Annotated in this window: 53 protein-coding genes (1 of these 53 running past the window's edge); 26 read left to right on the plus strand and 27 right to left on the minus strand. The window is 43.5% G+C overall.

Annotated features, from left to right (window positions below; translation table 11 throughout):
* The 4 genes from ACTUJY_RS15865 to ACTUJY_RS15880 all read left to right on the plus strand — a co-directional run.
* On the plus strand, positions 1-120 hold a 120-nt coding region (locus tag ACTUJY_RS15865; RefSeq protein ID WP_463617197.1), incomplete at its 5' end, for an EF-Tu C-terminal domain-related protein.
* 295 nt (positions 121-415) lie between these two features.
* The gene (locus tag ACTUJY_RS15870) at positions 416-970 is read left to right on the plus strand and encodes a hypothetical protein (RefSeq protein ID WP_463617096.1); all 555 of its coding nucleotides are present in this window, start codon (positions 416-418) and stop codon (positions 968-970) included.
* Between the two features lie 53 nt (positions 971-1,023).
* Positions 1,024-1,569 (plus strand): helix-turn-helix transcriptional regulator, encoded by a 546-nt coding sequence (locus ACTUJY_RS15875; protein WP_463617097.1) that lies wholly within the window; start codon positions 1,024-1,026, stop codon positions 1,567-1,569.
* Positions 1,570-1,813: 244 nt separating this feature from the next.
* Positions 1,814-2,158 carry a hypothetical protein gene (locus tag ACTUJY_RS15880; protein WP_463617098.1) on the plus strand — a complete coding sequence of 115 codons (345 nt, stop codon included), beginning with the start codon at positions 1,814-1,816 and terminating at the stop codon, positions 2,156-2,158.
* A gap of 96 nt (positions 2,159-2,254) precedes the next feature.
* On the opposite strand, the gene ACTUJY_RS15885 is transcribed toward ACTUJY_RS15880, so the two are convergent.
* The gene (locus tag ACTUJY_RS15885; RefSeq protein ID WP_463617099.1) at positions 2,255-3,001 is read right to left on the minus strand and encodes a glycerophosphodiester phosphodiesterase family protein; all 747 of its coding nucleotides are present in this window, start codon (positions 2,999-3,001) and stop codon (positions 2,255-2,257) included.
* A 135-nt stretch (positions 3,002-3,136) separates the two neighbouring features.
* Between ACTUJY_RS15885 and ACTUJY_RS15890 the strand changes: the two genes are divergently transcribed.
* Positions 3,137-4,363: a nucleoside recognition domain-containing protein gene (locus tag ACTUJY_RS15890; protein ID WP_463617100.1), complete on the plus strand. Its 1,227-nt coding sequence runs from the start codon at positions 3,137-3,139 to the stop codon at positions 4,361-4,363.
* A gap of 445 nt (positions 4,364-4,808) precedes the next feature.
* Here ACTUJY_RS15890 and ACTUJY_RS15895 read toward each other — a convergent pair whose 3' ends face one another.
* Entirely contained in the window at positions 4,809-5,405 is a 597-nt protein-coding gene (locus tag ACTUJY_RS15895; RefSeq protein WP_463617101.1) for a class I SAM-dependent methyltransferase, read from the minus strand.
* A gap of 162 nt (positions 5,406-5,567) precedes the next feature.
* Between ACTUJY_RS15895 and ACTUJY_RS15900 the strand changes: the two genes are divergently transcribed.
* The 6 genes from ACTUJY_RS15900 (at position 5,568) to tilS (ending at position 11,066) form a co-directional block, all read left to right on the plus strand.
* Complete coding sequence (locus ACTUJY_RS15900) at positions 5,568-5,903, plus strand: DUF1820 family protein (protein ID WP_463617102.1); 336 nt, start codon at positions 5,568-5,570, stop codon at positions 5,901-5,903.
* 12 nt (positions 5,904-5,915) lie between these two features.
* A complete protein-coding gene (rlmM, locus tag ACTUJY_RS15905) occupies positions 5,916-6,980 on the plus strand; it encodes a 23S rRNA (cytidine(2498)-2'-O)-methyltransferase RlmM (protein ID WP_463617103.1) in 1,065 nt (354 codons plus the stop codon).
* A 10-nt stretch (positions 6,981-6,990) separates the two neighbouring features.
* Positions 6,991-7,815 carry an NADPH-dependent 7-cyano-7-deazaguanine reductase QueF gene (gene queF, locus ACTUJY_RS15910; RefSeq protein WP_463617104.1) on the plus strand — a complete coding sequence of 275 codons (825 nt, stop codon included), beginning with the start codon at positions 6,991-6,993 and terminating at the stop codon, positions 7,813-7,815.
* A gap of 143 nt (positions 7,816-7,958) precedes the next feature.
* Positions 7,959-8,330, plus strand: coding sequence for an FHA domain-containing protein (locus ACTUJY_RS15915; RefSeq protein WP_463617105.1), 372 nt, complete (start codon positions 7,959-7,961; stop codon positions 8,328-8,330).
* A 171-nt stretch (positions 8,331-8,501) separates the two neighbouring features.
* Positions 8,502-9,458, plus strand: coding sequence for an acetyl-CoA carboxylase carboxyl transferase subunit alpha (gene accA / locus ACTUJY_RS15920; protein ID WP_463617106.1), 957 nt, complete (start codon positions 8,502-8,504; stop codon positions 9,456-9,458).
* 228 nt (positions 9,459-9,686) lie between these two features.
* Positions 9,687-11,066, plus strand: a complete 1,380-nt coding sequence (gene tilS, locus ACTUJY_RS15925; protein WP_463617107.1) for a tRNA lysidine(34) synthetase TilS — start codon at positions 9,687-9,689, stop codon at positions 11,064-11,066.
* A gap of 108 nt (positions 11,067-11,174) precedes the next feature.
* Here tilS and ACTUJY_RS15930 read toward each other — a convergent pair whose 3' ends face one another.
* The 4 genes from ACTUJY_RS15930 to ACTUJY_RS15945 form a co-directional block, all read right to left on the minus strand.
* Positions 11,175-13,838: a sensor domain-containing phosphodiesterase gene (locus tag ACTUJY_RS15930; protein WP_463617108.1), complete on the minus strand. Its 2,664-nt coding sequence runs from the start codon at positions 13,836-13,838 to the stop codon at positions 11,175-11,177.
* 117 nt (positions 13,839-13,955) lie between these two features.
* Positions 13,956-15,101: a patatin-like phospholipase family protein gene (locus ACTUJY_RS15935; protein WP_463617109.1), complete on the minus strand. Its 1,146-nt coding sequence runs from the start codon at positions 15,099-15,101 to the stop codon at positions 13,956-13,958.
* Between the two features lie 15 nt (positions 15,102-15,116).
* Complete coding sequence (locus tag ACTUJY_RS15940) at positions 15,117-15,650, minus strand: transglycosylase SLT domain-containing protein (protein WP_463617110.1); 534 nt, start codon at positions 15,648-15,650, stop codon at positions 15,117-15,119.
* Positions 15,651-15,694: 44 nt separating this feature from the next.
* Entirely contained in the window at positions 15,695-17,416 is a 1,722-nt protein-coding gene (locus tag ACTUJY_RS15945) for a proline--tRNA ligase (RefSeq protein WP_463617111.1), read from the minus strand.
* Positions 17,417-17,762: 346 nt separating this feature from the next.
* Between ACTUJY_RS15945 and ACTUJY_RS15950 the strand changes: the two genes are divergently transcribed.
* Complete coding sequence (locus ACTUJY_RS15950; protein WP_463617112.1) at positions 17,763-18,050, plus strand: FmdB family zinc ribbon protein; 288 nt, start codon at positions 17,763-17,765, stop codon at positions 18,048-18,050.
* 45 nt (positions 18,051-18,095) lie between these two features.
* Here ACTUJY_RS15950 and ACTUJY_RS15955 read toward each other — a convergent pair whose 3' ends face one another.
* A complete protein-coding gene (locus ACTUJY_RS15955; protein WP_463617113.1) occupies positions 18,096-19,451 on the minus strand; it encodes an alpha/beta fold hydrolase in 1,356 nt (451 codons plus the stop codon).
* A gap of 141 nt (positions 19,452-19,592) precedes the next feature.
* On the opposite strand from ACTUJY_RS15955, the gene ACTUJY_RS15960 reads away from it, so the two are divergent.
* Positions 19,593-20,753 (plus strand): aminotransferase class V-fold PLP-dependent enzyme, encoded by a 1,161-nt coding sequence (locus ACTUJY_RS15960; protein WP_463617114.1) that lies wholly within the window; start codon positions 19,593-19,595, stop codon positions 20,751-20,753.
* A 184-nt stretch (positions 20,754-20,937) separates the two neighbouring features.
* A complete protein-coding gene (locus ACTUJY_RS15965) occupies positions 20,938-22,647 on the plus strand; it encodes an NAD-dependent malic enzyme (protein WP_463617115.1) in 1,710 nt (569 codons plus the stop codon).
* A gap of 61 nt (positions 22,648-22,708) precedes the next feature.
* On the opposite strand, the gene ACTUJY_RS15970 is transcribed toward ACTUJY_RS15965, so the two are convergent.
* From ACTUJY_RS15970 to ACTUJY_RS15980, 3 genes are all read right to left on the minus strand, one after another.
* Positions 22,709-23,002 carry a DUF1244 domain-containing protein gene (locus tag ACTUJY_RS15970; RefSeq protein WP_463617116.1) on the minus strand — a complete coding sequence of 98 codons (294 nt, stop codon included), beginning with the start codon at positions 23,000-23,002 and terminating at the stop codon, positions 22,709-22,711.
* Positions 23,003-23,144: 142 nt separating this feature from the next.
* Positions 23,145-23,426, minus strand: coding sequence for a peptidylprolyl isomerase (locus ACTUJY_RS15975; protein ID WP_463617117.1), 282 nt, complete (start codon positions 23,424-23,426; stop codon positions 23,145-23,147).
* Between the two features lie 38 nt (positions 23,427-23,464).
* On the minus strand, positions 23,465-25,129 hold the full coding sequence (locus ACTUJY_RS15980) for an amidohydrolase (RefSeq protein ID WP_463617118.1): 1,665 nt from the start codon (positions 25,127-25,129) through the stop codon (positions 23,465-23,467).
* 84 nt (positions 25,130-25,213) lie between these two features.
* Between ACTUJY_RS15980 and ACTUJY_RS15985 the strand changes: the two genes are divergently transcribed.
* Positions 25,214-26,056: a fructosamine kinase family protein gene (locus ACTUJY_RS15985; RefSeq protein WP_463617119.1), complete on the plus strand. Its 843-nt coding sequence runs from the start codon at positions 25,214-25,216 to the stop codon at positions 26,054-26,056.
* A 125-nt stretch (positions 26,057-26,181) separates the two neighbouring features.
* The gene (speD, locus tag ACTUJY_RS15990) at positions 26,182-26,976 is read left to right on the plus strand and encodes an adenosylmethionine decarboxylase (protein ID WP_463617120.1); all 795 of its coding nucleotides are present in this window, start codon (positions 26,182-26,184) and stop codon (positions 26,974-26,976) included.
* A gap of 118 nt (positions 26,977-27,094) precedes the next feature.
* Here speD and thrB read toward each other — a convergent pair whose 3' ends face one another.
* On the minus strand, positions 27,095-28,027 hold the full coding sequence (gene thrB / locus ACTUJY_RS15995) for a homoserine kinase (protein WP_463617121.1): 933 nt from the start codon (positions 28,025-28,027) through the stop codon (positions 27,095-27,097).
* A 5-nt stretch (positions 28,028-28,032) separates the two neighbouring features.
* Positions 28,033-30,501, minus strand: coding sequence for a bifunctional aspartate kinase/homoserine dehydrogenase I (thrA, locus tag ACTUJY_RS16000; protein WP_463617122.1), 2,469 nt, complete (start codon positions 30,499-30,501; stop codon positions 28,033-28,035).
* Positions 30,502-30,745: 244 nt separating this feature from the next.
* On the opposite strand from thrA, the gene ACTUJY_RS16005 reads away from it, so the two are divergent.
* Entirely contained in the window at positions 30,746-32,005 is a 1,260-nt protein-coding gene (locus tag ACTUJY_RS16005; protein ID WP_463617123.1) for a metal-dependent hydrolase family protein, read from the plus strand.
* 42 nt (positions 32,006-32,047) lie between these two features.
* Here the strand turns inward: ACTUJY_RS16005 and ACTUJY_RS16010 are convergent, their stop codons facing one another.
* The 5 genes from ACTUJY_RS16010 to ACTUJY_RS16030 all read right to left on the minus strand — a co-directional run bounded on the left by ACTUJY_RS16010 (position 32,048) and on the right by ACTUJY_RS16030 (position 35,680).
* A complete protein-coding gene (locus tag ACTUJY_RS16010) occupies positions 32,048-32,524 on the minus strand; it encodes a redoxin family protein (protein ID WP_463617124.1) in 477 nt (158 codons plus the stop codon).
* Between the two features lie 163 nt (positions 32,525-32,687).
* The gene (locus ACTUJY_RS16015) at positions 32,688-33,560 is read right to left on the minus strand and encodes a hypothetical protein (protein WP_463617125.1); all 873 of its coding nucleotides are present in this window, start codon (positions 33,558-33,560) and stop codon (positions 32,688-32,690) included.
* A gap of 56 nt (positions 33,561-33,616) precedes the next feature.
* Positions 33,617-34,276 carry an anti-sigma factor family protein gene (locus ACTUJY_RS16020; RefSeq protein WP_463617126.1) on the minus strand — a complete coding sequence of 220 codons (660 nt, stop codon included), beginning with the start codon at positions 34,274-34,276 and terminating at the stop codon, positions 33,617-33,619.
* The gene (locus tag ACTUJY_RS16025; protein ID WP_463617127.1) at positions 34,266-34,823 is read right to left on the minus strand and encodes an RNA polymerase sigma factor; all 558 of its coding nucleotides are present in this window, start codon (positions 34,821-34,823) and stop codon (positions 34,266-34,268) included. The genes ACTUJY_RS16020 and ACTUJY_RS16025 overlap by 11 nt, the downstream gene beginning before the upstream one ends.
* A gap of 77 nt (positions 34,824-34,900) precedes the next feature.
* Positions 34,901-35,680, minus strand: a complete 780-nt coding sequence (locus tag ACTUJY_RS16030) for an SAM hydrolase/SAM-dependent halogenase family protein (RefSeq protein ID WP_463617128.1) — start codon at positions 35,678-35,680, stop codon at positions 34,901-34,903.
* A gap of 81 nt (positions 35,681-35,761) precedes the next feature.
* Between ACTUJY_RS16030 and ACTUJY_RS16035 the strand changes: the two genes are divergently transcribed.
* From ACTUJY_RS16035 to ACTUJY_RS16045, 3 genes are all read left to right on the plus strand, one after another.
* Positions 35,762-36,229, plus strand: coding sequence for an Mpo1 family 2-hydroxy fatty acid dioxygenase (locus ACTUJY_RS16035; RefSeq protein ID WP_463617129.1), 468 nt, complete (start codon positions 35,762-35,764; stop codon positions 36,227-36,229).
* A 101-nt stretch (positions 36,230-36,330) separates the two neighbouring features.
* Complete coding sequence (locus ACTUJY_RS16040; RefSeq protein WP_463617130.1) at positions 36,331-37,614, plus strand: DUF819 family protein; 1,284 nt, start codon at positions 36,331-36,333, stop codon at positions 37,612-37,614.
* Between the two features lie 39 nt (positions 37,615-37,653).
* Positions 37,654-38,853, plus strand: coding sequence for an FHA domain-containing protein (locus tag ACTUJY_RS16045; protein ID WP_463617131.1), 1,200 nt, complete (start codon positions 37,654-37,656; stop codon positions 38,851-38,853).
* A 43-nt stretch (positions 38,854-38,896) separates the two neighbouring features.
* Here ACTUJY_RS16045 and ACTUJY_RS16050 read toward each other — a convergent pair whose 3' ends face one another.
* The 5 genes from ACTUJY_RS16050 to ACTUJY_RS16070 form a co-directional block, all read right to left on the minus strand.
* Positions 38,897-40,651, minus strand: a complete 1,755-nt coding sequence (locus ACTUJY_RS16050; protein ID WP_463617132.1) for a serine/threonine protein kinase — start codon at positions 40,649-40,651, stop codon at positions 38,897-38,899.
* A gap of 122 nt (positions 40,652-40,773) precedes the next feature.
* A complete protein-coding gene (locus tag ACTUJY_RS16055) occupies positions 40,774-43,665 on the minus strand; it encodes a prolyl oligopeptidase family serine peptidase (RefSeq protein WP_463617133.1) in 2,892 nt (963 codons plus the stop codon).
* 4 nt (positions 43,666-43,669) lie between these two features.
* Positions 43,670-44,212, minus strand: coding sequence for a hypothetical protein (locus tag ACTUJY_RS16060; RefSeq protein ID WP_463617134.1), 543 nt, complete (start codon positions 44,210-44,212; stop codon positions 43,670-43,672).
* Between the two features lie 117 nt (positions 44,213-44,329).
* Positions 44,330-45,241 carry an arginine deiminase-related protein gene (locus tag ACTUJY_RS16065; protein WP_463617135.1) on the minus strand — a complete coding sequence of 304 codons (912 nt, stop codon included), beginning with the start codon at positions 45,239-45,241 and terminating at the stop codon, positions 44,330-44,332.
* Positions 45,242-45,496: 255 nt separating this feature from the next.
* Positions 45,497-45,790 (minus strand): hypothetical protein, encoded by a 294-nt coding sequence (locus tag ACTUJY_RS16070; protein ID WP_463617136.1) that lies wholly within the window; start codon positions 45,788-45,790, stop codon positions 45,497-45,499.
* A gap of 241 nt (positions 45,791-46,031) precedes the next feature.
* Between ACTUJY_RS16070 and ACTUJY_RS16075 the strand changes: the two genes are divergently transcribed.
* Positions 46,032-46,940, plus strand: a complete 909-nt coding sequence (locus ACTUJY_RS16075) for a transcriptional regulator GcvA (RefSeq protein WP_463617137.1) — start codon at positions 46,032-46,034, stop codon at positions 46,938-46,940.
* 233 nt (positions 46,941-47,173) lie between these two features.
* Here the strand turns inward: ACTUJY_RS16075 and egtD are convergent, their stop codons facing one another.
* On the minus strand, positions 47,174-48,145 hold the full coding sequence (gene egtD, locus ACTUJY_RS16080) for an L-histidine N(alpha)-methyltransferase (protein WP_463617138.1): 972 nt from the start codon (positions 48,143-48,145) through the stop codon (positions 47,174-47,176).
* Between the two features lie 9 nt (positions 48,146-48,154).
* The gene (gene egtB, locus ACTUJY_RS16085; RefSeq protein WP_463617139.1) at positions 48,155-49,426 is read right to left on the minus strand and encodes an ergothioneine biosynthesis protein EgtB; all 1,272 of its coding nucleotides are present in this window, start codon (positions 49,424-49,426) and stop codon (positions 48,155-48,157) included.
* Between the two features lie 193 nt (positions 49,427-49,619).
* Here egtB and ACTUJY_RS16090 point away from each other — a divergent pair, with 193 nt between their 5' ends.
* From ACTUJY_RS16090 to ACTUJY_RS16105, 4 genes are all read left to right on the plus strand, one after another.
* Positions 49,620-50,279, plus strand: coding sequence for a TorF family putative porin (locus tag ACTUJY_RS16090; protein WP_463617140.1), 660 nt, complete (start codon positions 49,620-49,622; stop codon positions 50,277-50,279).
* Between the two features lie 144 nt (positions 50,280-50,423).
* Positions 50,424-50,927: a TIGR03546 family protein gene (locus ACTUJY_RS16095; RefSeq protein ID WP_463617141.1), complete on the plus strand. Its 504-nt coding sequence runs from the start codon at positions 50,424-50,426 to the stop codon at positions 50,925-50,927.
* Between the two features lie 8 nt (positions 50,928-50,935).
* Positions 50,936-52,636, plus strand: coding sequence for a TIGR03545 family protein (locus ACTUJY_RS16100; RefSeq protein ID WP_463617142.1), 1,701 nt, complete (start codon positions 50,936-50,938; stop codon positions 52,634-52,636).
* A gap of 32 nt (positions 52,637-52,668) precedes the next feature.
* Positions 52,669-53,388, plus strand: a complete 720-nt coding sequence (locus tag ACTUJY_RS16105) for a hypothetical protein (protein ID WP_463617143.1) — start codon at positions 52,669-52,671, stop codon at positions 53,386-53,388.
* Positions 53,389-53,394: 6 nt separating this feature from the next.
* Here the strand turns inward: ACTUJY_RS16105 and ACTUJY_RS16110 are convergent, their stop codons facing one another.
* Both ACTUJY_RS16110 and ACTUJY_RS16115 read right to left on the minus strand, forming a co-directional pair.
* Positions 53,395-55,110 carry a diguanylate cyclase domain-containing protein gene (locus ACTUJY_RS16110; RefSeq protein WP_463617144.1) on the minus strand — a complete coding sequence of 572 codons (1,716 nt, stop codon included), beginning with the start codon at positions 55,108-55,110 and terminating at the stop codon, positions 53,395-53,397.
* Between the two features lie 9 nt (positions 55,111-55,119).
* Positions 55,120-56,025, minus strand: coding sequence for a DMT family transporter (locus ACTUJY_RS16115; RefSeq protein ID WP_463617145.1), 906 nt, complete (start codon positions 56,023-56,025; stop codon positions 55,120-55,122).
* A gap of 90 nt (positions 56,026-56,115) precedes the next feature.
* Here ACTUJY_RS16115 and ACTUJY_RS16120 point away from each other — a divergent pair, with 90 nt between their 5' ends.
* Entirely contained in the window at positions 56,116-56,805 is a 690-nt protein-coding gene (locus tag ACTUJY_RS16120; RefSeq protein ID WP_463617146.1) for an SDR family oxidoreductase, read from the plus strand.
* Between the two features lie 38 nt (positions 56,806-56,843).
* Here the strand turns inward: ACTUJY_RS16120 and ACTUJY_RS16125 are convergent, their stop codons facing one another.
* Positions 56,844-57,671: the 3' portion of a BPSS1780 family membrane protein gene (locus ACTUJY_RS16125; protein ID WP_463617147.1), read on the minus strand. It continues 54 nt past the right edge of the window; 828 of the gene's 882 nt are visible here — the last part of the coding sequence; the start codon falls outside the window, past its right edge; its stop codon occupies positions 56,844-56,846.

A 57,671-nucleotide genomic window follows, 5' to 3' on the forward strand; every position in this document is an offset into this window, starting at 1 on the left:
AACATCAAAATGGTTGTTGAGCTGATTGCTCCAATCGCCATGGACGAAGGTCTGCGCTTCGCAATTCGTGAAGGTGGTCGTACCGTCGGTGCTGGTGTTGTTGCTAAAATCTTCGAGTAATTTATTCGAAGATTTTAGACAGTAAAAAGGCGCTCTATGAGCGCCTTTTTTAGTTTATAAGTCTTAAAAATTAAATTTAAGTTGCAGCTTCGTGATTTCCATAATTACACTGAATTCGAAATGAGCAAGCTCGAAGTTAAAGCCGAAGATTTTTATTTTTTTAAACCTTTGAAGTGCATCTGTCTGTAAAAGCTAAAGTGCGTTCTTGATTTAGTGAAAAACTAACATTTTTCGGCTTTGGTCACCATTGGAAACTGAACCCGAATTGGGTTTAACTAAAACGATAACAAAATTTATGAAAAGTGCATTTGTCATCTTACTGCTCTTGATATCTGGTTGTGCTCAAACAGTGGCAGACAGAATTAGCCTTCATCAAATTGAGTTGGATGATATTAGAAAGTATCGAGCGCGTTATTTACACCAGCAATGTTTAACTGAAAATAAATGCCTTCCATTTTTGCTTTTACAAAAGAACACAGTCAGTTCAGATCATGACCATTACAAAATTAAGTTAGTTTCTGGTAAGCAAGTTCACAGAAGTGAAATTACCCATTTTAATTACAAAGCAAAGAGAAACCGTCACCTTATAGTGCTATTTCCAGGTTATTCAGCACCTAAGGAGTCGCTGATTAATCATGGTTACTGGTTATATAGTCTAGGATTTGATGTGTTGATTGCACCCGGACCAAACGAAGCAGAAAAATTCACATTTGGGTTTTCCTTCATAGAATATATTGCGGCGTTCATCAACCAGAATAAAAAATTATATGCTGGTATTTATACCATGGGATTTTCGATGGGTGCACTGTCTAGTTTTCAGCTGGCGGAGAAAATTGAGATCACTTTGTAACCTGCCATATTCCTATTTTATTGTTAACGGCAAAAATCGATCAAAAAGCAAAATTGGCAGGACTTTCTTCGCTAGCGGATGATTATTTAACCAAACCATTTGATGCCGACGAGTTAATTGTCAGAATCCAAAACTTGTTGGCTACAAGAGCCTTGCTTGCTGAGTATTATTCATCATCTAAATCGCGACCGATCGTGTCTACAGAACGTTTTGGTAGCTTTGCAAACGATGATTCCTTTCGCTCAAAATTGCAGCAGTGCATTTCGAACTGCTATCAAGATCCCAATGTGTCACTCACGGAAGTCGCTTCGAAGTTAGCTTTTAGCGAACGTCAACTGCAAAGAAAAATGAAAGCAATTTTGGGCATTAGTTTTTCGGAATACTTACGAAACTACCGACTCGACAAAGCAGTTGAATTAATTAAAGAAAATATCAAAATTACTGCCATTGCCGATCAGGTTGGCTTTAACTCCAGTACCTATCTTACACGATGCTTTAAGGCGCGATTTGGAGAAAGCCCATCTCACTTCCGTGAAAAATTGACTTCGAAAGAAGAAGCGGCAAAGGATTCGAGTTCGGTTAAATTTAAATCACATTGATTGGCGATTAGGCAAACGGGATCCAGTTGTCGCTTAAATTCCTATTAGTGTCGTTTATGTTCAACTTGTTTGCGTGATTGTTCTATAAAATGTCGTAAACATACTCACACATTTTTTCTTTCTTACTTACCATTTCGCTCGGCCTCTGACGGATAGACTGGGCCATAAAAGCGTTATTCGATGACTGTCGAATAACTTTTCCTCTTAATAAACAAGTTGAACAGTGAAATAAAAGGAAATCACTATGAGCATTCGCAAGTTGGTACCATTAGCAGGAATATTAAGTTTGTATGTTGGTATGACTTCTTCAGTCATCGCTGATGAGTCACAAAGTGGGTTACAACACACGTTTACCGAATACAATGGTAGTCCCATCATACATCCTCCTGGAGTGCCTAAAGATGGTTACAGTACTTCAAATTATTTGAAAGAGGTTTGTCAGTATTTGGGGTATGACGGTATGACTCGGTATACCACGAAAAAATACACCTATGCCGAAAGAAATTGGTATGGCGACTTCGTTTGGTACACCCAAGAAGCTGAGCCACGGGTTTACGACTCGCTTACTTGCTACGTGTACGTACGATAAATTGGAAAACGCCCGACTTCCTCATTGGCTGAGGTGTCTGAGCTAAATGGATTTTTCATGGAGGTACAGAGTCGGGCTTTTGGAATTCATTGCATGTTATTCATCCAGCAGCCCATTATCCGAGAATACACTGGCGCAACCAGCGTTCCAACATTGTTCGGCAACTTCTCGGGTGTTAACGGTAAAACACATAAAATCAAAAGGAGAGTAGTAACAGTGGGCTATTAGAGGAGAGAAGATGAGTTGATGATGGATATGCAGAGACGTGCATTTGAGCGAGTCACTCAATGCAACCACTTCTTCCGCGGGCATTAATTCTAAATCATCCACAACCAAAGCGCGTGGCAAGTGGGGTATTAATTGCAAACAAGCCGTAATGCTTTCTACCGAATAACTGGAAAACAAAATTTCTGGATTTTGTGCCCTCGATTGTAATAAATGATTTAATTGCTCTACGGTTTTTCTTTCTTCATCAATATTGGGTTTTATTTCTAAGTTAACGCCGAGTTTTAGCTCAAGCGCTAAGTCGAGCAATTGATTAACTGTCGGAATGTTCTGGTCAGCAAATATCGGTGCAAACCAGCTACCCGCATCTAACTGTTGCAACTCGTTTTGAGTAAAGTGTTGGAATACGCCGGCCGCATTCGTGGTTCGTTCAAGCGTTGCGTCGTGGAAAACCATGGGGACAGCATCTTTACTTAACCGCACATCCGTTTCTACCCATCGAATACCACGCTCGGCAGCAAGTCGAAATGCAGCGAGCGTATTTTCTGGAGCCCACTGACTCAGTCCTCGGTGAGCGATAACGGTTGGGAAGTCTGTAAAATGAAGCTTTAATGCCATTAATGCACAAAGTCCAGTTGATGCTCTCTCGATAGCCTAGTTTCCCTCGCTCGATTTGGCAATGAATGTTCGTTTTTACTTTTTGCTGTCCCGGGGTAACATGCGAACTTTCGTTTCACCAATGAAACCATTCAAATGAACAAAGTTTGGGGCAGTTTTATTCTTATCGCGTTTATTACCGCAGTTTGGCAATCGCTTTTTAATGGGCAAACCCATATTTTTGGTGAAATGATGCATTCTGTCTTTCAGATGGCGGAGCTCAGTATTGAAATCGCACTTGGATTGGTGGGATTGCTTTGTTTTTGGATGGGAGTTTTGCGACTGGCAGAAGTTTCTGGTGTTTTAAATGGTATTGCCCGTGTTTTTCAACCCTTATTTCGTCGTTTGATGCCTGAGTTACCGGAAAATCATCCCGCTTTTGGTCACATCACCATGAATATGGCAGCGAATATTTTCGGTTTGGATAATGCGGCAACACCGGCAGGTATTAAGGCCATGGAGTCGATGCAAAGTGTTAATCCGATCAAAGATCGGGCTACCAATGCACAAATTCTTTTTCTGGTGCTTAACACATCATCAGTCACTTTGTTTCCAGTCACTATATTGATGTATCGTGCGCAGCAGGGGGCTACTTACCCGGCAGAAGTTTTTATACCCATTTTATTAGCAACCTCGGCATCAACTTTGATTGGATTAATTACCGTATCTTTAGTGCAGCGTGTGCAATTACTGGATCGAGTAGTCTTAAGCTATTTAGCGGTGGGGGTAGCTGCGGTAGCTGCCATTATCATTGGATTTAATGAGTTGAGTAATGAACAAATGTCTCATTATTCGTCGGTGATCGGTAATGGCGCGTTATTAACCGCTATTGCGTCATTTGTCGCGGTTGCTTGGTGGCGCAAGGTGCCGGTGTATGAGGAGTTTATCGAAGGAGCGAAGCAGGGGTTTTCGTTAGCAGTGACCATTATGCCCTATCTGGTCGCTATGTTGGTGGCAATCGGGCTACTGAGAACCAGTGGCGTGTTCGATGCCGTGTTAGGTGTGATTGCTTATCTTGTTTCCAGCTTTGATGGCGATACTGCGTTTGTGGAGGCGTTACCAACAGCGTTAATGAATCCATTTTCGGGTAGTGGCGCGCGAGCGATGATGTTGGAAACTATGAGTACTTATGGTGTTGATTCATTTGCAGCGCGACTGGCATCGATATTTCAAGGCAGTACTGAAACCACGTTTTATGTGTTGGCGGTTTATTTTGGTGCGGTTAATATTCGACGATTGCGACATGCGATTGCTTGTGGTGTGATCGCTGATCTTGCAGGGATCATTGCAGCTATAGTGATTGCTTACTGGTTTTTTGCGTGACAGCAGAAAGAGCGTCAATGGTAGAGGTTTAATGAGATTTAAACGGACTTTTTTCACCAATAAAAGTGTCACAGTTAGTATTCACTTTCACTTCGTTTATGTCGCCTTGCATGCCAACTTGATAATCCCTTTGTTACGAATATATGTATAGGCCACAAGTTCAAGTTGTCAGTTTAAAGTCAAGAGTAATCCACAGAAAAATTTCAATTATTTTTTTCGCTTTGCACAACAAGCAAACAATGTGCGCAATTCTTAAACGAACCTACATCGTACGGTAACTTATTGAAAATAAAGGGAAAAATAAAACAGGTTAAAAAATAATCAATTTGACTTTGATTCTGGTTTTATCAGGCCTGAAGCCCTTTTTAAAAATCTTTTCCCCACAGTTATCCACAGCTTCTGTGGAAACATTATTACAGCTCAATGACGATGGGACATCGCCCGTTTATGACTGTTTTTGTGCACTGGCAACGGTGTAATTTTTGCCCTGTTTGTGTTTGGTGTAATTGCCAAAAACATCATTGAAGTTACGCTTCATAAATTGTCGCAAGCCATTTATGGTAACAACGTAAAATCGGCCGCCCGGTTTTAAATGTTCCAACGCATCGTACAAAAACAGACTGAGCATCTCGTTACCGACTTTCGCAGGAATATTGGAGACTATGACATCGAATTTTTCATGGGTTAACTGCTCAAGTCCGTTTGACAGTATTGCTTTAGCATTTTTTACCTGATTCAGTTCAGCGTTCTTGTTGGCGTAATCGACGGCGACAAAGTCTTTATCCGCCATGATTACCTGACCTTGTGGTGCCAGTTTTGCTAGTGTGATCCCCAAAACGCCATAACCGCAACCGAGGTCAAAACAGTCGGCATCGCTCGATACTTCAATATAGTCGAGTAGCAAACGGCTGCCTTCGTCTACTTCCCGTGGTGAAAAAATCCCCCAGGTCGATTGAAACTTGAGTGGAAATCCTTTCAATTGAGTATCAAAAAGCAACGGGGCACGAAGTTTGTCGGTCAGAGGTAATTTGGCGGGCGTCATGAAGATAGTTTTTGAGTTAAATTTGGCGAACATTATAGCTTAAGCTGTCGCAATGGGCAGCATTGGGAAGCGCAAAGTGATCACTTGCTAGCGATATGCTTCTTTGTCTTGGTCAGCTGCGGTAAAATAGTCCACCATGTCGTTTTAATGAGAAACACTATTATGAGTAAAGCACCGGTTTACAAAGTGTTGTTTGTAAATCAAGGACAAACCTACGAAATCTATGCCCGCGATGTGCATTCCAGCAATTTATACGGGTTTGTAGAAGTCGAGCAGCTGTTATTCGGCGAACGAAGTCAAGTGGTTGTCGATCCTTCCGAAGAAAAACTGAAAGCCGAGTTTGAAGGTGTTAAACGCAGTTATATTCCAATGCATTCCGTGATTCGCATCGACGAAGTGAACAAACAGGGCGTTGCGAAAATATCGGAAGCCAAAGGAGGTAGTGTGGTAACCAGTTTTCCTATGCCATCGTCTAAACCGGGCAAGTCTGGCGATTAATAAGGCTGTTAGATGAGTTCTGAGTTTGCACCAACCGATATTTTATTGCTATGTCGTCCTGGCTTTGAATCCGACTGCGGGCAAGAGTTTCAATATTGGGCGGAAAGCGTTGGTGTTTATGGTTACTTAAAATTGAAGCTACAGCAAGGATATCTGCTGTTTGGCTGTTACGACAGTGACTCGGCGCTACTGCTATACCAACAGCTTGACGTGAACGAGCTGGTGTTTGTACGCGACGCAATGCTGGCGTTGCCAATCTTAGACTCGCTTGATGTCGAAAATCGTGTGGCTGGCATTATTGATGCGATTGTAACGGCTCCGGCGGTCGCCAAGATCGTTCCACTTCCTCTAGACACCAACGAAGGTAAGTCGTTGGCACGGCTGAGTCGAAAAATTGTACCGCCATTAAAACAAGCTTTGCAAAAGCGGAACCAAATTGATACCCAATCGAGCTGGTATTTGAATCTGATGTTTTTAAGCGGACACTCAGCGTTTGTCGGCTTGAGTCTCGCTGATCGTCAACCGCAATGGAGTGGTGGAATTGCGCATTTGAAAATGCCCTCTGGTGCTCCCAGTCGCTCAACGTTAAAGTTAGAAGAAGCGATTTTGTTTTTCCTTTCGAAAGAGCAACAGTCGCAATTGTTTGCAATGGGAAAAACCGCGGTCGACCTCGGCGCATGCCCAGGCGGCTGGACCTATCAACTGGTGAAACGTGAATTGCAAGTGATTGCTATTGATAATGGCACGATGGACGAGAAGTTAATGGCGAGCGGTCAAATTGAGCACATTCGAGCGGATGGTTTTCATTGGCGACCACCTTATAAAGTGAATTGGTTGGTGTGTGATATGGTGGAAAAACCGGCTCGTATCGCCGAGCTGATGGCACGTTGGCTTGCCAGGGGCGATGCCGAGCGAGCCATTTTTAATTTAAAGTTGCCGATGAAAAAACGGTTTCTGGAAGTGTTGAGCTGTCAGGAAATCATCGAAGCGGTTTTACAGGATTTGCCTTTCCAGTTGCGATTTAAGCAGCTGTACCATGATCGGGAAGAAGTCACTTGCTATTTGAGCTTGGAGTAATTAAGTCGTAATGAATTTAAACGATATCCCTTTGGGTAAGTCAACCGAATATCCTACTCAGTACGATCCCGGATTGCTGTTTCCGGTTGCGCGTCACATGAAGCGTAATGAAATTGGCATCGGGCAAACGCTACCTTTTCATGGCAGTGATATCTGGACCGCTTTTGAAGTCTCTTGGTTAAATCTGCGCGGAAAGCCTCAGGTGGCCATTGTTGAATTTGAGTTTCCTTGCACAACGGCCAATATCATTGAATCCAAGTCGTTTAAATTGTATCTCAATTCATTCAACCAAGAAATGTTAGCGAATGAACAGACGTTTGTAGATCGAGTACAACGGGATCTGTCGCTTGCCGTAAAAGGTGAGGTTCAAGTACACCTTTACAGTCTCGATGCTTACCAACAAAAAGGATTCGGTCGACTTGATGCGATACTCATCGATGAGTTGGATGTGGTGTGCAAAACCTACGATTATCGGCCCGATTTACTGGCCGTAAGTGGGGAGTCAAAAGAAAAGGTTGAGCAATGCCTTTATTCACACCTGTTAAAAAGCAATTGTCTTATCACTTCTCAGCCGGACTGGGCGACTTTGATTGTCGATTACAAAGGTCAGGCAATTGATCAGTCTCGATTACTGCAGTATCTGGTGTCTTTTCGAAATCATAATGAGTTTCATGAACAATGTGTGGAGCGGATTTACCAGGATATTATGCATTATTGTCAGCCAGAAAAGCTCACTGTAGTGGCACGCTACACACGCCGTGGTGGCCTCGATATTAATCCTTGGCGAAGCAATTGTCGGCAGCAAATGCCATTTTTACGGCTTGCTCGCCAATAGCCTTTTACACCGATTTGTCGAAACTGAGATGCTGCTCACACACCGTTGAGTTTAGCTCGATAAATCTGTGACAGGATACAAGGCAGTCAAACACTTTTCCGATTATGCTTCCATTTCGTGCAAACAGTCTGAGGCATAACCCCATGGCTTATCTGGTACTAATGACAGAAGGACAGCAAGGAACGCGGTTTGCGTTGGAAAAGCCGTCGTTGTCTATTGGACGATCACCTAAATGCGATATTTGTCTGGAAGATCCATCGGTAAGTTTTGAACATGCGACTTTGCAAGTTCGGCAAGATGAGCAGTCAGCGGAGTTCTGGATCGAAGACATTTGCAGTACTAATGGTACTTTTGTTAATAATAAAAAGGTCAATTCTGCGGTACTCAATCATAACGACAACATCAACATTGGATTGTCGAATTTCCGTTTTGTGGATGACTCGGATGCCTCATTGGCATCGACCTGTGAGATCAAAAAGTCTTGGATCCCGGGAGTGTTTTACCTTAAAGACTAGTCGTCCAGGCAATCACTCTCCACCTTTGCTACACTTGTCGGATTTCTTATTCGTTGAATATCTCTCCAAAGTCGTTAGAATAGCCTGCCGAACTTCGAGCAGGCCTTATCACTCATTCAAACTGCTGCGGAGTAGGGTAAAAGTAGGTCGCATTAAGAGAACCCATCATTTATGAGTATGCATTTTTTAGAGTTTGAGCAACCCATTGCTGAGCTTGAAGCGCAAATAGAAGAGCTGCGCCTGGTGGGCAGCGATGCTGAAATTAACATTTCTGAAGAAATCGCACGTCTACAGAAAAAAAGTCGTGAGTTAACGGAGCAAATTTTTCGCGATCTCGACGCTTGGCAGATTGCGCAACTGGCTCGTCACCCGCAACGTCCTTACACACAAGACTACTTAGACCATATTTTCACCGATTTCGAAGAGCTGTGCGGTGACCGCGCTTTTGCCAATGATTGGGCAATTGTTGGTGGCGTCGCTCGGTTGGATGAGCAACCGGTGATGGTCATTGGTCATCAAAAAGGGCGCGATACCAAAGAGAAAATCAAGCGTAACTTCGGAATGCCTCGTCCGGAAGGCTATCGTAAAGCTTTGCGGTTAATGGAGATGGCTGAAAAGTTTAAGTTGCCAATTGTTACGTTTATCGATACACCCGGCGCCTATCCCGGTGTTGGTGCTGAAGAACGAGGGCAGAGCGAAGCCATTGCTCGTAATTTGAAAGTGATGGCCACATTACGAACTCCAATTGTTTGCACGGTTATTGGTGAAGGCGGTTCCGGTGGTGCATTGGCCATTGGTGTGGGTGATCGAGTGAATATGCTGCAAAATGCAACTTATTCCGTTATATCGCCCGAAGGGTGCGCATCCATTCTTTGGAAAAGTGCAGAAAAAGCACAAGAAGCCGCTCAAGCGATGGGGATTACTGCTCAGCGTTTGAAAAGTCTGGAATTGATTGACTCGATTGTTGATGAACCCCTCGGAGGAGCACACCGCGATCCCGTTCAGATGGCGAGTAATTTGAAGCAACGCATTCTTGGTGATTTACGTGATTTGCAAGCTCTTGCACTCGATGACCTGCTGGATCGCCGATATTCTCGCTTGATGTCGTTTGGCGCTTATGAAGAGTGAAAGTTTGATGTTGCAAACGTTTTAAGTACTAAGTGCTAAGCCATAAGTTCAAAATGTGAAGAATTTCGGTTGACACCCAGACCTGTTCCGCGCATTGTTTTAATAGAGCTTAGAGCTTAGAGCTTAGAGCTTAGAGCTTAGAGCTTAGAGCTTAGAGCTTAGAGCTTAGAGCTTAGAGCTTAGAGCTTAGAGCTTAGAGCTTAGAGCTTAGAGCTTAGAGCTTAGAGCTTGAAACGTAAAATTTTGAACTTAATGCCCGTGCCGCATCCCATCATTGAATCTCTGGAACATTTTATTCGACAAAACGCGACGCCTTCGTCACGATGGTGGGTTGCGTTTAGCGGTGGACTCGACTCGACAGTCTTGTTACACGGGTTGTCATCGCTATTACCGAGATTTCCGCAAGCCAGTTTACATGCCCTTCATGTTCACCATGGATTAAGCGACAATGCCGACCATTGGGTGAGTCATTGTCATCATTTCTGTCAACGAATTTCAATTCCGTTGCAAGTAGAATACGTTTCTATACCAGAGGCGACACGTCAAGGCATAGAGCAAAAAGCGCGAAATGCGCGTTGGCAAGCGATTTTTAAACACGTGAAACCTTATGACTGTATCTGGTTGGGGCACCATCAGGACGATCAAGTCGAGACATTACTGCTTAAATTATTTCGAGGCACAGGCGTACTTGGCGCACAAGCAATGAAAGCAAAACAAATGCAACAAAAACGGAATGTGTTGCGGCCTTTACTGGGTTTTTCGAAACTGGAATTAATGGAGTACGCAAACACAAATAATTTGAATTGGATTGAAGATGAATCCAATCAATCGGATGCCTTTAGCCGAAATTTTTTACGACGACAGGTGTTGCCAAATGTGGAGCAGCAATGGCCAAGTTATCGTCAAGCATTGAGTCGATTCAGTGACCATATGCAACAGGCTCAGTTACTTTTGGAGCAGCTTGCTGCGCAAGACTTGTCGCAAATTGAAGATGCAGGTGGAATAAAAATTCAAGCCTGGCGGCGGTTATCTGAAGAGCGACAGATCAATGTTTTACGTTTCTGGATGAATCAATACGCGCATTATTTACCGAACGACAATCGGCTGCAGGAGCTGGTTTCGCAATTAAGGCAATACACGCCCAATAAAAAAATTAAGTTTACCTGGGGAAATTGGGTTTTACAGCAAACTGGTGAACGATTGGATTTGGTCGCTGCTCACATGACGGTTACTGAAAGTTTTCAACTGAACTGGTTGAATTTTCCAAAAGCGCTCTCTATCGATGCGTTAAATTCTCAGTTACAAGTATCCAACTTTGAAGGAAAGAATTTACCGGCAATTCGACTGCCAAAGCCGCATGAAAAAATACGAGTATGCTCGCGTCTTGGTGGTGAAAAGTGTTGGCCGCATTTCCGTGAAAAAGCAACATCGTTAAAAAAAATAATGCAAGAGCAAGCAGTGCCACAGTGGCAGCGAGATCGGATTCCTTTGGTATATTACAACGAACAATTGGTAGCTGCCGTGGGGCTTTTTTACGACCGTCAATTTTTAGTTAAAGGTGAAGAAGGAATTCGCTTTGAATTATTGGACGTCAGCGAGCATTCTTGAGGGTGTTTACCGTTGGTTTAAAAATAAAAAAGTTGAGTTGTTAGTTCGATGAATCGGTAATACGCATTGAGTTTTTACTTGAACCTTTTTTACTTATCCACTTCTCTCTCAATCATCGTGAAATTTTCCTTTAAAACGCTTGAGCAATCGTAACGCTTCTTCTGCAATGACAGGTTTGCTATAAAAGTAGCCCTGCGCATAATCGATGCCTAGATTCTTGAGTAGTGCTTGATGCTGTTCCGTTTCAACGCCTTCAGCAATTATGCCCAGTTGTAATTGTGAGCACATATAGGCAATTGTCTTTACAATGGTTAAATGTTTTTTACTTTGATTCATTCGGGAAATAAAGGAACGATCAATTTTAATCGTATTTAAAGTAAATTTATGAAGGTAACTGAGCGATGAATAACCAGTGCCAAAGTCATCTAATAGGACGGGAATGTGAATTTCAGAAAGTGCTTGCAACAGTTGTTGAGCAAGCAGTGCATTTTCGATCAACAGACTTTCAGTAATTTCGACTTTTAATGCAGAAGGTTGTAGCTGGTTTTCGTTCAGCGCCGTTTTAATTGCAGTCAACAAATCGTGATGTTCTATCTGGCGAGAAGAAAAGTTTACGCTAATGGCTATGTCCTGTGCGAGTGGTGTTTGTGACTGCCAATATTTTAATGTGTACAAGGAGTGGTGCAAAATGAACTGACCAATATCATGAATCATCCCGGTTTCTTCTGCAATTGGAATAAACTCATCCGGTGGTACCAACCCAAGCTCTTTATGCTTCCAGCGAGCCAACGCCTCAAAAGCCACAATATGTCCCGTTTGTAAGTTGACAATAGGTTGATAAAAAATGCTGATTTGATCGCGTTCCAGCGCGTGGCGCAGCTCGTTTTCCAGCGTTAGCCGTTTCATTGCGCTTTCGTGTAGGTCCACATCGAACAAAGCGTAACGTGCTTTGCCTGACTCTTTTGCATGGTACATGGCGGAGTCGGCATCTCGTAAAACATCATCTGGTATTTGATGGGAGCCGTTACCTAGCGCTATGCCGATGCTGGTGGAGGTGAATATTTTATGCTCCTTTAGTTGAAACGGTTGTGCGATCGCATCGATGATGCGGTTGGCAATCACCGCAGCATCCCGTACCTGGCCAATATCACGTAACAGTACACAAAACTCATCGCCACCGAGTCGGGCGACAGTGTCTTTAGGCCGAACGCAGTCATCCAGCCGTGAAGCAACCTCTTGTAATAATGCATCTCCCATTAAGTGTCCAAGGCTATCGTTGATTATTTTAAAACGATCCAGATCAAGAAACAGAACCGAAAACTGTGTTTCCGGATTTCGTTGGCGTTGTCGTAAAATTTGTTGCAACCTATCGATAAAAAGAGCACGATTGGGCAAACCGGTTAAGCTGTCATGAAAAGCCTCAAATGCTAGCTTTTTTTGCATGCGGTTACGTTCATCAAGCATGGATTTTAAGGTGTCGTTAATTCGAGATAGCTCGCGTGTGCGTTCTTTTACACGCTTCTCCAATTGGTCGTTTGCTACTTTTAACTCGTGGTGTGCTTGTTTTAAAGACTCTGCACTTTGTTTTCGATACAGTGCCGTAGATACTTGTTGTGCGACAAAAGCTAATACTTCCTGATCAAGTTGAGTGTAAGATTTTCCATTTAGATAACTTTGAACGGCAAGCACGCCAATGGTTTTCGTTTTATGTACCAGTGGAACGCCGAGCCAGCTCTCAGGAGTCGTTCCAATAAACACGCCGTTGGCTTTCCAGTACTCACTGTTGGATTGATTAATCAACAAAGATTTTCCAGTCCGTAAAATGCGTTCAGTAGGCGGGCACTTATTGATATCAATAGAACTGTCTAACATTCTCGAAGCGGTGTCTGAATCAAACTCATCAATCATGTAAGGAAAATGAAGCTCTTTGGTTTTTTCATCAAAAGTACAAACGTAAAAGTTTTTTGAGGGCATAATGCCATTAATAATGTTATGCAGTGCCAAATAAAACTCGTCTAAGTCACGCGTAGTATTGGTTAACTCCGAAATTTTAAACAGTGCAGCCTGTAGTTTTTCGGTTCTTTCAGTTTCTTTTACTTGCAGCTCAAGTTCGTTATTGATTTTTTGCAGCATGGCAGTGCGCTGCTGAACTTTTAGCTCCAGTTGTTCATTGTATTCTTTGAGGTATTGTTCGTATCGCTGTTTTTGTAAGAGCGTTCCTATCTGTTGCGAAACAAAGGTGAGCAGATCTTTGTCTTTTTCTGAAAATGTAATGTTGTTTTTGTAGCTTTGTAGTACTAAAACACCGATGGTCTCATTTTGTACGTTAAGCGGTACTCCAAGCCAGTGTTTGGCCGGTATTCCACGAATAACCAATTCGCCTAATTCGGCCATTTGCCGCAACGTATTTTCGTCGGCTAATAGCACCTTTCCGGTTTTAAACAAATAACCGGTTAAGGTATTTTTAAAGGCTTCGATAGGTTCTGGTGACCAGTTTACTGGATTGTCGCTTTCGACTTCGTCGTGAAAATATTCGAATTGAACGTGAGTGCGTTTGTCGGTCAGTAGCGCAATGTAAAAATTATTCGCGTACATCAGACTGCCAATGATCTGATGTAGCTCACGATAAACATCTTTCAGTTGTTTTGCTTGAGTGGATATAGAAGCGATTTGCAACAAAGCACGATGTTCCAGTTCCGAGCGAGTTTTTTCTTGTTGCTCAGCTTCGAATTTATCGGTTCGGCTTTGCGCTCCATTTTGATTGTTATGCATGTAATCGGATAATAGAGGGTTTAATTCAGACAAACTGAGGTTAAGTTTGACCAGCTCGATCTTTCAAGCATAGTTAAAGATTACACTTATACCAGTAATATTACGCCAATGAGATTTTCAGGAAAGGTGATAAAAATTTAAAATTTCACGCTCTTTTTTCATTGCATCTTGATAACCCAGTGCAATCAGTTCACGGGTAAACGCCTTTTCAAATAGCAAGTAACTGAGCACTGCGTCACCGCTTTCACCGTCAATACCGATGCGTCTTAAGAAGAATTTTAAGCCTTTTGGCATGGCGTCGAAGTGCTCACGAGCAATGGCGCTTAGGTCATGACTCGGATTGATGACCAATGTATTGATGGGTTTTAAAATAAATTCCCGAGCTTTTATTTTATCCGGAATTTTTGAAAGTGTTTTATTCACCCTGTGCAGGCGTTCCAGATCGCTGTCGAGACTGTCGATAAACACACTGTCGAGTAAATGGCCGGCTATTTCGGCAATGGTTGGGTAACCTTCTGGTTGTACAATTTCATCACTGGGCGCATTGCGAGGATCCACACCTATCACCAGAATATTTTCAGCCCCTAAATGTAATGCTGGGCTAAGCGGTGATAAAAAGCGCATACTGCCATCACCAAAGTACTGTTCGCCGACTTTTACTGCGGGAAAGACAAGTGGAATCGCGGCGGATGCCAGCAGGTGCTCTTTACGTATGACTGCGGGATGACCACGTCTTCGGTGGCGTCGCCACACCTGAGTTTCCGGTCTCGCTTGATAGAAGCTGATTGACTCGCCTGTGGTGTAGCTTGAAGCCGTTACACACAACGCCTTTAGCGCATTTTGGGCAATGGCTTTGTGAATAAGAGGATAGGGTATGACACGATCCAATAATTCGCTTAACGGTGAGTTATCAAGTAAACCCAGAGTTCGATGGGGTGTTCCACCAAATAAAACTCTGAGCCAGCGTAATGAGTTTTTTGCCAAGTGCATAAAGTCGGTATGGAAAACCTGTTCGCAATGAAAATTAGCCCACACGTTTTCCAGTCGCCGCATTCCCAGTTTAAAATGCTGGGCATAAGCCGCGACGACTGTTGCGTTGATGCCTCCGGCTGAAGTACCGCAAATGATAGGGAACGGGTTTTCGTGAGTGGTAAAGGGAAGAATTTCAGATATTGCCTTGAGAGCGCCCACTTGGAATGCCGCGCGAGCACCTCCCCCTGATAACAGCAGGCCAGTGTTCGAGTGAGGCGCTAAGCTATTCATAAATATTGAGTCGTATTAAGCTTTCCAACGGAGTCTCAGTGCCCGGTACACTTTCATCGGGTATTTCATTTTGCCGTAGCTGCCGTTATAGCGCGCCAATGCATTGGTTATATTCTTACGTTCTTTTTTTATGTATAAGCTGAGAATGGCGCAGCCATAACGCAGGTTGGTTTCGATATCCATTAGGTTGTCTTCGGGATGCCCAATCTCACTTTTCCAAAAAGGCATGACCTGCATCAGTCCAAGCGCGCCCGCACTGGAAATAGCAAAGCGGTCAAAGTTCGATTCCACTTCTATTAACGCCAAGACCAGCTGTGGATCCAAACCAAACGATCGGGCGTATTTGTGTGCCAAGGTTAATACCGTAAAGCGTTCTTCGGGCGGAATTTTAGGTGCTCGTTTGGCCAGTCGCTTCGACATATCTTTCATCCAAACTTCAGCTTCGAAACGATCTTCAAAAGCATGCTCTCGTTGTAGCATGGCTTTTAATTCGTTACGAAAGCTTTCGTCTGGCATTTGCTGGTTGGCCTGTATTGAGATACTGGCCATGACCATCGACAGCAATAAGACTAAACTACTTATTTTCATAAAAATTAGGAGTTTAATTGCTCTTGAATAAAGTTTAGAACATTATCCATTGGGATATCGACTTTTTCATTGCCAGCACGATGTTTGTATTCGAATTTTCCGGCATCGATGCCTTTTTCCGAAATGACGATACGGTGAGGAATGCCCATCAGTTCCATATCCGCAAACATGACGCCAGGGCGTTCTTTGCGGTCGTCAAATATCACTTCAATACCCAAATCGAGCAGTTGCTGATAGAGTTTTTCCGCTTCTTCTGCAACACGTTGTGATCGGTGCATGTTCATTGGTACTAAGCAAACGGTAAATGGAGCGATGTTTTGTGGCCAAATGATACCGTACTGGTCGTGGTTTTGTTCAATTGCGGCAGCCACAATTCGACTGACACCGATACCGTAACAGCCCATCGCAAGTGTGACGGACTTTCCGGATTCATTTAAAACATTGGCACTCATGGCTTCGCTGTATTTGGTGCCCAGTTGGAAAATATGACCCACTTCGATACCACGTTTGATGGTGAGCTTACCTTTGCCATCCGGTGCATCATCGCCTTCAATTACATTTCGCAGATCGTAAACTTCACTGTATTGAGCATCGCGTTCCCAGTTGACGCCTGTGAAGTGATGGGCATTTTCGTTGGCGCCACAGACAAAGTCAGACAATACCGCGGCGTTTCGATCGGCAATCACCGGGATCGATAACCCAGCCGGACCGACATACCCAGCTTCGCAACCTGCTGCTTGTTTTACCGACTCATCGTCAGCAAGTGTCAATGGCGTTGCTACCAGTGGGTGTTTTTCTGCTTTAATTTCGTTCAGGCTATGATCGCCTCGCAGGCAAAGTGCAACAACAGGATAATCGTCATTAGCGCCTACAACCAGCAAGGTTTTTACGGTTTGATGGGCATCAACTTTCAACAAGGTGGTAACTTGCTCGATGGTTTTGGTATCCGGTGTCGCGACTTTTTCCATCGGTTGGCAAGGAGCTGGTCGTTCCGTTTGTGGAGCCAGGCTTTCCGCTTTTTCGACATTGGCCGCATAGTCGCTGCCATCGCTAAAAGCAATGGCGTCTTCACCGGAATCGGCGAGTACGTGAAACTCGTGCGATGCACTTCCTCCTATTGCGCCAGTATCAGCGAGCACCGCTCGGTAGTCGAGGCCTAAACGATCAAAGACATTACAGTAAGCCTGATACATGACTTGATAGGTTTCTTTTAAGCTTTCTTCGGTTGTGTGGAAGGAATAAGCGTCTTTCATTAGAAATTCACGTGCTCGCATCACACCAAAGCGGGGTCGGCGTTCGTCTCGAAACTTGGTTTGAATCTGGTAGTAATTGGCGGGCAGTTGTTTGTAAGAGCGTATCTCATCGCGAATGATCGCCGTAATGACTTCTTCGTGTGTAGGTCCGAGACAGAATTCACGGTTGTGGCGATCCTGCAATCGCAGCAGCTCAGGACCAAACTGACTCCAACGTCCAGATTCTTCCCATAAATCGGCCGGTTGCACCATCGGCATTAACACCTCTTGGGCTCCGGCTTTGTTCATTTCGTCGCGCACTATGGCTTCTACCTTTCGCAACACTTTCAGTCCGGTTGGTAACCAGGAGTATAGGCCGGCAGACGAGGCCAGCTTGCGAATCATTCCGGCGCGTAGCATCAGCTGATGGCTGATCAGCTCGGCATCGGAAGGCGTTTCTCTTTGTGTTGCGAGGAGGTATTGAGTGGTACGCATGCGTCAGTCCAATTACGGTATTTTGTTAAAGTCGGTTATTCTATCAGCCTTGAAAGGGTTACGAAATCGATGGTTTATCAAGGGAGGAACTTACTTGTCTGATTTGGCTATTGCTTAGGCAAATTCGTTGTGAATATGATTCGATAAACACGCTCTAGGCTCTCTTCCATCAGTGCAATACTTAAACCGAATTTAAAGAATGGGTCAAATGGAGATCTGGCGTGATTCTCCGGGCTGAAATACCCGGTAATTGCGTAAAAATTAAACTTTACTCTTTAAATTTTTTGAAAAAACCTTATATTACGCGCCAGAGATGATTGGTGTGTAGGTAAGAGGAACAGCGGTTATGCCAATATACGAGTATCAGTGCGGTGCCTGTGAGCATCATTTTGAAAAATTACAGAAAATGAGCGATGAACCCTTGGTCGATTGTCCTGAGTGTTCCGAGCCGAAGTTGAAAAAGCTGATTTCTGCAGCGGGATTTCAGCTAAAAGGAACCGGTTGGTACGCAACCGACTTCAAAAACTCAGGCAAGTCGAGCGCTTCCGGATCAACTAAAAAAGCGGAAAGCCAGTCAGAAAGTAAGGCGTCGTCATCGGCTTGTGGCAGTGGTAGTTGCGGGCACGCTCATTGATTGAGAGCTTATAGTGAGACATTTGTAGAGTGTGGTCGGCACGCTCTACAGTGACTCATACTCCAAAACAAATACACCGTGCAAAGGCTGACGCTTTGGTGTGATTTGATCGCTAAGGGAAAAGTAAACAAAAGATTCGCCTTCAACGTGAAGCATAGGCGCTTCGGATCGAATACTGGCGGCAGCCAGATCCAGTTTGGCACCATCGAGCTCAATGGCTTGCTTGGCGTTAATTCGTACATTGGTGCCTTCTACTGCGGCCCCATCAATGATCAGCCCTTTACCGTTCCCTTCAATTTCAACGTTCTCAAAAGCAATGCGCGACTTGCCACGAATAATAATTTGTTCGGCTCGTACGTCTTTTAACTTGATCAGTCGACAACCGCGAAACAGCATGCGTTTGTAAGTCCCCGTAATGACCTTTTGTTGCTGTTTGAGGCAATCGTAATTTTCGGCCGGTGTTGACGCTATCGGTACAGTGGTTTCTCGTGGTAATGTTGCTAAAGTTTGTTTCAGTAACGTCTCAAACTTTTCTGGGTGGTCAAGCATCGGTGTGTGGGTACCGTCTTTCATGATGTGCAGTTGAGAATGTTGTAATCGCGCATCCAGTGCTTGCCCAATGCGAAGTGGTGCAACTGGATCGGACTCACCCCAAATCAAATGCACCGGAACCTGTAATGTTAATGTGTCGTTAGAAAAGTCTTCCGTCACCAGTGACAAGGCGGCATTCAAGTTGCTCCGATCTTTAAACAAGGTATTGCGCGCGGCTGGGGTCGATAATAGGATTTCAGTTGGATCGGGAAACAGATCGGCGGTTTCTAACATCCACTCGCTGGCTTCATTTATTTTTTGGTTTAAACGATCCAAAACACCTATTTTGAATGGGACATCAAACAGATTCTTTTGTAGATTTTCGACTCGTGTCAGGTGCTTGGCAAATACGGTTTTTTGCAACATACCGGCGGCCGAAACCAGTATAAGTTTATCGACCTGCTCGGGAAATCGAGCAGCGAACCTAAGACTGATGGCTCCGCCGAGCGAATGCCCGATGACGACGGTTCGGTTGTTTTTGGCGCGAGTGTGAACCAGCCAATGCAATACTTCAGCGTAGTTGTCGGGTGAGTAGAGCCCTTCCGGCTTATCGGATGCTCCAAACCCGGGAAGATCCAACGCTAATACATGGTAATCTGAGGCTAAAAAAGGGATAACGCTTTCCCAATCTTTGCTGCCATTTGCACCGAGCCCATGAACTAACAATATGGTTTGTGAGTTCTGTTGTCCGGCTTCCTGAATGTGGATCCGTGTATTAAATATGGGCTCTTTTGCTTGATGTTGACTGGGCGCTTGTGTTTTCGCGGAGGAAAATTCTACGAGGTCCAGTACCGGAGCTGGCTGCGTCACTTGACCACTGCATCCTAATAAACTGCTAAAAAAAATAAGAATAAGACTTTTATTAATATATGGCATAAATCATTATGGACAGTCATTGATCCTCGCATAATAACGAAATACCTACAGTGAAGGAATGATAAGGTCTACAAAATGAATCAGGCTTTAACTCAACTGAATGCCGCCGGAGCTTCCATTGCCAGTGACGAGGTAGTTGCTGCACAAATTCAATATTTAAAACAAGAACAGGCGTTAGGCGGTTATTGGTGTGCGCAACAACATCAAGCGCACTGGCAGCGACTTTATGAACTGATTGCGCAGTTGATCCAGGGACAGCCTCATAACGTTGCACTGGTCGAAAGCGCCACTCGCGCTATGATTAATGCTTTGTTAGCGATTCCATGGCAAACAGGAGACGAAATCATTGTCTCCGAATTCGAATACGGTGCCAACTACGTTGCGTTGTTACAGTTGGCCGAACGGTTTGAACTGACGGTTCGTGTGGTTGTGCCTAAAGAAGGTGTTCTCCACGCTGAAGATGTGGCGGATGCGGTTGGAGCAAAAACTCGAGCGGTAATGGTCACCTGGATCCCTGCTCACAATGGTGTGATTTGCCCAGCAGAAAAAATTGGTCAATTGCTGCAAGGTTTTCGGGGGTATTATATTGTCGATGCCTGTCAGGCGGTTGGGCAAATCCCGGTGGATGTGCGAAAACTGAATTGTGATTTTTTGGCAGCGACTGGGCGAAAGTTTTTGCGAGCTCCGCGGGGCAGTGGTTTTTTATTTGCATCGGATCGGGTACTTAATGATGGACTGTTTCCATTGGTGACCGATCATTTTGCCGCCAACCTTGAAAGTCGTACGACCTATTCTCTGCGTGATGATGCGCGGCGCTTCGAGCTGTGGGAAGCCAACTGGTCGGCACGTATGGGGTTGAAAGTGGCGGTAGAGCAGTTATTGGCAAATCAGGCTGCAATTTACTCCAAGCTTCAAGAAAACGCACAACAATTGCGACAAGTTTTATCAGAAACCCACGGCGTGGTGTTATCCGATAGTGGTGTTTCTTTGTCGGCCATTGTGACCTTTCGATCGGAACTAATACAAGCCCACGATTTGTATCAGGCGTTGTTGCAACGAGATATCATGACCAGTTTGGTGACGGCAGACTCTGGATTGTTGGATATGAGGCGTCGCAAATTGGAGCAACTTAATCGAGCATCGGCACATGTTTATAATAATGAGCAGGATTTTAAAAGACTGTCGTCCATGATCACTGCTATTATCCATGAAGCCATTACGAATTTAACTGATTGAATATAACCGTTAGTTCATAAAGGTCTGATTTCGCGACTGCGAATAATTCAATACAATAGTGTTTTCAGTTTATACTGCTTAATCTAACGTCATTACCCAGCAATGGGAGTCTTCCAGTCGATTAGCTGCTCTCTCAATGTTACTTGAGAGAGGCTAAAATTTATTTAAGAGATATCAATACACTATGCCCAATCAGAATAATTCATCCAATCCTAAAAAGAAGCGACCTCTATATATTCCTTATGCCGGACCCATTCTGTTGGAAACACCACTGCTCAACAAAGGCAGCGCGTTTACTGAGTACGAGCGACAAACGTTTAATCTAGAAGGTTTGTTACCCGCGAAAATTGAAACCATTGAAGATCAAGCCGCACGTTGTTATCAACAGCTGCAAGGGTTTTCCAACGATCTCGATAAACACATCTACTTGCGTAATATTCAAGACACCAATGAAACGGTGTTTTTTAAGCTGATTGTTGACCATATCGAAGAAGTCACACCGCTGATTTACACGCCAACCGTTGGTAAAGCTTGTCAGGACTTTTCGAAAATTTATCGGCGCAAGCGTGGTTTATTCATTTCTTATCCCGATCGTGATCGCATCGATGATATGTTGCAAAACGCGACCAAACACAATGTTAAAGTCATTGTTGTCACCGACAGTGAGCGTATCTTGGGGCTGGGCGATCAGGGCATTGGTGGCATGGGAATTCCCATTGGTAAATTATCCCTTTATACCGCCTGTGGTGGGATCAGTCCGGCTTATACACAGCCGATAACGTTGGATGTAGGGACCAATAACGAAGCGCTACTCAATGATCCTATGTATATGGGGTGGCGTCATAAGCGCATTACCGGAGAAGAGTATTACGAGTTTGTTGAGTGTTTTATTCAGGCCGTTAAACGACGTTGGCCAAATGCGTTGTTGCAGTTTGAAGATTTTGCTGCAACCAACGCCACACCCTTATTGGAAAAATACAGAGACCGTTTGTGTTGCTTTAATGATGATATCCAGGGAACCGCAGCCGTTACTGTTGGTACTTTGTTGGCGGCTTGCAAAAACCTTGGTCAGCAACTGAAAGATCAGCGCATTGTGTTTTTAGGAGCCGGTTCAGCCGGTTGTGGGATTGCCGAACAGATTATTGACTTGATGAAACGGGAAGGGCTTTCTGACGAAGAAGCGCGTTCGAGAATATCTCTGATTGATAGTCGTGGTTTGGTAACGGATGATTTGGAATATTTAAAACCTTTCCAAAAGCCGGTTGCACAAAAACGCTCAGCCACCGAAGGTTGGACACGTAATGACAATGACCGTGTTGATTTCTTTAATACCGTTAAGCACGCCAAACCGACCGTTCTGGTGGGAGTTTCCGGTCAGCCACAAGTGTTTAACGAAGACATTATTAAAATGATGTTGGAACATAGTGAGCGTCCTATTGTATTACCGTTGTCGAACCCGACATCGCAATGCGAAGCTTATCCGGCGGATGTTTTAAAATGGACGGATGGAAAAGCCATTGTCGCTACCGGGAGTCCTTTTGAACCGGTAGTGCTCAATGGTAAGCATTTTCCGATCGCCCAATGCAATAACGCTTATATCTTCCCGGGTGTCGGTCTCGGCGTACTGGCATCTAAAGCCAGTCGTGTGACTGAAAACATGTTAATGGCATCGAGTGAAGCGCTTGCTGAGTGTTCTGCAGAGTCTTCAGGCGATGCATTGTTACCACCGTTATCGGATATTCGTAACGTAAGTAAGAAAATTGCATTTGCGGTGGCGCGTCAAGCCATGAAAGATGATGTTGCGGTGACGATTTCGGATGAAGCTTTGCTGGAAAAAATTGAAGCGAATTTCTGGACACCGGAATATCGGGATTACCGACGTACTTCGTTTTAATTTTTGTTGGGTGGGTTGGCGATCGCTTATCCACCCAACTAAATTTTTCTTATAAATGCGGTTAACTTTTGGCTTTACGTCTTGCTTCAAAAGCAGCCATCTGTTCTGGTGTCGCATCGGTTTGAAATTTCTCTTTCCACTCGGAATAAGGCATGCCATAGACTTTTTCGCGCGCTTTTTCGTAATCAATTTCAACACCTCGCTCTTTTGCTTCTGCAACCATCCATTTTGCGAGACAGTTACGGCAAAAGTCAGCCAGTATCATTAATTCGATGTTTTGTACTTCTTTGTGATTGTCGAGGTGGCTCAGCAGTCGACGAAAGACAGCGGCTTCTATTTCGGTTTGCTTTTCCATATTGGGTTCTACTTTTAAATGATGTGTCGTTTAAATTGAGACCGGGCAGAGCCCGGTTTTTTTGGTGGGTTACGCTTAACCACACTTTACAAACACCAGAAAGTCTTTAAGGGATGGTGCTTGATAAGTTTTGGGTGAGAATTTATTCGGTACGACTGGTGACTTCCAATAAGTGAAATCCAAACTGAGTTTTCACTGGACCTTGTACGGTATTCACCGGGGCACTGAATACGACTTCGTCAAACTCTTTTACCATCTGGCCACGTCCAAATTCACCCAGGTCTCCACCGTTACGACCCGAAGGACAACTAGAGTATTGCTTTGCCATTTCAGCAAAGTCAGCACCATCGGCAATTTGTTGCTTTATATCGTTACACTGTTGTTCGGTATCTACCAATAAATGACGTGCAGTTGCGCGTACCATTGTTTTTCTCCAATTCGTATTTAAAAGTGAATGTTCGATTATAGCGGCTTTTTAAAGGCTTGTTGACCGGCTATCCAGGTTTCCAGTACTTCAACTTGCCACAAGGATTTTGGATCGATGTTAAAAATGTCGCGATCAACAAGAATAAAGTCAGCCCATTTTCCGGGTTCGAGCGATCCCAATGTGGCTTCTTGGTGAGCGGCATAAGCAGCATCCAACGTGAAAGATCGTAACGCTTCGGTGAGCGTCATACGCTCTTCAGGCTTCCAACCGCCTTCGGGCTGATTATGATGGTTTTGTCGGGTCACAGCAGCATGAATACCATGAAACGGATTGGCAAGTTCCACCGGAAAATCTGAGCCAGCGGCAATAATGGTGCCTTGATCGAGCAATGTACGCCAGGCGTAGGCGCCTTTTATACGGTTAGGGCCAACACGATCTTCCGCCATATTCATATCACTGGTCGCGTGTGTAGGTTGCATTGAAGCAATTAAGTTCAGTTGTTTTATTCGTTCCAAATCGTCTACCGCAACAACCTGGGTATGCTCGATACGATGTCGTAGTTTTTTGCCCAGGTTTTTCTGATAGGCGTGTTCAATTGCGTCCATCACCACACGGTTACCCAAATCACCAATCGCATGAATATTGGCCTGAAAATCGGCCGTTAATACCTGTTCCACCAGCTGGTTTAATTCACTTGGTGCTGTGACCAATAAGCCTTTGTGATCGGCCTGATCACTGTAAGGCTCAATTAAGGCTGCACCGCGACTGCCGAGTGCCCCATCGGCATAAAGCTTTACACTGCGAATCGAAAGCCGTTGGTCGGCATCAGCAATAGGGCCTTGTTTTAACCATTTAGGCAACTGTTGAGAACTTCCACTGAGCATGGCGTAAACACGCAATGGCAGTTGATTGTTTTTCATTCGCACTTGATAAAGTTGATAAAGATCATCACCAATTCCAGCGTCGTGTACACTGGTTATACCGAGTCGTAACAAGTGTTCGAAAGCTTTATCCAGAGCAAAGTTGTTCTCTAACGTGTTGGGTGGCGGCATTTTGTGAGTGACCAGCGATTCCGCATTATCAATGAGTACACCGGTGGGTTCGCCTTGTGCGTCTTTCAAGATCTGACCACCTTCCGGATCCGGCGTGTCTCGATTAATACCGGCAATCGCCAACGCTTTGCTGTTTACCCAGATGGCATGTCCGTCAATTCGGCTTAACACAATTGGCTTATTTAATTTCAAATTATCCAATGTTTGACGACTTGGAAACGATTTATTTGGCCAAAGTACCTGATTCCAGCCACGTCCTGTAATCCATTTTTGTTGTGGGTTTTTCCTTGCGTAATCAATTACTCGATTTACAGCCTCCTGCTCTGAGGCTGTGTCTCTTAAATCGACCATCGACAGACTGCGTCCGAGACCAAGAATATGACCATGCGCATCAATTAAGCCCGGTAACAGCGTTTTGCCTTCGCCGTTCAGCTTTGTCGCATCGGGAAACTTTTGTTTCGCTTGTTCAAGGTTACCTACAAACAACACCTTTCCGGCATCAAACACCAGAGCATCAAAAGATTTGAGTTGTGCGTTATTTCCCACTGGACCGGTGAGGGTGTAACCTTTTACATTGTGGAGCAGCTGGGGGGCTGCGTAGAGATTTAATGTGGACAGGCTGAAAAGTAAAAACAGTAAATATTTCATGGTGTTATTTATATTATTCAGAAACGGAAGAGGCTTGAGTGTAGCAGAATTTTCATTTCCATTAATACAAAGAGTGAAGAGTGAATGCTGAATATAAAAATAAAGCAATGGGTAGAAAGTCAGCTGGATGCGGCGATTGTTTCTGTATTCGTTGTTGGTGGCGGCTGTATCAATGAAGCCTACCGACTTAAGCTCGAAAATGGTACGGACTGCTTTTTAAAAACCAACAGCTGTGCGGGTTTATTTGTTTCAGAAGTAGCCGGCTTAAAGGCCATAAATCAGCAGGTTGAACAGTTTGCGCCTGCGGTTATTGCGTATAATGAACACGGTTTGCTGATGGAATTTTTACCACCAGCGGCAGTCAACGCTTATTTCTGGAAGCAGTTAGGTGAAAAGTTGGCAGAACTTCATGGCAAAACGCAATCATACTTTGGCTTTTTCATTGACAACTTTTGCGGTTCGACACCACAAATTAATACGCCTACGGACGATGGCGTTAGCTTTTTCGCCGAGCACCGATTGCTTTTTCAAGCCAGACGAGCGTTCAATTCTGGATTGCTGGATAAAAAAACACTGCAACAGGTGGAGCAAGTTTCTGCACGATTGGAATCCTTAGTCCCACCGCAACAGCCTGTGTTATTGCATGGCGATCTCTGGTCCGGTAATGTCATGTGTACTGAAGCGGGGGCTAAAATTATTGACCCAGCTTGTTACTACGGTTGGGCAGAAGCGGAACTCGCTATGACCACATTGTTTGGCGAATTCGACCAAGCTTTTTACCAAAGCTATCAATCCAACAGCTCAATCGCTGGCGATTGGCGCGAGCGAGCTGGACTGTACAATCTCTATCACCTGTTGAATCATCTGAACCTTTTTGGCGGCAGTTATTTATCCGGCGTTATAGAGCAGTTGCGAAAGTACCTCTAATTAACTGAAATTTATGCACTTTTTATAAAGTTGAGAAGCTTGGATAAAATTACTACCCTTAATTTGAAAAACTGAATTAAAATAGCCGGTTTACTGTTTCACTTTCTGCACGAGATTTTCCGTTGATGGATAGCAAATTAAAACTTCACGGTTTTAATAACCTTACCAAATCGCTCAGTTTCAATATTTACGACATCAATTACGCCAAAACACCGGAGCACTTGAAGGAGTATATTGACTACATTGATGATCAATACAATGCTAAGCGATTAACCAAAATACTTACCGATGTTACGGAAATCATTGGTGCGCATGTGTTGAATATTGCGCGGCAAGACTATGATCCGCATGGTGCATCCGTCACTATTTTGATTGCTGAACACGAAATCGAGCCTAAAGCGGAACAAATTGAAGAAGCACCAGGTCCATTGCCGGATTCTGTTGTTGCGCACCTCGATAAAAGTCACATTACTGTTCACACTTACCCTGAAAGCCATCCTGATGGCGGGATCAGCACTTTTCGAGCGGATATTGATGTGTCGACTTGTGGTGTTATTTCTCCTTTGAAAGCCTTGAATTATTTGATCCACAGTTTCGAATCGGATATTGTGGTAATGGACTATCGCGTACGTGGTTTTACCCGTGATGTTGATGGAACCAAGCACTATATTGATCATGAAATCAATTCGATTCAGAATTATTTATCGGAAGATACTCAAGATTTGTATCAGATGATCGATGTGAATGTTTATCAAGAAAATACCTTTCATACCAAAATGATCCGTAACGAACTGGATGTTGATGACTATTTATTTGGTGCGGGTGTGAGTGAGTTTAATGACGCTGAAATAAAGGAGATAAAGGAAAAAGTTGAGAGGGAGATGTTGGAGATTTTTTATTCTAAGAACATGCCGGATTGATTTTTGTTTTCCTTTTTATGAAAACCCGGCTTGCCGGGTTTTTTGTTGTGTTTTGATTTCTTTTTATAAGTTTTTTTCGCACGCAAGCGATAGCGGTGCGAAACTAAAAATAAAAAAATCAATTTAACAATCTAACGCCATTAAAATCCAATCCCCCAACACAACAAAAAGCGTGTTCCCCCTGCTTCAATACATCAAACATTTTTTCAGAAATCACACGCGCCTGTGAAACAGAAGTACACAATGCAAAACACGTAGGCCCCGAACCCGAAATAGAAAAAACCAAAGCGCCATTGTCTAAAGCTACTTGTTGAGCGTCTTCATATCCAGGTATGAGTTGCTTTCGATACGGTGTTATCACATCGTCTTTAAGCAATCGAATGACGTGCTCTTTATTTTGTCGATGGCAAGCGTTAATAAAACCACCCAGACGGGCTTGCATGGTAATCGCCGATTGCAGGTCGATTTGTTTCGGTAAAATTTCGCGCGCACTTTTGGTGGTAATTTCGATATCTGGAAAACAAAGTGCAAAATACACGTCTTCAAAAAATGGCAACGTGTGACAGCTTGGTGTGGTGTCTTCACAAATCAACTGCAACCCACCCAATAGACAAGGAGCGACGTTGTCGTAATGCACACCGCCGGAATTGCGCCCTTCAATTTGCGCGGCCCAGTCGACCAGCTGTTGTTGATTAAAGGGATTCTCATACCATTCGTTTAATCCAAAAAGCGTGGCAACAATAGACGAAGAACTGGAACCCAGGCCGCTACCAATGGGTAAGTTTTTCGATAAAACATAGTTTAATTTTTGTGGTTTAACGGTGAGTTGTTGATTAAAAAACTCAGCGGTTTTAATGATCAAGTTGTCTTTGTTTTGCGGTAAACGGTAAGCAAATTCACCGATGGCAGAATAACCTGCGGGCGATTGATCGCTTATGATTAACTCGTCGCCCAAAACGCGATCGTTGGTATGAAGCGCAGCGCCTAGTACATCGAAACCCACAATAAAGTTACCAATGGATGCGGGAGCAAAAACTTTAATTGATTTCATTTTATTTAAGCCACTACCGTTTGCAAAATATCGCCAAAAACACCAGCGGCCGTTACTTCGGCACCAGCGCCATAGCCGCGAATAACCATCGGCACTGGATGATATCGTTTGGTAGAAAATGAAAACGCATTTTCGCCGTCTCGTATTGCGTAAAGCGGATGTGATGCATCCACAGCAATCAGCTCTACTGCCATTTGCCCTTTTTCGTTAATGGTTCCTGCATAACGCAACACTTTACCTTCTTGCTTCGCTGAGCTTGCCTTGTCATGAAATGCTTCATCCAGTGTTGGTAATTGTCCCATAAACTCATCAATGGATGCGGCTTGTTCCAAATCTGGCGTGAGAAGTGGCGTAATGTTTACGTCTTTCAGTTCAACTTGCGAGCCAAACTCGCGAGCAATAATTAATAATTTTCTGGCCACATCCATTCCCGATAGATCATCTCGTGGATCCGGTTCGGTATAACCTTTTTGTTTCGCTTCATTGACCGCTTGCGATAAACTTAAACCATCTTCCAGCCGCCCCATAATGTAAGATAATGATCCTGATAAAATACCGCTAAAGGTTAACAGTCGATCACCACTGCGTACTTGATTTTGAATATTGGCAATGATGGGTAATCCTGCACCTACATTGGTTTCGTATCCAAACTGGCGCAGCGAATGCTGCGCACTTTCACGCAGTTTTCGATAGTATTCAATGCTCGATGTGTTGGCTTTTTTATTGGCTGCAACGACATGCATTCCCTGGTTAAAAAGATCCATATAGCGCTCTGCCAGTTGATCATTACTGGTACAGTCCACAAACACTGGGTTAAGCGGACATTCTTGTAATAATAACGCACTGAGCTCTTCGATGTTGGACGGTAAGCCACTTTGCTCCAGTTGCTTGCGCCAGTCATCCAGCGCCAGCCCACCAGGTTGCCACAATAATTTTTTCGAGTTGGCAATGCCAACAACACGAAGGTCGATGCGCTGTTGCAATAGCTCCTGTTGTTGTTGATGAATTTGTTCCAGCAGTTCACCACCAATAGTACCAATACCGTAAAGGATCACTGAAATAACACGGGGACATTCAAAAAAGTGCTCGTAAGTTTTGCATAGAGCAACATCGGCTTTCGCTTGGCGGATGACTGCGGAAATGGAGCGCTCCGAAGAGTCTTGGGCAATCGCCACAATATTCACGCTGGCGGTTGCGAGTGCGGAAAAAAGCTTAGCGGCAATGCCGTGTGTTTGTTTCATATGATCGCCTACCACAGTGATCGAACAAAGTTCATCACGCACTTCCACTTCATTGACTTGTTGATGTTTTATTTCTAGAGCAAATTCTTTGTTCAAGGCGCGTCGTGCCTTTTCAGCTTCACTTGCCTTAACGCAAAAAGAAATGGAGTATTCTGATGATGACTGAGAGATCAGTACGATAGAGATGTTTTTGCGACTGATGCAGTTGAACACCCTTTCGGCAAGTCCGGCATGACCTTTTAAGTTCACGCCGGATAAGTTGATCATGGCCAGATTGTCGAGCATCGTAATACCGGCAATATTGGATTTTGCCGGCGCACTTTGTTCTGTGATTAACGTTCCTGGCTGATCGGGGGCAAACGTATTTTTAATTAATGTTGGAATTTTGTGACTGGCGATGGGGGCGATAGTCTTTGGATGCAATACCTTGGCGCCAAAAAAAGACAGTTCCATGGCTTCTTTATAACTGAGTTGAGGAATCACTTGCGACTGTTTTACCCGATTGGGGTCGGCGTTGTAAATACCCTCCACATCGCTCCATATTTGCAATTCGTCGGCATTGACCCCAGCCGCGTAAATCGCAGCTGATAAATCGGAACCGTTGCGTCCTAATAGAGTTAGTTGACCGTCTTCGTTCGAAGCGATAAATCCTGGAGCAACGTAAATATGCTCAATTTGGCTACGCAATGGTTTAATCAGTGGAGCACTGGCTTCTTCATCGTATTGACCTTCAAGCAAAGCGCCTTCCGTTTTTATATAGTCTTGCGAATTGAGTAGGACGACTTTATCAGTACGATTTTTTTCGACTAAATGTGCGCATAACGCGTGATAAAACAATTGAGCCGCGAGGTTTTCACCTTGCGCCATAACGCGGGCTTGTGTGCGAAGGTTCGCATCTTTCACCAGAGCAATCCCTTGTAGCAGCTGGAGCAGTTCATCCAACAGCCAATGACATTGAGTTTTACACTCACTAAAGTCATAACCCGTAAATTGTTGTTGTAACTCGATCAATCGTTTTTCATGATTTTGAGTGATGATCTGAAAGTCTTTTTCAATGTTTTCGCCACACAGAGCTTGTGAAAGTGCTTCTTGCAGTAAATTGGTAATACCCCCAAGCGCTGAAACGACCACAACACCTCGTGTCGTTGTCAATTGCTCGCCACTAATGACACAACAACGAACAAACAACTCTAGAGGCTTCAGTGATGAGCCGCCGAACTTCAGCACTTTCATGTATTATGTCTCCGATGATTAATGTGTATACCCGTGGGTAGAGTTGATGTGTGTTCTTCGGATGTAGCTGGCTTAAGATGGGTAAAGCCCATCTTTTTAAAACAAATGGGTTTTAACCATCCTACAGCCGTACATACTGCATCAACTCAATGAATAATTGCAATGTTCAGGCCATTAGGTCAACTGACAAATATCACCGAATAGCATATCCTAACCTCCTAACGAATAGGAAAGGCGAGAAAAAATGAATAAAGCCCTGTTAATACTGATAATCACTATCAGCAACTTATTGCCGGCAAAACAGGTGATTCATGCCGGACGTTTTATCGATACCGAAAATGGGAAAGTACAACAAGAGGTGTCCATCGTTATTGAAGGTAAGCGCATTGTGGATGTGCAAGCGGGATATATTCCAGGCGAAAAAATCATCGACCTAAAAGATTCTACCGTCATGCCTGGCTTAATGGATATGCATACCCATTTAATGTGGGAGATTACACCCGAATCCTACAGTGAAAAGTTTTTCCACGAAGAATCCTATTACGCGATTCGTGGAACAGTCAATGCGCAAAAAACATTGGCCGCTGGATTTACAACGGTACGTGATTTGGGAGGCGATCCTCGAGTCACTCGTGAATTGAGCAAAGCGATTGAAAGTGGTTTTATTCCAGGCCCGAGAATGTTTAACGCAGGCAAAAGCATCAGTACTACTGGCGGTCATGTGGATCCAACGAACGGATTAAAAGATGAATTAATGAAAGACCCAGGGCCGAAAGAAGGAGTGATAAACGGTCCCATCGACGCTTACAAAGCAGTACGGCAGCGCTACAAAGAAGGTGCGAATGTGATCAAGCTGGCAGTAACCGGTGGGGTACTGAGTCTGGCCAAAAGTGGTGATAACCCACAGTTTAATGATGAAGAACTCAAAGCTATTATGGCTGCTGCTAAGGATTATAATTTTGTGGTTGCCGTTCACGCACATGGCGTCGAAGGTATGAAACGTGCGATTCGCGCTGGTGTGCACTCCGTAGAACATGGCACTTATATGGATGCGGAAGCCATGAAGCTCATGCGTAAGCACGGTACTTTTTATGTGCCCACAATAACGGCCGGAAAATGGGTCGAGCAAGAGGCTGACAACTATCCGCCTGTGGTGCAACCAAAAGCAAAAGCAGTAGGGCCGCAAATACAACAAACCTTTGCCAAAGCCGTAAAAGCGAAGTTAAAAATCGCGTTTGGCACCGACGCTGGTGTGTTTCCTCACGGGTTAAATGCACGCGAATTTCAATACATGGTGGAAGCGGGCATGTCACCTATGGCAGCCTTACAGTCGGCAACCATTGAAAGTGCCAAGTTGTTACGTATTGATGATGAACTGGGTTCGATATCATCAGGAAAGTTAGCGGATATTATTGCAGTGAAAGGTGACCCATTGAGCGATATTTCGTTGATGGAGCAGGTGAGCTTTGTGATGAAAGAAGGGGTGATTTATAAACAGAATTAAAGAATCAATTGCGGCGCTAATCATCGCGCCGCGATAAAACGACTAACCCAACTGCTCCAAAATGACCTCTGCGGTACTCACCTCAAACTGTTTGGGCTGTTCAACATTTAAATGCGTTACGACGCCATCCTCTACAATCATAGAGTATCGCTTTGAGCGAAGGCCGCCAAAGTCTCCGGTTTCCATTTCTAACCCAATGGCTTTGGTAAAGGCACCGCCACCGTCTGCTAACATCATAATATCTTCCGCGTTGCTGGCTTCCCCCCAAGCTTTCATAACAAAGGAGTCGTTCACCGATAAGCAGATGATGCTATCAACGCCTTTTGCTTTGATTTTATCGGCATTCACCACAAATCCTGGCAAATGCGCCTGCGAACAAGTCGGTGTAAATGCGCCAGGTACTGCGAATAAAACGACTTTTTTAGCGTCAAAAAGTTCTGCTGTAGTTGGGTTGGAAGCACCATCGGCGGTTAAAAGTTGAAATGAAACGGAAGGTAATTTGTCGCTAACTTTAATCATAAATTCACCTGTATATGTTGAGCTTCAATGAGTAGAGTGGGCATAGTAGTCGTATCTTTGTTATTTGGCAAAAAATACCCAGAATTTCGAAACATCACATAATAAAACTGACCGTTCGAGCCCGGAGTTTTTTGATTGTTCCGGGCCCAATAGTATTGCGACTTTATTGTTGGTAAACAACGGCTTTCGCAGTCAACTTTTGCAATCCTGTTTCATCGGTTGCGCAGTTTAGTAAGTCTTTTTTCTCAAAGACATACACTTTATCGTTTCCGTCACGGGAGTTTTCAAAAATCAAAGTGACGTGTTCATCGCGTGAGAGTGACCTTAATGATGCGTTATAATCGCACAAGGCAATAAGTGTTTCTTTCACAAGGTTTTGCTTTTTTTCTTGGTACACTTTGTTGCGTTGTTCACGATATTTATTCATTTTTTCTTTGTAAGCATTCATTTGCGCTTTGCTTTTCTCAATCTGTTTTTCCAGCTCTGTACGACGTTTTTCCAATGCTTTGCGCTCTTCTTTATCGGCACGCATTCTTTCGCGCTCTACTTCTCGTAGTTCACGTAAGTGATCGCGATATTGCTCTTTGTTTTCACGCATTTGTTCGCGCATTTTTTCGAGCTCTTCGCGCATTTTCTCGTTGGTTTCTGAATGCTGGCTGTAAAACTCGGCCATACCATCAGCAACTTCTGCTTCCATTTCGGCAACGGCTTCGGGTGGTAAAACCGGAGCAACGGCGGGAATGACTTCTTGCACGTAAGACAGTGCACTTTCGCCCATGGCTTCGCCCCAAGCTTCCCAGTCCCCTTCAAATGTAGGTACTCGAAGCATGCTGCTGGAATGAATCGTAAACACCATGCCCTGTTTGGCGAGGTAACGGGCATCAACCCGATTGTTGTAACGGTTACCATTACCGATGGATGTTTCAATGATGCGCTTCATGATGCGCATGTCTTTGTTGATGTTAGTGAAGTCCGCAGCGGAAACCAGCGAAACCGCACCGATCAATCCGAATACGAGTGTTGACTTTATGTTCATAAAAATACCTCCCAAAATAGAGCTGGAAAACCTTTAACAATGTTTGCGACTGAAAATTAATTGGAAACCTTAAGTACCTGGTTCAAGTAACGATTGTTCTCAATTTGGTTATCAACAATGTAATCGACGCGCTGATTCAGTTTTTGCTGATCAATATCGCGTTGTTGTAACCAACTGGCCATAAGTGTGTTCATATCTTGCCGACGTTCCTGACGATTGTGCTGCAGTAATGTTGTCAACATTTGCTGGTTGTCACTGATCTGTTGCAGTTTTTGCTCTTCAAAGCGTGTGTCGATGTAACTTACTTGCTGCAAAGCCAATTCGGATAATTTCTCGTCGACCAGCTGGGCGATTTCGGTTTGTGAGCCTTTACCACCAAAACTGACAGAGAAACCACCATCGATGGCAATAAACTCAACTCGAAACAACACCAGTAACAGCGCCAATGTGGAAGTGGCCATCGATAATCCATTGAGCCAGTTAAAGCCCAAATTTTTGCGTTTGGACACGGCAAAACGAGTGCGATGCCAGTCGGGCACTGGTTGCGTTTGCCAGTCTTTTTCCATTTGCGCGGTAGCTGCGGCACTGTGGTAAAGTTCGCGACAGTGTTCGCAGCGATCAATCGCTTGCTCAACTGCGCGTGCCAAAGTCGGTTCCAAACAGCTGTCGAGATAGTCGAACAGATATTGTTCGACAAATTTATGATCACACGACATTTTGTACCTCCAGTTGCCCTTTTAACTTTTTCAAGGCGGCGTATAAACGGGTTTTTACGGTATTGGGTGAAATGCCTATCTGTTGGGCAATTTCATCGAAAGTAAAGTGTTGGAAAAATTTAAGCTCAACCACCAAACGTTGATCTTCAGGCAGTCCGGTGAGTGAGCGCATAATGTGTTGATTCGATTGGTTCTGTTGTACTTGGTGTTGTGGCATGTCATCACTGGTTTGGTGTTCTGGCTCGAACACACTCGCATCGTGCGTGGGGATGCGATGTCGGCTGCGCAACCAATCGGTGGATTTGTTTGCCGCAATTCGAAACAACCAGGTTAAGAATTTGCTCTGACCACGAAAGTTAGGCAGGTTACGATATACCGCGAGAAACACTTCTTGCATTAAATCCATGGCATCGCTACTGGAACCACACATACGCAAACAGTGGTTGTACACGCGATTCTCGTAACGGCGCACCAGTCGCACCCAGGCTCGTTGTGAGCCGTCGAGAGCCTTGTCGATAAGTTGTTGATCGCTGTCGTTAAAAAGCATGAGATGCCATGAAGTGTTGAATGTTTTCCGATTAGTCGCCCATCGTTGGCAAAAAGTTTTAACTGTGTGAAAACTTTTTACAGCCGACCAACACTGACGGTATCGCCCACCGCAAGAGACAATTCTTCGGCGGCATTGCCCTGGTAAATGGCAAGCTCCAACAGTCGATCGCTGTTAATAATGGCCAGTCGGCCATGGGCATCAGCGTCGCAATAAATATCGCGTATTGGGAACAGGTAACGACTGCATTGTGCTTGTAGCGTACAGTTGGCGGGCAAATCAGCAATGGAAATATTGGTGATGGCGTTGCCGAACCGGTCAAAACTAACAATTTGACCCACAATTTTATCGCCAACGCTTTCCGGATCGGGAAAGGTGAGCTGGTGAAAGTGAGGGAGAGGTTCGCTGATTTGTTGTTTATCGCAACCTTTGGCGATTTGTATGGCTGCTGGAGTAAATAACGCGAGTCCATCAAAGCTTCGGTGCTTGTGCCAAAACGGTGTTTTTTCTTTTAGAACATAAGCTTCGACTAGGCGATAGTTGGCAGCGGCTAATGAGAGAACTCCATTGTCTGGGCCGATCAGCCAGTGTTGATCGCAGCGTAAGGCGATGGCTTTTCGTGGTGAGCCCACACCAGGATCTACGACCACCAAATGAATGCTTTCCGGAGGGTAATATTGGGCATATCGCTTAAGTGCCAGTGCGGCTTGCCAGATATTTTGTGGCTCAATATCGTGGCTGACATCGATGATGTGATGTTCAAGTCCCTGGCTCATCAACAGGCCGGTCATGGCTGCTACATAGCCATCTTGGCTGCCAAAGTCGGTGAGTAATGTGATTGCTGGGGTTGGATCCATATGTCCCTCATTTAACAGTCTTTTTTCTACTTTAGTGGGATGGTATAGTGAAATCCATCGAACACATAGTAAGGGTAACTTATGAAAACCGCCAGTCAGTGGTTTGCTGAGTATGGTGAGAGCCATCAAAATAAGACGAATAAGCTCATTCATTGGTTTTGTGTGCCTGCCATTTTCTGGAGTGTGGCCTTAATGCTTTGGTCAATTCCAGTACCTGCTACGATGCAAGTTTCGCCGTGGGTTAACTGGTCTACGATAACTTTATTATTGGTCATGGTGTTTTATGTATTGTTGTCTTTGCGATTGAGTTTTGGAATGTTGTTATTTTCAATGGCGGTTTTGGGTTTAACCTTTTTAATGGATCACTGTACGACGCTACCGACTTGGCAAACCGGGTTGTTTATTTTTGTTGTTGCATGGATTTTCCAGTTTGTAGGTCACAAGCTCGAAGGAAAGAAGCCGTCTTTTTTCAAAGATATTTTGTTTTTACTGGTTGGCCCCGCCTGGTTAATGGGGTTTGTGTATCATAAGCTTGGCTTGAAATATTAATTATTAAAACCGGCTTGCACGAAATGCGAAAGCGCGCATTGAATGCAAGCCGGTTTTGTTATGTTCAATCAATTTAATAACAAAGAGTTTAAGAATTATTTATGGCCGTTGAACAAAGTAATGCGAGTGCATTGATCACCAGTGATGGTGTGATGTTAGGTATCTTAGTGGTATGTCTTGGTTTTGTGTTTCACACATCCAATAGTAAAAACCCGTTTTGGAAAAAGTTTTATCATTACGTTCCTGCTCTGTTGATGTGTTATTTATTACCCGGGTTATTAAATACCTTAGGCATTATTAACGGCAGTGATAACGATATTTATTATGTGGTGTCTCGCTTTTTGCTTCCCGCCGCGTTGGTTCTTTTTATTCTTAGTGTGGATTTGCGAAAAATTATTGCATTGGGGCCAAAGGCATTGGCGATGTTTTTTGCCGGTACGCTTGGTGTCGTGATTGGTGGACCTATTGCTTTGTATTTTGGAGCACCGCTGGCAACCTGGTTTGCAGAATTAGCTGGTGCTGATCTCGCGACAAAAGAAGAAATGTGGAAAGGAATGTCGACCATTGCTGGTAGCTGGATTGGAGGGGGCGCCAACCAAACCGCGATGAAAGAAATGTGGGAAGTTGATAATAACTTATTCGCGGCAATGGCGGCTATCGACGTTATCGTTGCCAATATCTGGATGGCGTGCTTGTTGATTATGGCACGCCGTGCTGATGAACTTGATGCCAAGCGCGGTGCTGATAATTCTTCGATTGAAGAAGTGCGTAAAACGGTTGAGCATTTTGAGCGACAGCATGCCCAATACCCAAACTTAAATGCGTTCATTTTTATTATTATGATTGGACTGGGCGCAACCGGACTCGCTCACTTTTTTGCCGATACTTTAACGCCTATTTTTGATGCCATGAAAAATGAGCACAGTGTGGTGGCTTATTTGGGGTTGCATAAACACTTTTTCTGGTTGATTGTATTTGCGACTGCGTTTGGGCTGATTCTTTCTTTTACCAAAGCGCGTAAACTCGAAGGTGCGGGTGCTTCAAAAGTGGGGTCGGTATTTATTTATCTATTGGTTGCCTCGATAGGAATGCACATCGATTTGACCGAAATGTGGCGTTACCTCGGCGTATTTGTGATTGGGTTAATTTGGATCAGCATTCACGCTATCATTATGTTAACCGTGGCTAAGTTGATCAAAGCGCCAACGTTCTTTATGGCGGTTGGCAGTCAGGCCAATATCGGCGGAGCCGCATCGGCACCGGTAGTTGCCGCAGCTTTCCATCCTTCGTTGGCACCGGTTGGCGCATTATTGGCGATTTTAGGCTATGTTTTAGGTACTTACGCTGCTATTTTATGCACCTACATGCTTCGAGCCGTGGCTTGATAGCTTTTTATTTAAAGTGTTGAGTGAGGAAATCAAAGGATGTTGAAGCTGCAGTTCAGGGATAAATCTCGACCAGATATGTGGTTGGTCGATCCCCTGATTACCATAGGTAGCGATGCTTCTTGCAGTATAGTGCTTAAGTCCAGTAGGGTGGCGCCACACCATGCCGAGTTGCACGTAAAAGATAACACCATTGAGTTTATCCATAAAGCGGAAGCTAACAGTTCGTTTGTTAACGGATCTTTAATTGCTACTCGTACAATATTAAAAGCTTGGGACGTCATTTCTTTGGGTGGTATTGAGCTTGAGCTTATTGATCCTTTACTTAATCGAAGCCCACGAAGTAAGCAAGGTGAGTACGCAACACAAGTTCGAAATGTATTGAGTGATTGGTTGCTACAAGCTCAAACCGCCCCTTTTTCGGGACAAGTATTTCCCCTAAATAAAGCACTGGTTATCGGCCGGGAATCGCAATGCGACATTGCGATTCCGATGCCTCATGTATCGCGGAAACACGCCCAGGTATTTATGGAAAAAGATCGCGTGAAAGTTCAGGACATGGGGTCGGCAAATGGAACTTTTGTTAATGGCGAAAAAGTACAAGAAAAGTATTTAAATGCAGGTGATGAAGTACGTGTTGATGAGTTTAGCTTTAAAGTGATTTACACCGGAGAAGCTGACGCTGAGCAAAAAAAGGCATTTCACACCACAATACGTGATACGCAACAAGAGCAGCTAAAAGGGCAGAAAAAGCGATCAAAATCGACAAGTAAATACCCGACACCACCCTCAATAGAAAATACATTGTCGGATCATGTAAAGATCCAACGTGCTTTTTTTCATGGCAAATCTTCAGCGGTACGTGGCAAAGTTTATGAAGTTTCGTCTACCGGTTCGCCTATCGGTCGAATGCTTGGCCATCATTTATCTCGTGACGATACTAGCGTATCGGGTAGGCACGTCGAGATTTATAAAAACGGTCGCTTTTGGAGCATCAAAAATAATGGCGCTGCAAATGGTCTATTTGTTAATGGTCGAATGACAACGCGAGCCACTTTGCTCGATGGCGATGAAGTAACCATTGGTGGAATGGATTTGGTCTTCCAATGCGAAGGTACTTCACCGCGTACATTAACATTCGATGATGAGCACTCTGGCCCAGACTTAGGCAAAGTTGCCATAGCCATAGCCTTAATCGGCGTGTTGATTGTTTTGGCAATGATTTATCTTGGGCAGTAAAACTTGCATAGGAGCCATGATCTCGTAAGCGCGGTCCATTTTTTTAAGGTTTTAATTGTTCCGCCCACCACAAAAGAAACTCTCGCAGTATTTGATGCAAAAATAGTTTTATTTCCGGGAAGAAAAAATAAATTTGTGCATAAGTAAACATTAAAGCGAGCAGAAGAAACCAGAAAGTATTCCTTAATACTCGTAATAAAGAGATAGACGCTTTCGCAGGCTTACCGAGTAGCAGTGGCGTTAATGGGCCTTTCCGTTGCAGAGATTGTTGTGGCAGCGTCATAACACCCTTTAACTGCTGTTTCACTTCGGTTGCGCTTTGAAATCGGTAGTCCGGATCCAGCGCTAACATTTTCAGCAATAACTCCTGTAGCGGTTTTGGTAATCGACTGTAGGGTTCACTCCAGGCAATTTGTCCATTTTTCCACTGTAGAGGTTCTCCTGTTAGCATGTGAAAAAAGACGGCTCCTAACGCAAAAATATCAAGTACTTGTGTGATAGGTTCATTTTTTTGTGGATGATACCAGTTTTCGAAATCTTCGGTGTGATGGTAATGTTCACTTAAGCCGAAATCGGAAAGCTTTACTTCACCTTCGCTGCCAAACAAAATATTCGAAGGCCGAATATTTCCGTGGCAAATGCGATTACGGTGAGCGAATATCACGGCGTCGATTAGTTGGTTGGCAAGCATAAAAAATTGATTAATGTCAAACGGTTGAATCAATCGCTCTGCCAGTGAGCCTGCATTCATGTATTCCATAACCACAATGAAAGCGCGCTGATTGCTTGCTGTTCCGTGAATGTTTATGATGTGATCGTGCTTTAAGCTGGCCAATAGCTTAGCTTCTTTTAAGCCACTTGCGTCGTTATTCCGCTTTTTAATGACGATTAAATCTTTGGTGTTGTTTTTTTCATACAAATAAACAGTGCCAAACTCATTTTCATTTAATACTTCTAGCAAGGTAAAGTTTTTTGCCAGGCTAGCAATGTCTTTTTCTGCATCGGCTTTTTGAGTGGCGGCCAAATGCGCACCTTTTATAATATGCAGCAGCTCATGCTCTACAACGCCAGCAGAAGTTGGGCGTTGCGCTGGATCTTTGGCAATGCACTTTAATATTAACCGTTTTATCGGACGTGGAATTTTCGCAGCTTCTACCGTTTTCTTATTGGCTATGTCTTCAAAGTTTTCGGCAAAAACCTCGAACATTAAAACACCCAACGAATAAATGTCGCTAAGCAGTGTGGCGTTTGCTGAGCTGGTTTTAACTTCCGGCGCCATGTAACGAACGGTACCGATTACTTGGCTAGCGCTCTTTTGTACGAAGCGTTCATCGGTATAGAAGCTGGCAATACCAAAGTCGAGAATGCGGGCGTTATTTTCTTCATCAATAATGATGTTCGCGGGTTTAATATCGCGATGGACAATACCGTTGCGGTGAGCGTAGGCAAGTCCTCGACAAATCTGAATCAGATATTGTACTTTCTGACTATTACTCAATGCTTCGTCTTGAACCAGGTCGTGCAGCGTAACACCTTTGACATACTCCATAACGAAGTAAGGTTTGCCGGAGTCGGTGATACCTTTATCAATAACGTGAATGATTTTGGGATGATTGAGCCGGGCGACAATCAAAGGTTCGTTTTCAAATAACTCTTTCGCTGTACTGTGATTGAGTAATTGTTCGGAGAGGAACTTGATGGCGACAGTTCGTTGAAGCGAAAGCTGCTGTGCCCGATACACTTCGGACATGCCGCCTTCGCCAATGCGTTGTTCCAGCTGATAGCCAGGGATTTCCATAATTTGAAGTTTTGGTTTTTACTTCAGTTTAGCAGTATAGTTCTAAAATCCCAGTAATTGTCAGCTGATTTTCAGTTTAAAATTATAACTTCCTCGTTAGTTTATATATCAGCCGAAGAAGGTCAATCATTAACTTCTTTGGGTCGTACTTTAAATATTTTGGAATATAACAGATTTTGATTTAAGTCATGAATTTCAAGTAACCACTGTTCCGGTTGTTTAATTTCTTCGAATGATCTTAACATTTCCCATTTTGCTCTAGGAGAGCCATATAGGATTTGCTGTTGCTCGTAGAATTTTTTTCCATCATGGTTTATTTTAATCCACCTTGCAGATAAAGCGACCGTATCAGAGAAGTCATCAAATCCAGCCATATCGACTTCAAATATTAACCCAAAGCGATCTTCGTCCTTGTTTGTTGTTGTAATATCAAGACCAGGTTGAGAGAGTCGATATCGTCCTGCTCTTCCGAAAACTTTACTCTCTTGCAAATGAAAACCGCCCTCTCTATAGTCGTCCAATTCGACTTCAATTTTACTTAAGGAGAAAGTCTCTTTGGCTAAGCTTTGAATTTTCGTTAATTCAAGCGTTGTTAATTTTGTTTCCGCCAAAATCCATGACAGCGCAACACGAATATTGGTTTTCGCTTGTTCTAACTTAGAAGTTGAAATTTTTTTATATTGTTCGATGTCCAACAATTTCATACATCGTTCAATGTCACGAAGTTCACTTGGTGCTGAGCAAAAATATCGTGCTAACATGATGTTTTGAGCTGGTTCATTTTTTTGTCGTTGAGCGTGCTCTAAGTGTTGCCTTGCCATTTCCCAGTTTTGTGTAAAATATTCTCCTTCCATATACATACGACCTAGTCGCATTGACGCGTCAGCAAACCCTAAAGCGGAACTCTTTTTATAATATTCAATTGCGAGCTCAAAATTCTGTTTAACTGGCTTTCCCGTGTGATACGCCGCACCAATATTGAATATTGCTCTTGGATGGCCATAATCCGCTGCTTTTTGATAGAAATTGAATGCTTTTTGCTTGTCGTTCATTACATTACCATCGAACTCGTACTCATCGGCAATCTTTGCAAAATCATAAGCAATAGCGCTTCTTCCATGCTCAGTGAGTTTTTCCGGGGAGGGAGAGTTCAGATTCAACGTTTTTAATAAGTAGTTGTAGGTAAATGCCAACTCATGGCGTTCTCCGCTCCAACTATGATGACCGTGAGCCGTATTTTCATAAAACATTGTTTCTACTGGGTGATTATTTTTTTTCAATAGATATTTCAATCTGTTCGAATGTTCAAAATCAGCAATATCATCTTTGCGCCCTGCAATGAGTAGAATTGGTGCTTTTAACTGATGATATAGATTAACAGGTGATACGCTGCTTAACTCCTCATTGTAGGCACCTACTGTTCTTTCTATTCGTGTCTGATGTTTTTCTCCTGTTCGAAAGTTACTTGCATTAAATATTAACGGTAAATCATAAATACCAAAGCTTGCTACTACACACTTATAGAGTTGTGGATTTTTAATTGCAAGCATGGTTGCTGAGTATCCACCATAACTGGCACCTATTGAACAAATATGTTTAAAGCTATTTTTATTCAATACTTCAGAAACGATGGCTGAAATATCTTCTTCAATTAGCTTTCCAAATTCACCTACACCACTTTTAGCAAACTTTTTTCCAAATCCTGAAGAACCGCGAAAATTTACACGAAGCACAGAAAATCCTCGGCTTGCATAATACTGAACATCTTTATTAAATCGGTCAGACTCTCTTACATTAATTGGCCCACCATGAGGCATAACAAGTAAAGTGCTTTGGTTGTTTGCTCCTGCTAGTGTCAAGAATGCCTCAATATCTAAGCCATCTCTTGATTTTATACTGATATATTGAGACGGATAAAAAGCTGTATTATCGAGCTCGGGGTAAGCAGTCAATAGTCGATTGACAATATCTCGATTGGTATCATATAGGTAGTACTCGCCTGGCTCCGTCGCTCCGTTTGCAAAGAGTAGTTTTTTATCTTGGCCTTCGGACTGTCCAATTACAAATATCTCCTGGTTTGAAAAAGTATTTTCAAACCTACGCGTTAACTTTAAGTCTTCAAGTTCAAAATGATGATGCCGGATTAAACCATGCTCATAATATGTAACGAAATTTAACCGACCACTTTTAGAAAATTTAGCAGTCACAAGGTCATACTTAGGATGTTGATAAATAATATTACCCAGTTCTTGTGTGTTAATGTTTAAAGTTCTAAGTACCATTTTATCGCTGTCTTTGTTAGTTAAAATCGCTATTTCATTTTGGCTAACAAATCGAATGGGTTTTATATTGTAATCAATGTTTTCGACTTCTAAGTAAGTTGTCCAATTGCTTTTCTCTTTATCTAGATACTTGTAAATGACTTTATTGTCTTCCTCCTCTATGGCTAAAACTCGATTAAGTCCTTCGTCAAACGAAAAGGATTTTATGTTTTTCGTGCTTTGAGCTACTACTGTGGAATTACTGAAATCGCCTTTAGAGAAAGAGTTTATGTCGATTATTAATAGTTGAAAAATACTTGATTTACTACTCTTCCTTTTTGCAAACATGATTTGTTCTGGATTTTCAGGTAACGAATTTACTAGATAACCTTGAACATCAACTAGTTCAAATGTCAGTTTGTTGTTTCTGACTTCAGAAATTAGGGAGTAATTTTGACCATCATGCTTGATATTTAAAAATAATTGTTGTGAGTTTAACCATTCGTAGTCGACTAATTTGTTGTCGACGCCTATAGGTAGAGAGTGCAAAACTTTAAATTCTTCTAAATCAATAAGGCTAAGAAAGTGCTCTTTGCTATCTACAATATATGAAGTAATATATTTTCCATTGGGTGACATACGCACCAATCGCTGCTCAGGATTACTGTGTAACAGCTCAGATGAAATGGGTTCGGCATGGGAAAGTACACAAAATAAGAAGTTAAGTGTCAAAGTAAAGTGTATTAAGCGCATAAAATTATTCTATTTTGCTTTTAATTTTGGAAACAATAGAAAAGAAATCATCTTCTCCTGGGCCGCCATAGGATATAGTTCGACTTCCTAATATTTGAGGGTAATTACTTTCCATAAACTCAATGGACTCTGACGATCGGTTGACTAGCTCTGCGCTGGTATAAAGTGTCCAGTAACCTTTTGTAACCAACTCTAGGTGCCCAACATAACTGATTTCTTGTGGGTTTACCTTGAACTGCCAATATTCTTCATTTTCTAACTTAAGACGCCAGTAGTTATCGAGTTGTAGCCTTTCAATTGTGTAGACTCCAGCTTCTAAGTCTACTAATAGATAGTTAGTTCCTTTTTTAATGTCTTTTGAAGAAAGCTCAATATTTTGCGGGCCCTTTATTGAAATAGCCTTTAAATTACGATTTGTTTCTATTCCTAATAGTAAATAACCCCTATTTTGCTCCAGTTTTAAGTCTTCATCGTTCTTAAGAGAGGTTACTTTTGTTGCACAAGAGGTCAATAAAAAAGAAAGAATAAGATAAAGTATAATTTTCATGCTTCATGCCACATAATTTAATAAGCCACTTTTTATTGCGTTAAATACAAATGCCTTTCTTGTCGAACTTTGATACTAACATAGTAGGTTACAGTAGTTCGAGTACTCGGACTTTACTTAGTTTGCGTAACTTTCTTTCGGTAAAAAATTCTCTGCTAACATGCAACGCATGCTGCCACCACCGACAAATTCGATGGTGGAAATGTCACAAAGTACCGGCTCGCCAAAAGACTCTAGCTGCCGGTGTTGTGCAGGCGTAAACCCTTTCCAGGCGGATGCCGACATGGCAATAATCGGAGAACCTTGTTGGCTTTTTAGTTCCAAAATATTGGCGGAAAAGTTTTTCTCGGCCCTTGAAAGGCTGAGGTTGATTACGGTTTTCCCACTGTTCTCGAGTTGTTCTTGGACTTGTTTACGATCGTTAGCATCGAGGCTGTCCAGCGCGACGACAGCGAACTCGCGGCCGATGCTCATCATCACATTCGTGTGGTAAATGGGTTGTTGGTGAGAGCTTAGTGCACGAAAGGCGATAGGTGTCCACTCATAATGCATGCAATATTTGTGAAAAATTTGCTTTTCACATCGTTCGGAAAGGGCGGCATAGGCGGTACGTTCCAGATGGTCAAATACCAATGCGCCAGTACCCTCCAGGATTTGGTGAGTTTTTAAAACATCGTCAACCACTTCCACTTTTTTTATTTGATAACCCGCTTTTTTCAGCAAGGATGACAGCAAGTGCGGTACGATTTCCTTGCGACGATTTGGCGTTTTCATAGGGTAGAGTCGAATGACACCTTCGGTGTCTGTGGTAAACCAGTTATTCGGGAATACCGCATCCGGCACGATGAATTCGCTGGGGTGCTCTAAAATCAGCACTTCAACACCGGCTTTGGTTAGCGTTTTAACGCTGTGCGCAAATTCAGCTTGTGCTTGAAACTGTAAATCGGCTGATGGTTGCTCCGGCTGATGTTGGAACTCGTTGTCTTCGCCGGTTTGTTCGTTAAAACCAAAGTGCAGCGGGCGACACATAACTACGCTGTGAGTAGTGTGAGTTGGTATCATAAGAATTGAAGTTTTTTCATGACAATAATTCAAGATAAAAAAAAAGGCTTGCCGGAGCAAGCCTTACATTAGCAAATAGTCGAGCCAGATAGGACCAAAAGGGGTAGGAGGTGCTCTGACCACGCTAATCAATCACTGTTGGGACAGATAAAGTTTGAGTTACTCACTCAGGAGTTTTGATTGCGAACAAGCAAAACCCCTTAGAAATCGTTCCACAGATGATTAATCTGCTAGTGTTTCCATATTGTTCAACACGGTGTTGCTGTGTTGAGCCAGGTTCATTTGTGTTGCTTCTGGCTTGGCAACGTTACCCAGGTACAATGACTTGGGCATTTGCAATTGCTGTTTCAATTCGTAAACCATGCTAATCAAGGCTTCCGCTTTTAACTGAGTCAATTGCAATTCAATGTTGGTGTTGAAAGCATCAGCCTTCAAATCCAACGCTTGCGTATTTAAGCTCACGCCTGAGAAAATTAAAATCGCACTAAGCGATACAAATCTTGCAAACTGTTTCATGGCCTCACTCCATCGAATGTTCGATACATGCGCTAACAAATACCTTAAACCATCACCCTGTGTTCAAAGTAACCTGGAAAATCACTCCGAACGCCGTACTGCGGATATCTCCTGTTACAACCTCTTTTTTAATAACGTTGTAACCTATCCCTCGGGTTCGGTGTGTATATTAGTGATCCAGGTGCATTGCTTCAAACGATCATTTATAATGTTTCGGATTAGAAATTCTAATGGATGATTTATGCCCAGACGACTACCCCCATTGAACAGTTTGCGCGCCTTTGAAGCGGCAGCTCGACACTTATCCTTTACCCGAGCTGCGGACGAGCTTTTTGTGACGCAGGCCGCAGTTTCTCATCAGATAAAAGGGCTCGAAGAATTTCTCGGAGTCCAGTTGTTTATTAGGAAGAATCGTAAGTTATTACTTACTGACGAAGGTCAGGACTACTGGCCGAAAATTCGCGATATTTTCGAGAAATTGGCGGTGGCGACTGAGCAACTTAAAGCCCAGGGTGCATCCGGTGCATTAAACATCTCAGTTGTCCCTACTTTTGCTATTGTGTGGTTGGTTCCAAGGTTATCTCGCTTTAATGCTCTTTATCCGGATATCGAAGTGCGATTAAAGGCGACTGACCGAGAAGTGGACTTTTTACAAGAGGATATTGATGTTGCTATCTACTACGAAAAAGGCGATTACCCAGGAATGCATTGGGAAACCTTACTCAATGAGTTTTTAACCCCTGTTTGTTCACCAGCGTTATTAAATGGTGATAAACCGCTCAACGACCCACAAGACTTGAAACATCATATGTTGTTGCACGATGCGTCAACTGAAGAGTGGCGAGATTGGTTGAAACTTGCTGGCGTTAAAGGCGTGGATCTTCGTAAAGGTCCAGTGTTTTCTCACTCATCAATGGTGATGCAGGCTGCGGTGCACGGGCAGGGAGTGGCTCTCGGGCATAATGTATTGGCGCAGCCCGATATTGAAGCGGGTCGCTTGTTGTGTCCTTTTGATATCGTTTTGCCCAGTGATTATAAGTATGACTTGGTTTGTCCAGAGGAATGGGCAGAGCGGCCTAAAATTAAGGCGTTTCGGGATTGGATTATGGAAACGGTGGCTCAGGAGCAGGCTATGGAGTCTTTGTTTTAATTTTTTGTTTTGGGTTCGCACCGCTGACGCTTGCGGCGAGTCATTTTTGTATACCGGGCGTCCTGCCCATAGAGTGAAGGGCAGGAAGCCCGAAATAAAAAAGTGGGTCGCCGGGCAGGGCGAAACCAGATCTATCCGACAACCGACAATTAAAACCGGACCTCGATTCTATTAATAGGTAAGTCCGGTATAAAAAGTGATTCGCAAGCAAGCGTTAGCGGTGCGAAACAAAATTAACCATCAACAGTCAAATAATGAATACTAAACAACGCCTCCTCATCCATCCAAACCCGAACGGGAGTAAATCCGGCCTTAGCAACTAAAGCATGAAATTCATCCACCGAATATTTATAAGAGCTTTCGGTATGAATCGTTTCTCCGGTTTTCATCGCGTAAGTTTTATTTTCAATAACCAAGTTTTGATCGCGCTCACTTTCTAAGTGCATTTCGATGCGCCCATCTTTCGGGTTATACACCGCTTTATGAGTAAAATGATGAATCGCAATTTGGGCATTAATACTTTTATTAATGTGTTTTAGCATATTCAGATTGAATTCTGCGGTAACGCCCTGCGAATCATTATAGGCTCGTTCCAAAATGACCGGGTCTTTTTTTAAATCGACACCAATAAGAAGTCCACCGTGTTTACCTACCAATCGAGCGACTTGCTTAAGTAAATTACAAGCATCGTCGGGATCGAAATTGCCAATGCTTGAGCCCGGGAAAAAGGCATTGTAACGACCGGGTCCAAAGTCGGGAATTTCCCAAGGCTGACTGTAGTCAACACGATTGGCATGCACTTCAAGCCAAGGGTAGTCTTCGGCCAATTTTTTCGCCGAAGCGATCAAATGATCTTTCGAAATATCCATAGGAACATAAATTTTCGGCTTTAGGGCTTCCAATAAAGTACGGATTTTAATACTACTGCCACTGCCGAGTTCAAAAAGTATGCTGTCTTTCCCCATCAATTCGCCAAACTCACCGGCGTGTTGTTTTAGCAAGCCCACTTCGGTACGAGTCGGATAATATTCTGGAAGCTCAGTGATGGCATCGAAAAGCTCTGAGCCGCGTTGATCGTAAAAATATTTTGGCGACAGTTGTTTTGGTGTTTGTGATAACCCTTGATGTACTTCGTCGGCCATGTTGTCAATGACCTTATGCTGCTCGTAGTAATAAATACGTTCTTTCTTCACTGCCTGGTTCATAGTGGTCCTCTAGGATTTTGCCAGTCGAATGCCCGACATTTGCCAGCGATCTGCCGGGTAAAAAAAGTTGCGGTAACTGATACGAATATGATGGTTGGGTGAAAAGCAACTGCCACCGCGCAACACCATTTGGTTGCACATGAATTTACCGTTGTATTCACCTATGGCGCCTTCCGCCGGTGTAAACCCCGGGTAAGGACTGTAACTGGAGCTGGTCCATTGCCAGACTTGTCGAAAAAGATCAGCGTGTAATTTCGAATGACTTTGTGGTTGTAAATAACTTACACCCGATGACGGAGTTAAAAGCGGGTTATGCTGACGCGCGTAAACTTCCCACTCAAATTCGCTAGGCAGTCGATAACCGGCCCAGCGAGCGAAAGCATCGGCTTCGTAAAAGTTGATGTGACAAACAGGTGCATCGAATTGCAATGGGATTAAACCGTAAAGTGTAAACTCATACCATTGATCGTCTTGATGTTGCCAATAAAGCGGATGACGAATACGGTTCTCATTCAGCCAAGTCCAACCATCTGACAACCATAACAGCGGGTTTTGATACCCTTTATCGGCAATGAATTGCAGGTATTCGTCGTTAGTAATCAATGACGACGCAATGGAAAAAGGCGCGAGATGTACTGGATGTTCAGGCGTTTCATTATCGAAACAAAATGGAAAGTCACTTGTCGTGCCGTTGACTCCACAGTGATAAATACCTTGCTCAAAGGATTGCCAGTCTCGCTGATGTCGAGCATTGTTTATGGTTTCAAAGTGCTGATAACTTGGAAATAAAGGGTTCTGGTAAAAGTTAAACTTAAGATCGGTTAAAAACAACTCTTGGTGCTGTTTTTCATGTTGAATACCAAGTTGCGTACGTTGCAGTATTTGTTGCTGATGCGCTTTAGGTGCGTTTTGCAATAATGAGAGTACTTGGTCGGTGATTTTCTGACGGTATGCCATAACTTGACGAACGGTTGGCCTGGATAAGAGTCCTCGTTTAGGGCGCATGTATGGCTGCCCGATAGCGTTATAATACGAGTTAAAAAGATGTTCGAAGCGATCGTTAACGGGTTTGTAATTGGGTAGGAATTCTTTTAGTAAAAAAGCTTCGTAAAACCAGCTGGTGTGGGCAATGTGCCACTTTGCAGGGCTGGTTTCAGCAACCGCTTGTAATCCATAGTCTTCAATTTCTAAAGGAGCACACAAAGCTTCGCTTTGTTGCCGCGATTCGACAAACCTCTCAATGAGATTTGGATTGAGTTTGGCCGTATGAGTGTCGGTCATAAAGTGTATCCAGCGGTTACAGCATATCGTTTGGTCAAATAAATGCAACTCGGTGCTCTTGTTAAGTGACCCGCGTAAAAAGAAAATATTACAAAAAATGCGACCAACTTTTGAAAACCATGTCATGTTTTTTGGTTAAAATAGCGCTCTAATCATAAAGCATGTTTGCTGTTCCAAATTTGGGAGTCATAAAGTGATAAAAAAATTAACCACCGCAGGTTTGGCTGTTTGTATGGCTGGAGCTCTAAACGCATCACCCTTTGAGTTTAAAGTCGGTGTTGCCAGTGATTACGTGTATCGTGGAATCAGTCAGTCTGGTGAAGATCCGGCAGTGCAAGCGGCGATGAAATTTCGCCCTGCAAAAGGCTGGTTTGTGCGCGGCTTTATTTCTGAGGTCGAAAGCCGGCATAATGGCAACTTGGAAGTCGAGTTTGCTGGTGGATACGAAGGAAAAATCAACAGCGATTTCAGCTACTCTGCCGAAGCGGTGTATAGCATCTTCACTGATGAAAAAAGCGGCGACTCCGATTACTTGGAAGCCAATGGTTCGATCACCTATAAAAACTTTGTGACCGCCACTCTAGGGCACACTACGGATTATTACGGAACCGACGAGGCTGGGACTTATTTTGAAGGACGCGTTCAGTTGCCTTTGCACGACGTCATTAAAACGGCGGCTTATGCCGGCTACTATTCGCTGGACGGTTCGCTAGAAAGCTACAAACTGTTTGGTTTTGATGCCTGGACCCATATTGGAAAAATTGAATTTAAACTGTCTTTTACCGATACTGACCTAAAAAATAACGACAATGCGGACAGTCGAATTTTTGTAACTGCCAGCTATCAATTTTAAAAGGTGCTAATTTTTAATACGTTTTCTAACGATTGACGCAAAAGGGCTGCTATTCGCAGCCCTTTTGCTTTTGCTATACTTTGGAACTTATCCGTCGGTCTTGCCGGATCGATAGCATCAACGGACGAAAAGGGACATTAGCCAATGCTGAATCTCATCGCTAAACTGTTAAAAATTCTTAATTCCGAAGAGTCTCCTACTGCAGTCGCCTGGGCAATCGCTCTGGCATTTGCATTTTCTATGTTACCGAATTTCAGCTTGATGAAATGGTTTTTGCTGATCATTGTTGCATTGTTTCGTGTGAACTTATCGGCTTTTGTTTTGTTTGCCGTAATATTTCCCCTATTAGCTTGGGTGCTGGATCCCTTTTTGAATGACATGGGCATGTGGTTGCTAACACATCCGTCCTTAACGGATTTTTGGCATGGACTTTCAAAAACGAGTTTTGGCGAACTTATTGCTGTTAATAATACCTTGGCAATAGCCACCTTATTGCTCAGTGTTTTACTTTTACTGCCGATGGTTTACCTGGCGAAAAGTTTGGTATTGCTTTATCGCGAAAAGTTAAAACCGAAAGTTGAGCGGTGGAAAATCATGCAGATAATGAAAACATCAAAAGTTTATCAGCTCTATCAATCGATTCGGTGAGGCACAGGATGAAATTATTTCGAACATCAGCAATTGCGGTATTACTGGTCATGGTGGCGCTGGTCTGGTCAATTGCAACGTTTTTTATTGATGATTGGATTGAAAGTGCAGTGGAAAGTCAGGGGACTGCTATCAACGGTGCGACGGTTACTGCAGAGGCATCGGCTCTAAATTGGTTATTTGGTGGTTTACGGTTAACCGAATTAGCCATTGCCGATCCGAATGATTTAAATCGTAATCGTTTACAGCTCGATGAATTAGAGTTTTCGGTATCGTTATCCTCGTTGTTGCGCGGTCAATTGCATATTGAACAGTTAAAGCTGAACAATATAGCGGTTAACAGCGCAAGGGCTGTACCAGCAAAAAAGTATAGTAAAGCAGAGACTCCAAATGCAGGTTGGCAATGGCCCAAAGCAGTTGTTGAACAGACAACTACGGTGGATACCAATAAGGTATTAAATCAAGTCGATATTCGTTCACCTCAAGCATACGATGATTACTTACAAGAGCTCGATACAATGCAAAAACAGTGGCAAGAAGCTCGTGAACAATTACCGGATGAAGCGAAAATTGAAAGCTATCGCGAGCAATATGAGGCGGCGAAAAAGAAGCTCGATAATGCCAAAGGATTGGGCAAAGTTTCGGCTGCCCGCGATTTGAAAAAGTTGCTTGATGCAATTAAGCAGGACAAGCAAGCGATTAGTCAGTTTCGCAAAAGCGTAGGTGACGATCTCAAGCAATCGAAAGCGCAATGGAAATCATTACAAACACTGTTGCAAAAAGATGTCGAATTGGCGATGTCGATGGTCAGTCTTTCGCCCGAAGGCATTCAGCATTTGGCGGCTCGATTGCTCGGTGAGTCAAGTGCACACTGGATTTCATTGATCTTAAACAATATGCATCGTTTACGCGGGTTGTCTTCGACATCGGAAGAACCATCGTCGGAACCTCCACCTCGCCGAGGAAAAGATATTTTGTTTGGTCAGTCGGTTGCATTACCGGCGTTTTGGTTGAAGCAAGCGCAAATATCAGGTGGACTGAAGATTAATGAGCAAAAAGGCACAATCTCCGGCGAACTTCACAATCTTGCTGATCGCTTATTGGTCGACCAGCCCACTAAAATAGCGCTGAATTTTCATTTAGATCCAGAAGCTACTGCTACCGGTAAAGGCAGTATGCAGTTTGCACTGCACCACCCAAAAGAAAAAGCAATGCCGATAAATGGAACGTTGCGACTGCAGCAGTGGCCTGTTGCGTCTTGGCCTATGGGTAACGGTGCTCTGACCTTAACGGAAGGCGCTTCCAATGTCGATTTGCAGTTAGTAGCCAATCAAGAGCAGTTACACTTGAAAATGGAGTTGCAACTTGTTGATTTTAAAGTTATATCTGATGGAAACTTGAAGAGCAACTGGCAACAACACTTGGTCGATGTGGTCAAAGATTCGAAAAACATTCAGCTTCAGTTGGAGTTGCATCAAAATGCTGAAGGTAATGAGATGAAAGTGACCAGCAATCTCGATAAACTGTTTTTTGCTAAAATAAAACAACAGTTTCAGCAAAAAGCCGAGCAGGTAAAGGCCGAGTTGAAATCCAGGCTAGAAAGTCAGTTACAGCAAAAACAAAAGCAAATAGAAGAAAAAATCTCTCGATTGGCTGGCTTTGAGCAGTTAATAGGAGAGCAAGCCGATTTGCTTGAGGGGTTGAAGTAACCTTAGCCACTGGTGGTAGGAGTTATTGAATAATGAAAATGTATGCAGCGGTTGGCCTATTGACGATGGCACTAGCGTCGGCATCGCTGGTAGCCGAGCCCTGTCTTGACGGTATATGTATTGGTGAAGATGTAGAACGGTTACCGGTAAAATGGAAAGAAGTTGCTTTGGCTTATGCGGATCAGAAATTTGTTGAAACAGAGCTTGAACAACGAAGCATCGACGATGTGTATTACGATTATAATGAGCAGTTGGTAGCCGACAAATCCTTATTACGTGAAATTCTTCCTTATGTCATCCGAAAGCAGCAATTCGACAGCAAAGTTTTGGGCGCACTTTCCAAAGTGAAGGCCATATGCTCGTCATTAACACTTACCGGAGAAGTGGAGCAAGATTCAAAAGATCGACTTTTTGTCACTTTTCGTGCCATTGCCGATGATGGTAAACGGGGCAAACTACGGGTTGTGCGTATTGAAAAACAATACAATATTATGGCGCCTCATTTACGTCCGAATGATGCGGGTAAGTATCGAAGTTTGCGTAAAACGTTGAAAGAACAGTATCCGAGTCTTGTTGTTGTGCGTGATATAGATGGTCGCGCAAATATATCGGCGATACAAAACGCCAACGCGTTGCTTGGCTTTCGATTCCTTTCCGATGTTTCTAATCCACTGGTGTTACGACTATTTGATGCAGAAGATATCTCTATGATCGAAGAAGACGAAAATGCCAGTGCTCATTGTCGACGATAACTTTAATTAAAATATAAATTGCAGTGGCGGATTATCGGTATCAAACCATTGGATACTACCGCGCTGTTTCATTTTGGCTTCGGTAACGGAGTGCTCTGCATCGTGCAACAACATTTCCGGCGCTTCATGGCGTTTTACATTATAGATAACTGCACCTGTGGTGGCTTTCAGGGTTAGTTTTTCACTGTTTTCCAGGGATATGGTTGCTGTATTAATTTCATCGTGCAGACGTTGTAAGAATGCTTGAGTGTTTTCGGTATTAGGCAACGTTGCGGCGATGCAAAACTCATCGTCATTCAACCGGCAGATCAAGTCGAACTGACGTAACACTCGAGTCAGTGTTGCAGAAATGATCACCAATGCACGATCACCAATTTCATGACCATAGTGCTGGTTGATGGTTTTGAATTGATCAATATCGATCACGGCTACCATCAGGCAAAAATCGCTGCGACGGCAACGTTGCATCTCTTCCGACAATCGTCGTAGAAAAGAAGGTTTTAACAAAGTACCCGTCAAATGATCGTAAGTAGCGCCTTTAAAGTATTGCCAGTAGTGCTCCGTTGAAACCATTCCAGCCGTCATTGCCAAAGTAACTTGCCCCAAAATTAGCGCTGTATTTTCTCGAAAGTCAATCCAGCCCAACCAATAGTAACGTGTTAAGTCGACAAGCAAGAACATAACGTAAACCGCCAAAGCGATCAGTAAGTACGTTTGCGGTTTACTCGGGAGATCACGTTTAATGACCAATGCCACTAGAATAATAATCAGTGGTGCTAGAAAGGCCGAAAATTTAGCTAAGAGGTAAAAGTTTTGCAGCATATGAATTTGTGGCCAGATAAGAACGCTGATACCGAACAGTACAAAAAAGATAATCACGGGGCGCTTTAAGGCATTATTTTTCAGTTCAAATGCGTGGAATAGAAAGTAGCTTAACGCCAGCTGCGCGAAAATAAATGAAACACTTTTCCAACGTAGCAGGCTATTGGTATCAATACCGAGCGATATCATAAAGTGGTGATTAAGAAACATAAAAAATGCCGATAGCAGACAAAAAGAGGAAAGACCAAAGGCTTCGTAGCTACCAGGTATTCGAATGAAGTAATACAATTTAATGGCCGCGATCATGAGTAGCAGTGCAGCAAAAAAACTGAAGAATATGTCTTTGGTTAAGGCTAATTGTGTAATTTCACTCAGTGGTTGAAATGAAGTACGCAAGTGAATCAGCTCTTTGTGCGAGCTAACATTGTAAACTTTCAGCTGCAAAACATTCGGTTGATGAGTGACCAGTTTGTCGGGAGGTAAGAAATAATAGCGACTGTAGTAAGAGGCGTCTTCGTAACGAGGTGGAAAGTCGCCTGATTTGGCAACCAAATAGCCATTCAAATAAAGTTGATCCGCTCCTTGAACTTCGTCAATCAGTAATCCGGGAAACTGTTCGGCGACCGGGCTATCAAAATTAAACTTTAATTGCAAAATAGCAATGTTGTTTTCCGGCAACGTTAACAGTGACTCTTTGCTGAGTGGTTGGCAGCGGCGTGTCGCTGTCAGCTGATGTGGACAGACTTGCCAAGAAGAGGATACATCTGAGGGTAACCGCTCGATAAAAATAGTGTTTTTTTGCGCGCTGATGTTCTTAGTGTTGTAGCTTTGAGTATGGCTCCATCCATTAAGTATCGTTAAAACGCTAACCAGTAAAAACAGTACACGCAAAGTTTGCATAGGAAATCATTATTTTTCAGTTACAGTTCGAGAAAAGCGGCTGTGTGCCAGCTTTAATCCTGACAGAATTAAAAGTATACCGGAAAAGTGAATGATCTCTAGTGGTTCGCCATCGAGTAATCCCCAGCCGATGGCAACTATTGGGATCAAGTAGGTGACTGACGAGGCAAAAACAGCGCTTTCTTGTTGAATAAGACGATTGAATAGTATCAGCGCGAAAGCAGTGCCCAGCGCACCGAGAAGGACTACGGCAAGTATTGGCTGCCAGCTGGTGTGTATGGGAGGCCATTGCAGAGAACCATTAAAAAGAGGTGTGCTTAAAAAGAACAGGCCAATTATGCTGGGTAACAATAATACGTTTAAAGAAATGGCCGTAATTAAAACCGGCGGCAAATGCTGACAATGTGCCCGAATTAAATTAGTTGCTACGCCGTAACAAAAGGTCGCTAGCACTACCAAAAGAGCAAAATTTAATTGCAGGTTGAAATTTGAATCCTCTATGTTGCCAGACAACAGTAATACACAACCGATAAAACCGAGCAGAATGCCAAGTAATTGAAAGCGAGTCACCGTTTGTTTATAGACGACAAGTGCGATCATCAAGGTAAATAATGGCTGTAAACTGTTGAGCATTCCGGCTAAAGCGCTGGGGATAACTTGTTGTGCTTTGGCAAACAGGATTGCAGGGAGCAAACTTCCAATAACGCCGATAGTGGCTAGCCAGCGCCAAGGCAAATCGTGGCTTCGCACCTGCTTAAAAAGAATGGGCAATAAACAAAATGCCGCTATGGTAATGCGTAAAAGTGCCAGTTGTAAGGGTGAAAACAGGACCAAGCCTTGCTTTATGAGCCAGAAAGAAGAGCCCCAAATGAACGCCAGAAAAATGAGCAGAGCCCAAGATTTATTTAGGAGCATTGGTTATAGTCATTCTTCAACATTGATTGGGTATTAGCCATGAACTGTAACAGAGTTGCGTCAGACTCTAAATAATAATGGAGGATCGTAGTGAAAACATTACTGATAACGGGAGCAAATCGAGGACTAGGGCTGGAGTTTTGTCGTCAGTACCTAACTGATGGTTGGCGAGTGATTGCAACTTGTCGCAATCCAAAGAGTGCACACGAGTTAATAGCGATGACGGATCATTATCCGCTAGAGATTCACACTCTTGATATTGGCGACTCGCAAGCCATTTCTCGTGTCAGTCAAAGCTTGCAAGGAACAGCAATTGATCTGCTGATCAATAATGCCGGAATCTACGGTGGAAGTCCGCAAGGTTTGTCTGCATGTGAAAAAGAAAACTGGCTGCATACCTTGCATATCAATGCTGTTGCGCCTGCATTGCTTACTCAGGCACTCATTGAAAATCTTAAATTAGCGCCGCTAGCAATCGTAGCCTTTTTGACCAGCAAAATGGGGAGTATGGGGGATAACGGTTCAGGTGGTGCTTATATTTATCGCTCATCGAAAGCAGCACTGAATGCGGTGGTTAAGTCACTTTCTATCGATTGGGCAGAATATGGGATAAAAGTTCTGGCATTGCATCCGGGTTGGGTAAGAACCGATATGGGAGGCCCTAACGGATTGATTGATGCTGATGAAAGTATTAAGGGGATGCGAAGGGTTATTGCTGAGGTAAACACTGCAACGAGTGGTGGCTTTTTCGATTATAAAGGCGAAACCGTACCTTGGTAATTGACAAAGGGGACAAAAATTTCAGTATCCGCCAGTTGCTAGCTGGCGTTTTTCGGTTCAAAAATATCGCACGCAGCCGAATAGATTGAAATAAAAACCGCTGGTGTAAACCAGACCAACATTAGCAGGTATCCGATGCCAAGCGTGAGCCAACCGCTAGTCGAAATATCTGAAATATCGTTCATTTGAATCACACCGCTCAGTAAAACAACCGCAGCTATAAAGATTGAGAGAATCAACAACGCAATCAAACCGTAAACCAAGTAAGGAATAAAGTTTCGCATACAGGCTTGAAAACTCAACTTTATCGCTAGCACGGCATCCACTTTATGCAGTATGACCAGCGCTGGCGCAAACCAAATAGCCATGACAACCGGTAAAGTGAGACCGATAAAAACTAAGGTAAACAGTAAGGCGATCAAAACCCATTGCCCAGCCATTGCACTGGAACTGCCATCGAACAATGAGAAAATGGAAAACCCGAGCACCAACATGAGTATCACAACCACAATGAAAACGCCAATCATCATGGCAATATACAGTGCGCCCGTAATGAACAACTGGCCGGCTTGTTGCGAAAAGCCGGCAAACAAATCCGATATTTTGAGTTGCTGTTGTTCTTGATTTGCAGCCGCTTGCATAAAACCGGCGACGATGACTGGGTAAAACAGGTATGGAATAAAAGTACCGATAACTGGAAGTATTAGGGAAAATATCGCGGCGACTAAAAGCAACAGCAGATTTAAGAACCCGATGACCGTCCAGCGACCTGGCGCTCGAAACAGCCGGCCAAAACCTTCAAAAAACCAACGCGCTCCAGCGGATGCCGGCATTCGACGGATCAGGATTGTGGAATCGTTGGTTGC

Source organism: Pleionea sp. WD8-19, from assembly GCF_055326765.1.

Excerpts from the sequence above, each read along its gene's own strand:
- ACTUJY_RS16035 (WP_463617129.1), top strand. The coding sequence starts at position 35,762 with ATGAAAACCGCCAGTCAGTGGTTTGCTGAGTATGGTGAGAGCCATCAA.
- ACTUJY_RS16070 (WP_463617136.1), bottom strand. The coding sequence starts at position 45,790 with ATGAAACAGTTTGCAAGATTTGTATCGCTTAGTGCGATTTTAATTTTC.
- ACTUJY_RS15980 (WP_463617118.1), bottom strand. The coding sequence starts at position 25,129 with ATGAAATATTTACTGTTTTTACTTTTCAGCCTGTCCACATTAAATCTC.
- speD (WP_463617120.1), top strand. The coding sequence starts at position 26,182 with ATGGATAGCAAATTAAAACTTCACGGTTTTAATAACCTTACCAAATCG.
- egtB (WP_463617139.1), bottom strand. The coding sequence starts at position 49,426 with ATGACCGACACTCATACGGCCAAACTCAATCCAAATCTCATTGAGAGG.
- ACTUJY_RS16010 (WP_463617124.1), bottom strand. The coding sequence starts at position 32,524 with ATGATTAAAGTTAGCGACAAATTACCTTCCGTTTCATTTCAACTTTTA.
- ACTUJY_RS16015 (WP_463617125.1), bottom strand. The coding sequence starts at position 33,560 with ATGAACATAAAGTCAACACTCGTATTCGGATTGATCGGTGCGGTTTCG.
- ACTUJY_RS15970 (WP_463617116.1), bottom strand. The coding sequence starts at position 23,002 with ATGGAAAAGCAAACCGAAATAGAAGCCGCTGTCTTTCGTCGACTGCTG.
- ACTUJY_RS16100 (WP_463617142.1), top strand. The coding sequence starts at position 50,936 with ATGAAATTATTTCGAACATCAGCAATTGCGGTATTACTGGTCATGGTG.
- ACTUJY_RS15985 (WP_463617119.1), top strand. The coding sequence starts at position 25,214 with ATGCTGAATATAAAAATAAAGCAATGGGTAGAAAGTCAGCTGGATGCG.
- ACTUJY_RS16020 (WP_463617126.1), bottom strand. The coding sequence starts at position 34,276 with ATGTCGTGTGATCATAAATTTGTCGAACAATATCTGTTCGACTATCTC.
- ACTUJY_RS15890 (WP_463617100.1), top strand. The coding sequence starts at position 3,137 with ATGAACAAAGTTTGGGGCAGTTTTATTCTTATCGCGTTTATTACCGCA.
- ACTUJY_RS15885 (WP_463617099.1), bottom strand. The coding sequence starts at position 3,001 with ATGGCATTAAAGCTTCATTTTACAGACTTCCCAACCGTTATCGCTCAC.
- ACTUJY_RS15935 (WP_463617109.1), bottom strand. The coding sequence starts at position 15,101 with ATGAATAGCTTAGCGCCTCACTCGAACACTGGCCTGCTGTTATCAGGG.
- ACTUJY_RS16065 (WP_463617135.1), bottom strand. The coding sequence starts at position 45,241 with ATGTGTCGCCCGCTGCACTTTGGTTTTAACGAACAAACCGGCGAAGAC.
- ACTUJY_RS16055 (WP_463617133.1), bottom strand. The coding sequence starts at position 43,665 with ATGCGCTTAATACACTTTACTTTGACACTTAACTTCTTATTTTGTGTA.
- ACTUJY_RS16115 (WP_463617145.1), bottom strand. The coding sequence starts at position 56,025 with ATGCTCCTAAATAAATCTTGGGCTCTGCTCATTTTTCTGGCGTTCATT.
- ACTUJY_RS16025 (WP_463617127.1), bottom strand. The coding sequence starts at position 34,823 with ATGCTTTTTAACGACAGCGATCAACAACTTATCGACAAGGCTCTCGAC.
- ACTUJY_RS16040 (WP_463617130.1), top strand. The coding sequence starts at position 36,331 with ATGGCCGTTGAACAAAGTAATGCGAGTGCATTGATCACCAGTGATGGT.
- rlmM (WP_463617103.1), top strand. The coding sequence starts at position 5,916 with ATGAGTTCTGAGTTTGCACCAACCGATATTTTATTGCTATGTCGTCCT.
- ACTUJY_RS15880 (WP_463617098.1), top strand. The coding sequence starts at position 1,814 with ATGAGCATTCGCAAGTTGGTACCATTAGCAGGAATATTAAGTTTGTAT.
- ACTUJY_RS15950 (WP_463617112.1), top strand. The coding sequence starts at position 17,763 with ATGCCAATATACGAGTATCAGTGCGGTGCCTGTGAGCATCATTTTGAA.
- ACTUJY_RS16110 (WP_463617144.1), bottom strand. The coding sequence starts at position 55,110 with ATGCAAACTTTGCGTGTACTGTTTTTACTGGTTAGCGTTTTAACGATA.
- ACTUJY_RS15915 (WP_463617105.1), top strand. The coding sequence starts at position 7,959 with ATGGCTTATCTGGTACTAATGACAGAAGGACAGCAAGGAACGCGGTTT.
- ACTUJY_RS16095 (WP_463617141.1), top strand. The coding sequence starts at position 50,424 with ATGCTGAATCTCATCGCTAAACTGTTAAAAATTCTTAATTCCGAAGAG.
- ACTUJY_RS16075 (WP_463617137.1), top strand. The coding sequence starts at position 46,032 with ATGCCCAGACGACTACCCCCATTGAACAGTTTGCGCGCCTTTGAAGCG.
- ACTUJY_RS15960 (WP_463617114.1), top strand. The coding sequence starts at position 19,593 with ATGAATCAGGCTTTAACTCAACTGAATGCCGCCGGAGCTTCCATTGCC.
- ACTUJY_RS16005 (WP_463617123.1), top strand. The coding sequence starts at position 30,746 with ATGAATAAAGCCCTGTTAATACTGATAATCACTATCAGCAACTTATTG.
- ACTUJY_RS15975 (WP_463617117.1), bottom strand. The coding sequence starts at position 23,426 with ATGGTACGCGCAACTGCACGTCATTTATTGGTAGATACCGAACAACAG.
- ACTUJY_RS16060 (WP_463617134.1), bottom strand. The coding sequence starts at position 44,212 with ATGAAAATTATACTTTATCTTATTCTTTCTTTTTTATTGACCTCTTGT.
- ACTUJY_RS15945 (WP_463617111.1), bottom strand. The coding sequence starts at position 17,416 with ATGCGTACCACTCAATACCTCCTCGCAACACAAAGAGAAACGCCTTCC.
- ACTUJY_RS16050 (WP_463617132.1), bottom strand. The coding sequence starts at position 40,651 with ATGGAAATCCCTGGCTATCAGCTGGAACAACGCATTGGCGAAGGCGGC.
- ACTUJY_RS15965 (WP_463617115.1), top strand. The coding sequence starts at position 20,938 with ATGCCCAATCAGAATAATTCATCCAATCCTAAAAAGAAGCGACCTCTA.
- ACTUJY_RS15900 (WP_463617102.1), top strand. The coding sequence starts at position 5,568 with ATGAGTAAAGCACCGGTTTACAAAGTGTTGTTTGTAAATCAAGGACAA.
- ACTUJY_RS16105 (WP_463617143.1), top strand. The coding sequence starts at position 52,669 with ATGAAAATGTATGCAGCGGTTGGCCTATTGACGATGGCACTAGCGTCG.
- thrA (WP_463617122.1), bottom strand. The coding sequence starts at position 30,501 with ATGAAAGTGCTGAAGTTCGGCGGCTCATCACTGAAGCCTCTAGAGTTG.
- ACTUJY_RS15895 (WP_463617101.1), bottom strand. The coding sequence starts at position 5,405 with ATGACGCCCGCCAAATTACCTCTGACCGACAAACTTCGTGCCCCGTTG.
- ACTUJY_RS15870 (WP_463617096.1), top strand. The coding sequence starts at position 416 with ATGAAAAGTGCATTTGTCATCTTACTGCTCTTGATATCTGGTTGTGCT.
- ACTUJY_RS15940 (WP_463617110.1), bottom strand. The coding sequence starts at position 15,650 with ATGGCCAGTATCTCAATACAGGCCAACCAGCAAATGCCAGACGAAAGC.
- queF (WP_463617104.1), top strand. The coding sequence starts at position 6,991 with ATGAATTTAAACGATATCCCTTTGGGTAAGTCAACCGAATATCCTACT.
- ACTUJY_RS15930 (WP_463617108.1), bottom strand. The coding sequence starts at position 13,838 with ATGCATAACAATCAAAATGGAGCGCAAAGCCGAACCGATAAATTCGAA.
- thrB (WP_463617121.1), bottom strand. The coding sequence starts at position 28,027 with ATGAAATCAATTAAAGTTTTTGCTCCCGCATCCATTGGTAACTTTATT.
- ACTUJY_RS16045 (WP_463617131.1), top strand. The coding sequence starts at position 37,654 with ATGTTGAAGCTGCAGTTCAGGGATAAATCTCGACCAGATATGTGGTTG.
- egtD (WP_463617138.1), bottom strand. The coding sequence starts at position 48,145 with ATGAACCAGGCAGTGAAGAAAGAACGTATTTATTACTACGAGCAGCAT.
- ACTUJY_RS16030 (WP_463617128.1), bottom strand. The coding sequence starts at position 35,680 with ATGGATCCAACCCCAGCAATCACATTACTCACCGACTTTGGCAGCCAA.
- accA (WP_463617106.1), top strand. The coding sequence starts at position 8,502 with ATGAGTATGCATTTTTTAGAGTTTGAGCAACCCATTGCTGAGCTTGAA.